The sequence below is a fragment of the Paenibacillus sp. NPDC058898 genome (genome assembly GCF_049316025.1).
GTDB lineage: Bacteria > Bacillota > Bacilli > Paenibacillales > Paenibacillaceae > Paenibacillus_AQ.
This window is the reverse complement of the sequence record NZ_JBMOSM010000002.1, coordinates 461,372-519,042: the sequence shown is the minus strand read 5'-3', so window position 1 is coordinate 519,042 and position 57,671 is coordinate 461,372. Positions and strand designations below refer to the sequence as shown.

At 49.4% G+C, this 57,671-nt stretch carries 52 protein-coding genes, 1 pseudogene and 1 other annotated feature (2 of these 54 running past the window's edge); of the genes and pseudogenes, 38 read left to right on the top strand and 15 right to left on the bottom strand.

The genetic code is table 11. From position 1 onward, the window contains the following. Positions 1-527 carry the 5' portion of a YczE/YyaS/YitT family protein gene (locus tag ACOZB4_RS06630; RefSeq protein WP_422759508.1) on the bottom strand. 139 nt of this gene lie to the left of the window's left edge, so the window shows 527 of its 666 coding nt (coding positions 1-527); the start codon lies at positions 525-527; its stop codon lies beyond the left edge, outside the window. A 166-nt stretch (positions 528-693) separates the two neighbouring features. After that, the gene (locus tag ACOZB4_RS06625; RefSeq protein ID WP_379406261.1) at positions 694-1,677 is read right to left on the bottom strand and encodes a glycoside hydrolase family 43 protein; all 984 of its coding nucleotides are present in this window, start codon (positions 1,675-1,677) and stop codon (positions 694-696) included. Between the two features lie 169 nt (positions 1,678-1,846). On the opposite strand from ACOZB4_RS06625, the gene ACOZB4_RS06620 reads away from it, so the two are divergent. Together ACOZB4_RS06620 and ACOZB4_RS06615 are read left to right on the top strand one after the other, a co-directional pair. Beyond that, positions 1,847-3,196 (top strand): PLP-dependent aminotransferase family protein, encoded by a 1,350-nt coding sequence (locus ACOZB4_RS06620; protein WP_379406394.1) that lies wholly within the window; start codon positions 1,847-1,849, stop codon positions 3,194-3,196. Positions 3,197-3,229: 33 nt separating this feature from the next. Further along, positions 3,230-3,604: a winged helix-turn-helix transcriptional regulator gene (locus tag ACOZB4_RS06615; RefSeq protein WP_379406262.1), complete on the top strand. Its 375-nt coding sequence runs from the start codon at positions 3,230-3,232 to the stop codon at positions 3,602-3,604. Positions 3,605-3,660: 56 nt separating this feature from the next. Here ACOZB4_RS06615 and ACOZB4_RS06610 read toward each other — a convergent pair whose 3' ends face one another. Both ACOZB4_RS06610 and ACOZB4_RS06605 read right to left on the bottom strand, forming a co-directional pair. Next, positions 3,661-4,737, bottom strand: coding sequence for an SDR family oxidoreductase (locus tag ACOZB4_RS06610; protein WP_379406263.1), 1,077 nt, complete (start codon positions 4,735-4,737; stop codon positions 3,661-3,663). A gap of 297 nt (positions 4,738-5,034) precedes the next feature. After that, positions 5,035-5,697 carry a CatB-related O-acetyltransferase gene (locus ACOZB4_RS06605; protein WP_339291452.1) on the bottom strand — a complete coding sequence of 221 codons (663 nt, stop codon included), beginning with the start codon at positions 5,695-5,697 and terminating at the stop codon, positions 5,035-5,037. 436 nt (positions 5,698-6,133) lie between these two features. Here ACOZB4_RS06605 and ACOZB4_RS06600 point away from each other — a divergent pair, with 436 nt between their 5' ends. Continuing rightward, positions 6,134-6,895, top strand: coding sequence for a DUF2935 domain-containing protein (locus tag ACOZB4_RS06600; RefSeq protein WP_379406395.1), 762 nt, complete (start codon positions 6,134-6,136; stop codon positions 6,893-6,895). Between the two features lie 19 nt (positions 6,896-6,914). Beyond that, entirely contained in the window at positions 6,915-7,310 is a 396-nt protein-coding gene (locus tag ACOZB4_RS06595) for a YmaF family protein (protein ID WP_379406264.1), read from the top strand. 99 nt (positions 7,311-7,409) lie between these two features. Here the strand turns inward: ACOZB4_RS06595 and mgtE are convergent, their stop codons facing one another. After that, on the bottom strand, positions 7,410-8,765 hold the full coding sequence (gene mgtE / locus ACOZB4_RS06590) for a magnesium transporter (protein WP_379406265.1): 1,356 nt from the start codon (positions 8,763-8,765) through the stop codon (positions 7,410-7,412). A gap of 213 nt (positions 8,766-8,978) precedes the next feature. Between mgtE and ACOZB4_RS06585 the strand changes: the two genes are divergently transcribed. Then, positions 8,979-9,899, top strand: coding sequence for an aldo/keto reductase (locus tag ACOZB4_RS06585; RefSeq protein WP_076324187.1), 921 nt, complete (start codon positions 8,979-8,981; stop codon positions 9,897-9,899). Positions 9,900-10,125: 226 nt separating this feature from the next. Further along, a complete protein-coding gene (locus tag ACOZB4_RS06580; protein ID WP_379406266.1) occupies positions 10,126-11,082 on the top strand; it encodes a 3'-5' exoribonuclease YhaM family protein in 957 nt (318 codons plus the stop codon). Positions 11,083-11,144: 62 nt separating this feature from the next. Here ACOZB4_RS06580 and ACOZB4_RS06575 read toward each other — a convergent pair whose 3' ends face one another. Continuing rightward, a complete protein-coding gene (locus ACOZB4_RS06575) occupies positions 11,145-12,602 on the bottom strand; it encodes an ATP-binding protein (RefSeq protein WP_422759507.1) in 1,458 nt (485 codons plus the stop codon). After that, complete coding sequence (locus tag ACOZB4_RS06570) at positions 12,599-13,288, bottom strand: response regulator transcription factor (protein WP_379406268.1); 690 nt, start codon at positions 13,286-13,288, stop codon at positions 12,599-12,601. Before ACOZB4_RS06570 ends, ACOZB4_RS06575 begins: the two co-directional genes overlap by 4 nt. A gap of 354 nt (positions 13,289-13,642) precedes the next feature. Here ACOZB4_RS06570 and ACOZB4_RS06565 point away from each other — a divergent pair, with 354 nt between their 5' ends. The 14 genes and pseudogenes from ACOZB4_RS06565 to ACOZB4_RS06500 all read left to right on the top strand — a co-directional run bounded on the left by ACOZB4_RS06565 (position 13,643) and on the right by ACOZB4_RS06500 (position 31,960). Then, complete coding sequence (locus ACOZB4_RS06565; RefSeq protein ID WP_379406270.1) at positions 13,643-14,848, top strand: DUF418 domain-containing protein; 1,206 nt, start codon at positions 13,643-13,645, stop codon at positions 14,846-14,848. 425 nt (positions 14,849-15,273) lie between these two features. Further along, on the top strand, positions 15,274-16,344 hold the full coding sequence (locus tag ACOZB4_RS06560) for a bifunctional 3-deoxy-7-phosphoheptulonate synthase/chorismate mutase (RefSeq protein ID WP_053492057.1): 1,071 nt from the start codon (positions 15,274-15,276) through the stop codon (positions 16,342-16,344). Between the two features lie 81 nt (positions 16,345-16,425). Next, positions 16,426-16,655 (top strand) — a binding site (T-box leader). A gap of 102 nt (positions 16,656-16,757) precedes the next feature. Beyond that, a complete protein-coding gene (locus tag ACOZB4_RS06555; protein WP_379406271.1) occupies positions 16,758-18,320 on the top strand; it encodes a 2-isopropylmalate synthase in 1,563 nt (520 codons plus the stop codon). Positions 18,321-18,809: 489 nt separating this feature from the next. Continuing rightward, the gene (locus ACOZB4_RS06550; RefSeq protein WP_379406272.1) at positions 18,810-19,970 is read left to right on the top strand and encodes an MFS transporter; all 1,161 of its coding nucleotides are present in this window, start codon (positions 18,810-18,812) and stop codon (positions 19,968-19,970) included. Positions 19,971-20,191: 221 nt separating this feature from the next. Beyond that, positions 20,192-20,398, top strand: a pseudogene (locus ACOZB4_RS06545) (alpha/beta fold hydrolase); the annotation flags it as partial. A 226-nt stretch (positions 20,399-20,624) separates the two neighbouring features. Beyond that, positions 20,625-22,196: an extracellular solute-binding protein gene (locus tag ACOZB4_RS06540; protein ID WP_379406396.1), complete on the top strand. Its 1,572-nt coding sequence runs from the start codon at positions 20,625-20,627 to the stop codon at positions 22,194-22,196. Positions 22,197-22,225: 29 nt separating this feature from the next. Continuing rightward, a complete protein-coding gene (locus tag ACOZB4_RS06535) occupies positions 22,226-23,437 on the top strand; it encodes a glucuronate isomerase (RefSeq protein WP_379406273.1) in 1,212 nt (403 codons plus the stop codon). A gap of 44 nt (positions 23,438-23,481) precedes the next feature. After that, entirely contained in the window at positions 23,482-23,784 is a 303-nt protein-coding gene (locus ACOZB4_RS06530) for an ArsR/SmtB family transcription factor (protein WP_076324483.1), read from the top strand. Positions 23,785-23,934: 150 nt separating this feature from the next. After that, entirely contained in the window at positions 23,935-25,119 is a 1,185-nt protein-coding gene (locus ACOZB4_RS06525; RefSeq protein ID WP_339267045.1) for an MFS transporter, read from the top strand. A 221-nt stretch (positions 25,120-25,340) separates the two neighbouring features. After that, positions 25,341-26,378, top strand: a complete 1,038-nt coding sequence (locus ACOZB4_RS06520; RefSeq protein ID WP_379406274.1) for a LacI family DNA-binding transcriptional regulator — start codon at positions 25,341-25,343, stop codon at positions 26,376-26,378. Positions 26,379-27,118: 740 nt separating this feature from the next. Next, positions 27,119-28,078 (top strand): ABC transporter permease, encoded by a 960-nt coding sequence (locus tag ACOZB4_RS06515; RefSeq protein ID WP_339267041.1) that lies wholly within the window; start codon positions 27,119-27,121, stop codon positions 28,076-28,078. Between the two features lie 19 nt (positions 28,079-28,097). Beyond that, a complete protein-coding gene (locus ACOZB4_RS06510) occupies positions 28,098-28,982 on the top strand; it encodes a carbohydrate ABC transporter permease (RefSeq protein ID WP_113060632.1) in 885 nt (294 codons plus the stop codon). Between the two features lie 48 nt (positions 28,983-29,030). After that, entirely contained in the window at positions 29,031-30,653 is a 1,623-nt protein-coding gene (locus tag ACOZB4_RS06505; protein ID WP_379406275.1) for an extracellular solute-binding protein, read from the top strand. Between the two features lie 35 nt (positions 30,654-30,688). Then, on the top strand, positions 30,689-31,960 hold the full coding sequence (locus ACOZB4_RS06500) for a Gfo/Idh/MocA family protein (RefSeq protein ID WP_213643757.1): 1,272 nt from the start codon (positions 30,689-30,691) through the stop codon (positions 31,958-31,960). Between the two features lie 92 nt (positions 31,961-32,052). Here the strand turns inward: ACOZB4_RS06500 and ACOZB4_RS06495 are convergent, their stop codons facing one another. Continuing rightward, on the bottom strand, positions 32,053-32,484 hold the full coding sequence (locus tag ACOZB4_RS06495) for an Lrp/AsnC family transcriptional regulator (RefSeq protein ID WP_339267036.1): 432 nt from the start codon (positions 32,482-32,484) through the stop codon (positions 32,053-32,055). A gap of 124 nt (positions 32,485-32,608) precedes the next feature. Here ACOZB4_RS06495 and ACOZB4_RS06490 point away from each other — a divergent pair, with 124 nt between their 5' ends. The 9 genes from ACOZB4_RS06490 to ACOZB4_RS06450 all read left to right on the top strand — a co-directional run bounded on the left by ACOZB4_RS06490 (position 32,609) and on the right by ACOZB4_RS06450 (position 43,198). Next, a complete protein-coding gene (locus ACOZB4_RS06490; RefSeq protein WP_379406276.1) occupies positions 32,609-33,367 on the top strand; it encodes an MBL fold metallo-hydrolase in 759 nt (252 codons plus the stop codon). A 316-nt stretch (positions 33,368-33,683) separates the two neighbouring features. Then, positions 33,684-34,574, top strand: a complete 891-nt coding sequence (locus ACOZB4_RS06485) for a helix-turn-helix transcriptional regulator (RefSeq protein WP_379406277.1) — start codon at positions 33,684-33,686, stop codon at positions 34,572-34,574. A gap of 54 nt (positions 34,575-34,628) precedes the next feature. Further along, a complete protein-coding gene (locus ACOZB4_RS06480; RefSeq protein WP_379406278.1) occupies positions 34,629-35,447 on the top strand; it encodes an NAD(P)H-binding protein in 819 nt (272 codons plus the stop codon). A 62-nt stretch (positions 35,448-35,509) separates the two neighbouring features. Then, positions 35,510-36,064, top strand: a complete 555-nt coding sequence (locus ACOZB4_RS06475; protein ID WP_379406279.1) for an ATP-binding cassette domain-containing protein — start codon at positions 35,510-35,512, stop codon at positions 36,062-36,064. Continuing rightward, complete coding sequence (locus ACOZB4_RS06470; protein ID WP_379406280.1) at positions 36,043-36,204, top strand: hypothetical protein; 162 nt, start codon at positions 36,043-36,045, stop codon at positions 36,202-36,204. Before ACOZB4_RS06475 ends, ACOZB4_RS06470 begins: the two co-directional genes overlap by 22 nt. Beyond that, positions 36,204-37,037: an ABC transporter permease gene (locus ACOZB4_RS06465; protein ID WP_379406281.1), complete on the top strand. Its 834-nt coding sequence runs from the start codon at positions 36,204-36,206 to the stop codon at positions 37,035-37,037. Before ACOZB4_RS06470 ends, ACOZB4_RS06465 begins: the two co-directional genes overlap by 1 nt. Before the next feature lie 202 nt (positions 37,038-37,239). Next, complete coding sequence (locus ACOZB4_RS06460; protein ID WP_379406282.1) at positions 37,240-39,297, top strand: HelD family protein; 2,058 nt, start codon at positions 37,240-37,242, stop codon at positions 39,295-39,297. Between the two features lie 291 nt (positions 39,298-39,588). Beyond that, positions 39,589-41,364, top strand: coding sequence for an ABC transporter ATP-binding protein (locus tag ACOZB4_RS06455; protein WP_379406283.1), 1,776 nt, complete (start codon positions 39,589-39,591; stop codon positions 41,362-41,364). Continuing rightward, on the top strand, positions 41,348-43,198 hold the full coding sequence (locus tag ACOZB4_RS06450) for an ABC transporter ATP-binding protein (RefSeq protein ID WP_379406284.1): 1,851 nt from the start codon (positions 41,348-41,350) through the stop codon (positions 43,196-43,198). Before ACOZB4_RS06455 ends, ACOZB4_RS06450 begins: the two co-directional genes overlap by 17 nt. A gap of 86 nt (positions 43,199-43,284) precedes the next feature. Here ACOZB4_RS06450 and ACOZB4_RS06445 read toward each other — a convergent pair whose 3' ends face one another. Continuing rightward, positions 43,285-44,154 carry a LysR family transcriptional regulator gene (locus ACOZB4_RS06445; protein WP_215158856.1) on the bottom strand — a complete coding sequence of 290 codons (870 nt, stop codon included), beginning with the start codon at positions 44,152-44,154 and terminating at the stop codon, positions 43,285-43,287. Positions 44,155-44,279: 125 nt separating this feature from the next. Here ACOZB4_RS06445 and ACOZB4_RS06440 point away from each other — a divergent pair, with 125 nt between their 5' ends. Beyond that, entirely contained in the window at positions 44,280-44,966 is a 687-nt protein-coding gene (locus ACOZB4_RS06440) for an ankyrin repeat domain-containing protein (RefSeq protein ID WP_379406285.1), read from the top strand. A 33-nt stretch (positions 44,967-44,999) separates the two neighbouring features. Further along, complete coding sequence (locus tag ACOZB4_RS06435) at positions 45,000-46,226, top strand: amidohydrolase (RefSeq protein WP_379406397.1); 1,227 nt, start codon at positions 45,000-45,002, stop codon at positions 46,224-46,226. 123 nt (positions 46,227-46,349) lie between these two features. On the opposite strand, the gene ACOZB4_RS06430 is transcribed toward ACOZB4_RS06435, so the two are convergent. Together ACOZB4_RS06430 and ACOZB4_RS06425 are read right to left on the bottom strand one after the other, a co-directional pair. Further along, entirely contained in the window at positions 46,350-47,036 is a 687-nt protein-coding gene (locus ACOZB4_RS06430; RefSeq protein ID WP_379406286.1) for a G1 family glutamic endopeptidase, read from the bottom strand. A gap of 111 nt (positions 47,037-47,147) precedes the next feature. Next, on the bottom strand, positions 47,148-48,008 hold the full coding sequence (locus tag ACOZB4_RS06425) for an Hsp33 family molecular chaperone HslO (protein WP_379406287.1): 861 nt from the start codon (positions 48,006-48,008) through the stop codon (positions 47,148-47,150). A gap of 121 nt (positions 48,009-48,129) precedes the next feature. On the opposite strand from ACOZB4_RS06425, the gene ACOZB4_RS06420 reads away from it, so the two are divergent. Together ACOZB4_RS06420 and ACOZB4_RS06415 are read left to right on the top strand one after the other, a co-directional pair. Further along, positions 48,130-48,909, top strand: a complete 780-nt coding sequence (locus ACOZB4_RS06420; RefSeq protein WP_379406288.1) for a MerR family transcriptional regulator — start codon at positions 48,130-48,132, stop codon at positions 48,907-48,909. Then, positions 48,812-49,087 carry a phospholipase D-like domain-containing protein gene (locus tag ACOZB4_RS06415; RefSeq protein WP_422759506.1) on the top strand — a complete coding sequence of 92 codons (276 nt, stop codon included), beginning with the start codon at positions 48,812-48,814 and terminating at the stop codon, positions 49,085-49,087. Before ACOZB4_RS06420 ends, ACOZB4_RS06415 begins: the two co-directional genes overlap by 98 nt. A gap of 24 nt (positions 49,088-49,111) precedes the next feature. Here ACOZB4_RS06415 and ACOZB4_RS06410 read toward each other — a convergent pair whose 3' ends face one another. Further along, positions 49,112-49,597, bottom strand: a complete 486-nt coding sequence (locus tag ACOZB4_RS06410; protein ID WP_379406290.1) for a DUF1772 domain-containing protein — start codon at positions 49,595-49,597, stop codon at positions 49,112-49,114. Positions 49,598-50,001: 404 nt separating this feature from the next. Between ACOZB4_RS06410 and ACOZB4_RS06405 the strand changes: the two genes are divergently transcribed. From ACOZB4_RS06405 to ACOZB4_RS06385, 5 genes are all read left to right on the top strand, one after another. After that, positions 50,002-51,402 carry an ABC transporter substrate-binding protein gene (locus ACOZB4_RS06405; RefSeq protein ID WP_379406291.1) on the top strand — a complete coding sequence of 467 codons (1,401 nt, stop codon included), beginning with the start codon at positions 50,002-50,004 and terminating at the stop codon, positions 51,400-51,402. A 98-nt stretch (positions 51,403-51,500) separates the two neighbouring features. After that, complete coding sequence (locus ACOZB4_RS06400) at positions 51,501-52,391, top strand: carbohydrate ABC transporter permease (protein WP_076324156.1); 891 nt, start codon at positions 51,501-51,503, stop codon at positions 52,389-52,391. Positions 52,392-52,407: 16 nt separating this feature from the next. Continuing rightward, positions 52,408-53,241 (top strand): carbohydrate ABC transporter permease, encoded by an 834-nt coding sequence (locus ACOZB4_RS06395; RefSeq protein WP_379406292.1) that lies wholly within the window; start codon positions 52,408-52,410, stop codon positions 53,239-53,241. 149 nt (positions 53,242-53,390) lie between these two features. Continuing rightward, a complete protein-coding gene (locus ACOZB4_RS06390; RefSeq protein WP_076324154.1) occupies positions 53,391-53,750 on the top strand; it encodes a VOC family protein in 360 nt (119 codons plus the stop codon). Positions 53,751-53,893: 143 nt separating this feature from the next. Next, entirely contained in the window at positions 53,894-54,691 is a 798-nt protein-coding gene (locus ACOZB4_RS06385) for a TetR/AcrR family transcriptional regulator (protein ID WP_339267013.1), read from the top strand. A gap of 382 nt (positions 54,692-55,073) precedes the next feature. On the opposite strand, the gene ACOZB4_RS06380 is transcribed toward ACOZB4_RS06385, so the two are convergent. The 3 genes from ACOZB4_RS06380 to ACOZB4_RS06370 form a co-directional block, all read right to left on the bottom strand. Beyond that, positions 55,074-55,865, bottom strand: a complete 792-nt coding sequence (locus tag ACOZB4_RS06380) for an ABC transporter permease (protein WP_379406293.1) — start codon at positions 55,863-55,865, stop codon at positions 55,074-55,076. Continuing rightward, positions 55,862-56,746, bottom strand: a complete 885-nt coding sequence (locus ACOZB4_RS06375) for an ATP-binding cassette domain-containing protein (RefSeq protein WP_379406294.1) — start codon at positions 56,744-56,746, stop codon at positions 55,862-55,864. Before ACOZB4_RS06375 ends, ACOZB4_RS06380 begins: the two co-directional genes overlap by 4 nt. Before the next feature lie 230 nt (positions 56,747-56,976). Beyond that, positions 56,977-57,671, bottom strand: partial view of an alpha-L-fucosidase gene (locus ACOZB4_RS06370; protein ID WP_379406295.1) — the 3' portion only. The gene runs 655 nt beyond the window's last position; 695 of the gene's 1,350 nt are visible here — the last part of the coding sequence; its start codon lies off the right edge, out of view; the stop codon is at positions 56,977-56,979.

The following is a 57,671-nucleotide window of genomic DNA, read 5'->3' as shown; positions in this document are numbered from 1 at the left end:
AAAGCAAACAGCGAGATGACGATGCCGATGGATACCAGGGTCCAGTCGAACATGATCTTAATGTTCCCGAATTCGGCACCGAGCTTTTCAGAGATGACTTTCACGATGCCTTCACCCGGGTTCAGGATCGTATTCGCGATGATTTGAAGATAGATGCCGACCGCCAGAATCATGCAGCCCGTCAGTAACGCCAAAATTTTCATGAAATACACTGTAAAGTTGAGCGAACTTACGATATACGCCCCCATATCCAGAAACAGGCCAAACAGAACACCGACAAACACTTGCAGATATTGCATCTTGGGAAACTGCTTACCGAGCAGGAGGACCTGGATCACCACAAACAGCAGGCATAACAGGATGGTCATCAGTCCCATGGAGAGGGGGAATTTTAAACTCAGCACATACGGTACGCTGGCAATAGGGGAGGTTCCAATATTGGCTTTGGTCACGAGAGCCGTGCCAAGTCCCATTAAGAATAGACCTACAATGAGGATGATATATCGTTTCATAAGCTGCCTTGTCATGGTTGCATTCCTTCTTCGTTATGATATAGATGGATCCGCCGACACTAACATCAAAAAATGATAGCAGCTTTCATTATATCACTAAATAACGACAGCGGAGCAGCTGTATAAAAAATGAACTAAAAAAAGCTGAACTCCATCATCGTGGAATTCAGCTTGGTATGCCTTATTTACCGTACGGATCAATCGTCTGAATGGTACCGTCCTCATTGTAGGTCAGCTCAGTGAACTTGACGCTGCGTTTGTTGTCGGCCCCGCCGGAGAGGGAGCTGTCATGGTAAAAGAGATACCATTTATCCTGAAACTGAACGATGGAGTGATGGGTCGTCCAGCCGATAACAGGTGTTAGAATCGTGCCTTTGAACTCGAAAGGCCCCGTTGGACTTTGACTCGTGCCGTAGACGATTTTGTGTGTTGAGCCGGTAGAATAAGAAAGATAGTAGGTGCCGTTGTATTTATGGACCCAAGGTCCTTCAAAATATCTTCGCTCTTCATCCCCCGCGACAATCGGGTTGCCCTCCTCATCGACGATGGATATTTCTCTCGGCGTCTCCTTGAAAGTAAGCATGTCGTCGCTCAGCTCTGCGACCCGCGGTCCGATGGCAGGCGCATCTGCGGCAGGTCCTTCCGCATCCGAAATATGCGATCCGGTCTGCCATTGTTCCAGTTGTCCGCCCCAGAGGCCGCCGAAGTAAATATAGGCCCGGTTATCGTCGTCCACGAATACGGCAGGGTCAATGCTGTAACTGCCCGGGATGTAATGAGGCTCCGGCTTAAAGGGGCCGGAAGGGGACGAGCTTGTCGCTACGCCAAGACGGAAAATATCGTCATGATCCCTGGCAGGGAAGTATAAATAGTAAGTATCGTTCTTGAAGGCAGCATCCGGTGCCCACATTTGCTTTTTCGCCCATGGAACATCTTTTACATGAAGGGCTTCGCCATGGTCTACGCATGGAGCATTCACATCATCCATTGATAGAATATGGTAATCTTCCATGTCATACTGGTCGCCGTTATCATTGGAGGTATTCTCGTGGTCCAGATCATGGGATGGATAAATATAAATTTTACCCTCGAATACGTGGGCGGAAGGGTCCGCGGTATAGATATGGGTTACGATCGGTTCATTAGGCTGTACGGGTTTGGTCATCACGTTTCCTCCTTGAATCGTTGCATTGTAAGCGCTTGTATTTATTCTATCAGACGCTTTCCTCCCAAATAACCTAATAAAATTAGGTTTTTCACCTAAAAATATTAGATCTTTTTAGATTGAGGCTCGGTCGGATATAATCAAGCATAGAAATGACAGGAGGTGCATGATGAGAAAATACTTGTCCATCCTCTCGGATATGGAATCCAAAATCTCGGAAGGACAATACCGTCCCGGGCAGAAGCTGCCTTCCGTACGGAGTGCTGCGCTCACGTACGGATGCAGTGTCAGCACCGTGCTGCGAGCCTACGCCGAGCTTGAGAAACGACATGCGATCTATTCCGTATCCCAGAGCGGATATTATGTGGTCGACCGTCCGAAAGAGGAAGAAGACGCGAGTGTCAGCACCATGATCGATTTCTCTTCGGCCTCTCCGGATGTGAATGTATTCCCGTATCTGGATTTTCAGCATTGCCTGAACAAGGCGATTGATACCTATAAATATGAACTGTTTACCTATGGCGATCCGCAAGGGATGGAGAAACTGCGCCATACCCTGGTCTCCCATTTGGCAGGAGCTCAAGTGTTCACTGCCGCGGAGAGGATCGTGATTACGGCGGGCGCCCAGCAGGCACTTGAGATTTTGACAAAAATGCCGTTTCCCGGCGGACATTCCGCCATTCTGGTCGAACAGCCAAGCTACAATAACTACTTGCAGTTGTTGGAGAGTGAAGGAGTACCCGTTATCGGATTAACCCGCACGGCAGCGGGGATCGACCTGCAGGCTCTGGAGGGGCATTTCCGATCCGGACATATTAAATTTTTCTATACGATGTCAAGATATCATAATCCGCTGGGCACCTCCTATAGTGCAGAGCAGAGGAAGGCTATTGCTAACCTGGCGGCGAAATATAATGTCTACATTGTGGAAGACGATTATATGGCCGATCTAGGCGAGGAGCGGGGATACGATCCCATCTATGCCTACAACCGAACTTCGCATGTCGTATATTTGAAGAGCTTCTCGAAGATTATTTTCCCCGGATTGCGCCTGGGAGCCGTCGTCCTGCCGGAACGTTTGCTCCAAACGTTTAATGCCTACAGTAGTTATGGGGATACGTCGCTGCTGTCCCAAGCGGCACTCGAAATTTATATCAGCAACGGGATGTACGAGCGGCACAAACAGAAGATTTACAGCCAGTATGAAGTCCGAATGCAATCTCTGAATGCTGCTGTGCAGCGATACGAGGGAACTGGATTGATTGAAGTCGTACCCGGCGACGGCGGAATATATAAGCTGTTTAAGCTGCCGCAGACTGTTAACCTGGAGCGATTGATCAGGCGGCTGCAAGAACGGAACATTCATGTGGTGTCTGGCAAGCTGTTTTATCTGTCCGACTACCTTATGCGCGAGAAGTTTATACGTATCAGTATTTCCAGAGTGCGATTGGATCAGATTGAGGAAGGGGTTCGTGCGATAGTGGAAGAAGTAAAGCGGGAGGTTGGAAATAGTTGGTGATGTCATATCGTGGAACGAAGGAGCGAGGCTTACATGGAGAATAAAGACAAAGTGTACAATACCGCGGTTGAAGCTACGCTGGAGGTCATTGGCGGGAAGTGGAAACCGGTCATTCTCTTTCATCTTACCTTCGGTAAAAGACGCAATAGTGAATTTTTAAGCCTGATTCCCAAGATCACGCAAAAAATGCTGACACAGCATCTGCGGGAACTGGAAGAGGAGGGCGTTATATTACGCAAAACGTATAATCAAGTTCCGCCCAAGGTGGAGTATGAACTGACCGAGTATGGCTGGAGCTTAAAGGAAATTCTTCATCTGATGTGCAGATGGGGAGATACGCATATCGAACGGAAGTATGGCGAATCCGCCATAGTGCTGGAGAAGCCGGCATTGGAGGATCCGCATTAAAAGATATAGTGAATGAAAGAGCCGACTTTGAATCCATAAAGTCGGCTCTTCTATCCTTATGGAATGATTTTACGCCGCCGGAGCTCGTCAAAGATGTTCATGAACATGGCCTCTGTATCGACATACTCATGAAATCCGAAGCGGCGGGCCTTCGAACCGTCTGCAAAGAAATCATAATCCCAGGAGAACACAAAATCACCGAACTTCCAGGAGGAAACCTCTTGATACGTGTGCTCCGCAAGTCCGTGCTGCTCAACCATACGATTCCAAACCGGCTCTTTATCCGCCATGACCGTTTCCAGATTCATCTGCAGGGGGGGCGCAGTTTCCATGTCAAAGTATTTCGCAATCTTCGGCCATAACTCGTTCCAACGGAACAGGTCCCCGTTCGTGATATTAAATGCTTGATTGGCGCATCGATCATCGGTTGCTGCCCATACTGTAGCCTTCGCGAGCAGATCGGCATCGGTCATCTCCAGCAGAGTGTGATAGGCCCCAGGCTTACCTGGAAAACGCAGCGGGATGCCGAGCTCTTTCGAAATCGAGGCATAGACGGCAATGACCATCGCCAGATTCATCGGGTTTCCAAGGGCGAAGCCGCTGACAACGGATGGACGCAGGGCTGACCAGGTCCAAGCTTTGCCTTGCTGCCGTTCCTCGAGGAAGTTCTGCTGATCGATATTGAACTCTGGCGGCATATGGCTGGCATCTGTCTCCCGTGCTGGCGTCTTGAATGGACCGAGATGCGCGCCGTATACCTTGTAACCCTGCATCAGGCTGACATGCTGCAAATTGGCAGCAATCGGCTCGATAGCTTCCACTACATGGACGAGCATCGCCAGATTCGGTGCAACGAGCTCGGCCCACGTTGGCCGGTCCTGATAGGCAGCATAGAAGATATGCGTCACTTCCGATAAGTGACTTAATTTGGCGATCGTATCCCCGCGATCAAGCAGGTCGGCCGATATATAACGAACGCGGTTCGTTGATTCCCCGCCTCGGCGCGATACACCAATAATATCCCAATCGGGAAGCGTCGCAAGGTATTCGATGAGGTTGCGGCCGATCACCCCATTGGCTCCTACAACCAAAGCCGTCTTTTGCGAATAATGTGAATGTTGATCCGTATTCATAAATTCATCTCCTAACGACATGTTCTTGATTAATGTCATTTTGCACGTTAGGGTTCGGATTGAGAAGTACGCACTTTGAAGTGACCTAGTTACTTTTTGGTAATGTTTAAGCAATGCCAACCACATAAATCTAAGGGGATACGAAGCTAATGGGTTTCTTTGAACAGGATGACAAAAGAGTTTTGAATGATAAACAAAACTTTGAGGATCGGGCTCAGAAAAATAGTCCCTTCTTGAATTCCAAGAAGGGACTATTGCTTTTTAAACTATTAGTTTTTTCTATGAGAAGATCTGAAATTAAACGTATGGTTTTATTTCTTTTTGATAAAAGTCATATAATTGATCAACGGAAGAACTGGACAAGATATGACTGACCCGTTCAATTTTCTCGCGCTTCCAATCAAACCATCGCATTTCCTTTAACTTCTCAATTTCTTCTTCCGCAAAGCGTTTCCTTATCTCTTTAGCAGGGTTACCGCCTACGATAGTATATGGTGGGACATCTTTTGCAACTACCGAACCAGCCGCTACAATGGCGCCTTCGCCTATGGTCACACCTGGCATAATCATGGCATTCATTCCAATCCAGGCATCACTTTCGATGACTGTATCGCCTTTTGGTAGGTAAGAAGTTTCAATCTGCTCCACAAACGGATATACGGTTATCCATTCAGGATGATGATTGTGATTTCCACCCATTAAAATAACTACACCACTTGCAATGCATACGTAGTTTCCAATAATCAATTTATCTATATGCCAACCATGGTCTTCGATGGGGTTAAACAACCTTCTGGATTTTTCATCTCCCCATAGGTATCTAACGCACCCATCTTCAAAATCATGATGATCGTAATAACCAGAATAGTAAGAGTATTCCCCTACTTGAATCATGGGGTTGGTGACAATATCCTTTAAATACTTAATTTCGGACCAATGTTCAAACGAATGTTGTTTCATTCTTTTTCTCCTCGCTTCTAAGTAGAATAAATCATGATTTACTCAGAAGCTTAGTGCAATAGCTACATTCTTAAACCTTTTCAAACGACGAACCATCGTCCTCATCCTTTTCCTGTTTGTTGGTGAGATTGTAACAAACGTATTATCTTTTCGTCAAACACGCAGTTTGAATATACAGTGAATTTTTGGCTCATTCATTACGCCTGCTCATTTTCTTGTCTCAGATGGCAACTTGCCAGAGAGGCTTTTTTAATTTAAATCTAATGGATCTTGATTTTTTATTTTTCGACAGCATATTGAAACATGCCTTCACCATATACTTTGCTATCAAGCCAATACGGATGGTTGTCTTTAAGTATGCCGAAGGGTGGGATATGGTTTGTCGGATCCTTTTGTAGTCAGATCATTAGACGAAATACGTTTTTGGTCACGCATTATGAAAGAACATTCTTTTTTTCTTCGACTAGGGTTTAGGTGTGAAGACACGCAGTTAATTAATGAGGCTAATCAATTTCATGCAATCTTTGAGGAGATTGAAAGAAGATCACATTCTTATCACGCAGATACGGATCCACAAACAATTCGACAGTTTAATTCAGAAGTTCACAATGCGGCTGCACACATTTGGGCATTTAAGAGAAAGGTGCTTGGGCTTATACTACGGTGCCAGCTTCCTGGGGGGACGAATTTCCCGCTGCTTGTAGATCATATTAGCCGAGAAGCAAATTACTTTAAGAATCGGCTGGAGGAACTCAACAACGGAAGACTTGAACCATTGCCTGATGCGATTATCGACGAAAATGTCTTTTTCCTAAAAATCATGGCTGATCATGCAAAATTTATAGGTCATCTGCTTGATCCATCCGAGCGAAAATTAGTGGAACAAGCAAGGGAGTTTAGCCAAGACTTTGATACGCTGATGTATCAAGCCATTGACTTAAGTTCCATGCGTCCACAATCGCAAACCCATCCATTACTAAGTCAATTTGTTGATGAAAACCGCGTTTCAGTCAAATCATTACGAGATTTTAAGAAGACTGCGCGCGACTTGATCGAGGAGTGTCGAATCAAAAGTATCATTCATCCCTTATTAGCAGATCACGTTTTTCGTGAGGCTGAACGATTCTTATTTATCCTTGACATGTTCGATCGGTCATTGTCTGGCATGAAGGTTAACAAGAAAGAAATCATGCATTAAGAAAAGGGAGGTTTATTTGTTGGAAATACCAATAACCGGTTTTATTGTTCATTCCAATGACTCCGATTCGGAACACTCGCATCAACTCTTTCTTACATCTTGGGATGGAAGACCCGTTAATGTTCATGTTCATCCCTTTAAAGGAGATACATCCTTTGATGTTGGACATTTCCATCATTACGTGGGTCTAACTGAACCAGCTCCAAGTGGCGTTCCACACGTCCATAATTATCATGCCCAAACATCATTTAATGACCAACACAAGCACATGATTAGAGGAACAACTGGCCCCGCCATTCCCTTGGCAGGCGGCGGGCACTATCATTATTTTGAAGGCTATACCACAGTAGATGGCAGGATTCCACATGCTCATCGATATAGTGGAAACACGGGTAATGAACAAGCAGGTTCTTGAGCCAATGGAGATCCTTGCTTGGCAGAGTCCAAAAAAAGACTTCCGGCTTGCTAACCGGAAGTCTTTTTAAAGTAAAGGAATATATTTCGTAAATACCAGCTAAATGTAAGAAAGAAACAGGGTGGCGATACCAAAGTAGATGACAAGCGATAGGATATCGTTAATGGTTGTAATTAACGGTCCCGAGGCTACGGCCGGATCGATCTTGAATTTGAACAGAATGAGGGGGATGATGGTACCTGCCATGGTTCCCACGATGAGTGTTGCAATCAACGAGCTTCCGACCACAAACCCCAGATAGAGATTGCCCTGCCAGAAATATGCGATCAAGGATATCAGAATGCCGCATGTGACCCCAATCATCAATCCGACCTTCAGCTCTCTCGCTAATAGCCGGTACACCAGCGATTTTGTCATTTCTTTCGTGGTCAGGCCTCGCACAATAACAGCAAGGGACTGCGTGCCAGTGTTGCCGGTCATTCCTGCAATCATGGGCATGAAGAAGGCTAGCGCCACAACCTGGGCCAGCGTTTCTTCAAATCGGGAAATGATCGTTCCGGAGATCAGACCGATGAATAAGAGCAAGATTAGCCATGGCAATCTTCGAAAGGCGGCAACGGTTGCTTTGGTGTTGAAGTCGATGGATTTGCCCCCAGTGGCATTCATTTTCCGAATGTCCTCGTCGGCTTCCTTGATGACGACGTCGAGAATATCGTCAACCGTAATGATGCCTACAAGCCTGTTATCCTGTTCAACGACGGGGATGGCGACGAGATCGTATTTTTGGATAATCTGGGCGACTTCCTCCTGATCGGCATCCACAGGTACGGACAGAACCCGGCTGTGCATGATATCTACCATATATTCATCCGGCTCGGCCAAAATGAGTCCACGGTAGGACACCACGCCCATCAGCTTTTTGTCTTGGTCAATGACGTACAGATAGTTGATCGTTTCCGAAATGGAGACGTAGGTTTTCAGCTTCTGGACTACCTCCGATACGGTGTAATGCTGGGGAATCCACACATAACGGTTCGTCATGATTCGGCCCGCAGTTTCCGGCGGGTATTTCATCAGGTTCTGGACAAATTGGGATTCCTCGTCCCGCATTCCCTTGAGGAATTCGTCTTTCTGCTCGGGTGACAGCTCGTCAAGCAGAATGGCGAGGTCGTCGTTATCCATCAAGTCCAGGATGATGGCTGTTCTTTCTTTGCCCAGCTTGCCCAAAACCTCGATTTGCTGGTCGTGCTCCATTTCCTGAATCATATCGGCCAGCTGTTCCTCGTTCAGAAATTGCAGAAAGCGGGTTTGGTCTGTATCGCTGAGATGGCTATGTATTCTGGCTAGGTCATAAGGCAGAAATTCATCGATCATTCGCTGAAAGTCATTTGGTGTTTTTGCTTTCAGACTCTCGATAATATCGGGTATCCATTGCTCCAGTGTCCGAGTATTCACGCCTGCAATCCTCCTTTCTGATTCCGTTCTATTATAGCAAAATGTTTACGTATTATAGGGTTCACCATAACGACTTGTTATTAAACAGTCAGGATGCGGCAAGTGAATGAAAATAAGGTTTATGGACGAAAAAAGAGTCTGCAGCAAAAGTTGCAAACGGTTGCAATTTCAAATAAGATATAGGCGCACAAATCTACGAGTAGGGGTGAGTATATGAAGTACAGACGTCTCGGGAAAACGGATCTGAAAGTATCGGTAGTCGGTGTGGGAACCTGGCAGTTTGGCGGTGATTGGGGGAAGGATTTCAATCAAAAGGAAGTCGATGCCATCTTAACGCATGCGAAGGAACTTGGCATTAATCTGCTCGATACAGCCGAATGTTATGGGCCTCATCATATGTCCGAGAATTTCATCGGCGATTTCTTGTCGCGCGACCGCCGCGAGGATTGGGTCATTGCCTCGAAGTTTGGTCATCGATGGCATGAGCAATGGGAGCACGCTTGGGATGCGAAGCAAATCCGAATTCAGCTGGAGGAATCACTTAAAGCGCTTCGTACCGATTACATCGACCTGTATCAATTCCATTCCGGCTCGGATGAAGTGTTCAACAATGATGATATGTGGACGATGCTGGACAAGCAGGTTCAGGCGGGAACCATCCGTAATCTGGGCATTTCCATTGGTAGCAACAAAAATATCTATCAAACCGACAAGGCCGCGGAGGTTAATGCCAAAGCCATTCAGGTCGTGTATAACCGTCTGGACCAAGCTCCGGAGGAAGAGGTTCTTCCTTCATGCATGAAGCAGGATCTTGGCGTATTGGCGCGAGTTCCGCTAGCGAGCGGGTACTTAAGCGGAAAGTATAAGCCGGGGACGGTCTTCAGCGATAATGTGCGCAAGAACCGTGACCAGGACGAGATTAATGCCAAGCTGAAGCTTGTGGAAGAGATTAAGCAGAACGAAGTGCCGGAGGGCGTGAATATGGCCGAGTGGGCGTTGGCCTGGTGCTTGAAGCATCCTGCTGTCAGCTGTGTTATTCCAGGCTGCAAGAGCGTCGAGCAGGTGCAGATGAACGCAAGAGCCGTGGAGCTGGATTTGGTCCAGGACGACCATCCAGGTGCATGGAGGGAATAAAACGCTTGGATTTCATTTATTATTTTAGCTGATCTTATGAGCTGCGGCTTTGAATCTAGACATAAATAATATGAAAATCGTAAAAAGCCACTTTGCTAAGTGGTTTTTTTCGTTAGATTGTAATCTTTCAGATCAAGAATTATGAACGAATGGGGAATCGTATTTAGTAATAGGTTATAAATATGATAGAGTAGTTTTATGGAATGAAGATCGTGGGAGGAACCAGATGAAACCGATTAATAAACTTAGCGTTCAAGATGATTTTGTTGGATTTTACTTGCTGAAAGAGTTAAATATGAGACAGACCAACGGCACGCCGCCGAAAGATTATTTTGACATTATTCTCTCGGATGCGAGCGGCCAGATTTCGGCCAAGTACTGGGATGTGACCATTCAGGATAAAGAAACGTTCCTGCCGATGCAATTAGTCAAAATCCGGGGAACCGTGCTGAGCTACAGGGATCAGCTTCAAGTCAAAATTAGCCGAATCCGTAAGGCAACAGATGAGGATGGCGTTTCCTTGACCGATTTTGTAAGGGCTGCGCCAATCCGTCCCGTGGATCTGTTACATACGATCAAACTTACGATGAATGAGATTACGGAGCCGCAGGTACGAAGCATCGTGCAGTATTGTGTGTCGAAGGTGGAAGAGAAGCTGATGCACTATCCGGCTGCCAAAACCTATCATCATGCTTACTTTGCCGGACTTGCCTATCATATTGTCCGCATGCTGGAGATTGGCGATTTCATCTGCAAGCAGCGGCCGTTTCTGAATTCGGACTTGATCAAGGCCGGCATTATCCTTCATGATATCGCAAAGCCGGAAGAGATGATCGCCCAGATGGGCATCGTTACGGACTACAGCAATCAGGGTAAACTGATTGGGCATATCGCCCTGGCATCCAACTGGATCGTGGAAGCGGCCATTCAGAACGACATCGCGTTAGAGTCCGAAGTGGTACTGGGATTGCAGCATCTCGTACTGTCCCACCATAACCTGGGAGAGTGGGGGAGCCCGGTTCAGCCGCAAACAGCTGAAGCCGTCGCGCTGCACCATATCGACCTGCTGGACGCCAAGCTGCAGATGGTAGAGGATGCCCTGGATACGACGCTTGAAACGGAGCCGTGGACACCGATGATCCGCGGACTCGATAATAAGGCGATTTATCGGTTAAAGGTATAACAATTGAGGCATCCCCGATCCATAGGATCGTGTAGGATGCCTCTTTATGATGCTTGGAGAAGTTATGATGTTTGGGTCGGTATGGTAAAGCGCACCGTTGCCCCGCGAGGCGGGGTGTTCTCGGCAGAAATATGCCCTCCATGATGCTGAATGAGAAGTTTGGCGATATACAGCCCCAGACCGGAATGCCCTTTTTGTCTGGAGGAAGGATGATTCCCTTGATAAAACTGCTTAAATGCCTGCTGCAGATCTTGCTGCTGCCCAAAGCCTGCTCCATTATCCGTCACAGCCATTATCACCTCCTGCTCGGTGATTTCGATCCGCCATAGAATCTGTCCGGCTTCTGGGGTATATCGAATGCTGTTCGAAACGAGATTATCCAGAACCTGCATGATGCGATAGGGATCCAGGATGATGGGCTTCTTGTTCATTCGATTATCGTTGATCTCCGTATGGAACGTTATGTTCTTATTGCTGCATAAAGCGGCATATTCCATGGTTTTATCATCCGCTAATTCTTCAATATCCACGGGAAGCGGCTGGAGCCGGAAAGATACCTTTTCAATTTCTGCGATGGTGTTCATATCCTGAAGGAGTTTCGAAGCACGTGTGGTGTTGCGTTTGATGACTTGCAGATATTGCGATTGTTTAGCTCCATAAGACTTCCCATTCATCTGCTCCAAGCCCTCAACATGTCCTTGAATAATCGTAAGCGGTGTCCGAAGGTCGTGAGCGAGAGCCGCAAACATGGTGCTTCGATCCTGCTCCAATCTCCATTCCCGCTCGATGGATTGCTCCAGTTCCTGACGCATGTCCTCAAAAGCATTCGTAAGCTGATTAACTTCCGTTATGGATGATGTCCCCGTCATGGAAAAGTGTAAATTTCGCTCCTTAATCTGTTCGGCTCCTTGGAGAAGCTGCTGCAGCGGAGTGCTGATTTTGCGGCTGAATCGTCTTCCGAATATCAGAGTGAATAAGATGATATACAGAAAAGGCGTCAGAATAAAGGCCAGGGAGCCAAAGGCTATCACGGGATTCAGCGCCGGATTGGCTGCCGTCACCTTCAGGTTATATCCAAGCAGAACAGCTCCTGCAAGATCTCCGTCACTGGAGACAACCGGAATGTATTTAACGACTTGATTCATGCTGCTGCGCGTCTGGTTCAAGCGTGCCAGTATCTTTTGCCGGCTAAGCGATTCCTTTAGAGCAAGATCACCATATAAGGGTTCGCCGGTAAGGGATACAACCAGGTAGGACATGCCCTGCGAGGGGATCACCTTTTCAAGTTCGGCTTGTCCTTGCGTGCTCATGACAGAATCGCCCCGGTCTACCGCGTACTCCGAAATAACAGGGATCTGAGCTTCGTAATGATTTGCCGGGAGCACGATGTCATGGTTGAACAAGTACCCAAGCAGCATGACGAGCAGTCCCCAGGTTACAAGCGTAGCCAGCAAGCTGCAGGCCAGAATGGAGACGAAATGGCGGGCGAACGTGTTTTTGATGGAACGCTGTTTCATCATTTGGGATCCCACTTGTAGCCGATGCCCCATACGGTTTGAATATAGCTGCGGTCCTTGGCGTGGGCGGCCAGCTTGGCCCGGATTTTCTTGATATGCTCGGTAATGGTAGCGTCGTCCCCCTCAGCGTCAAACCCCCATAACTTCTCGTAAATCTGTTCTCTGGAAAAGACCTGCCCCTGATGCATCGCCAGCAGTTCTACGATCTGATACTCCTTATTCGTAAGAGCGATGTTGTGCCCGCTGCAGGTAACGGCATGTCCCTTGCAATCAATTATCAGGGATTGGAATCGCAGGACGCCTTGTTCTTTTTGCGCGTGGATTCTCTGTTCTCGCCGCAGATGGGCATGGATTCTGGCTTTCAATTCCGCGAGGCTCAAGGGCTTGAGCAGATAATCGTCCCCGCCAGCAGCGAGTCCTCGAATCCGGTCCATTTCACTTTGGCAAGCACTCAAGAACACAATGGGACACTGCGTCCTTTCCCTAAGCTGCTCGCAGACCTCAATGCCGTTCATCTCGGGCATCATCACATCGAGGATGATCAGGGACGGCTGCTGCTCGCTCTGGATTAGCGCCTCCCGTCCACTTCCGGCAGTCAGTACGTGATAGCCTTCAATCTCCAGAGCGTCTTGTATAAAAGAGATGATTTCTTCTTCATCATCCACCAATAGGATCGTTTCGTTTGCCATATTTATTACATCCTCCGAAAAATAGCTATTAATAAGGGGGTTATCTGGTTAGTGTACACGTCATTTCTAAAGAATGAATAAAGAAAGTCCTGTTACTTGAAGTTTATATATGCCTCTACTTCAACGGAGCAGGCGGAATCGTTCTGGAGAAGCGGAAGCGGTCGCCTTTGCCCCCGGATTTCAACCACTCTTAAATGGATTGATAGAAATCTGGGGGCAACAGCGATCGGAAGAATGATCCGCATGCGCAGTGATGCTTAAGCTACTGTATACTTACAAATCAATATGAGTTTCTTTATCCTTTCTTTATGATTGTACCTTAACCTGAAGGCACAATGATAAGGAGGTACGATTATGGCAACGAATCCACAGCCAAGAATACAGCTCATCGATAACTTGAGAGGATTTGCACTATTAGGCATCTTTTTAGTGAACATTACGTTTTTTACAACATCGCTACAAACCATTTCCTTCGGGGTCGAATTATGGTCAGGCTGGTACAATGAGATCCTGATGCTGCTGCGCGGAATTGTTATTGACGGCAAATTTATTTTGATTTTCTCTTTCCTGTTTGGTTTTGGCATGGTGTTGTTACAGGAGAGCAGTCAGGCCAAAGGCCGAAGCTTTAACCGCATCTATACTCGCAGGTTGACGGCTTTGCTTCTGATCGGTCTGATCCATGGCATCCTGATTTGGTACGGAGACATTCTGACCCACTATGCACTCATGGGTTTTCTGCTGATGCTGTTTCAGCGCTGCAAGCCGAGAACGCTGCTGATCTGGTCACTGTCCCTGCTGCTGCTCGTTCCCGTCCTGCTGACGGGAGCAAGTCTGCTGAGCTCCTCGGCCGGACAGGTCTTTGAGCCGTTGAGCCAGGCGGATGCGCACCAGATGGGGATCTATTTCCAGGAGCGGGATGCAGCCATATACGGAGAGGGGACGATGACCCAGATCATCGCTCAGCGGCTGAATGATTACATCGGCTCCATCTTGAATATGGTGGTCTTCTACCCACAAGTATTAGGAATGTTCCTGATGGGTGCCTACTTCTGCAAGCGCCGTATTTTGCACGAGGTCAAGAAGAACCGGAAGGGGATCATCAAATTGGTCGTCATTGGCGGAAGTTTGGGTCTTGTCCTTCAACTCGTGATGTCGCTAGCGGATGGACTTCCATCCTGGGGCGAGGCGGTAGCCTTATTCGTTGGTGCACCATTCTTGACCCTGGGCTATATCGGCGCGTTTGCACTTTTATACCAGAATACATCGTGGCAGAAGGTATTGAATTTATTTTCTTATCCCGGAAAAATGGCCTTCACCAACTATTTGCTCCAATCGATCCTGTGCGGATTGATCTTTTACAGCTATGGATTGGGGTGGTACGGAACGATCGAACCGATCTGGCAGATGGTGATGGTTGTCGTCATTTTTGCTCTGCAAGCGATCTTCAGCAGAGTCTGGTTGAAGCGGCTCCCGATAGGACCGTTCGAATACATCTGGCGCCTGTTTACGTATTGGGGGAATCCGGTAAAACAGGGGCAGAAGGTGAATGTTCGTCTCTGACATGAAGCCCGCTTATATAAACTTCACTGCATCAAAGCACCCAAGCTTTAAATAAAACTCTTGCAATTTCAATCCGGGGTGTATTACAATGCTTCTTAATTAACGAACACGATATGTTAAAACAAGCGATGATGGAAAGAGTAAGCGAAAGAACGTTCCTGACAGGAAAGGGCTGCCACCGACTGAGAGCGCCCGGGCGAAGGTTCTCCGCTGAAGTTCATTCCGGAGCTGGTATGCTGATAATCTGCATGTTCTGTGCGGATGGTAGGTTTACCCGTAACCCTTGCGTTAAGAGGTTCAAGTGAGATGTGTTTGCTTTTTTTGGCATATCTAATAAGGGTGGTACCACGACTCCTCGTCCCTTTCCGGGCGGGGGGTCTTTTTGTTTTTATAAACTAGAAAAATAGGTGAGGGAGAGATTTCGTATGAGTCAAGGACGTTTGGAACAATTAAGATCGGAGCTCGATGCCGTTAATCTTCAGCTGCTGGAGCTGTTGTCGGAACGGGCACGGATCGCCCAGGAGATCGGTCAGGAGAAGCAAAAGCAGGGAGTTCCTGACTTTGACCCGGTACGTGAGAAAAAAATGTTGGATACTCTGGTGGAGCACAACCAAGGTCCTTTCGATAATGAAACGGTGCGTCATTTATTTAAACAGATTTTCCAGGCATCCTTGAAGCTGCAGCAAGTCGATCACAAGAAGCATTTACTGGTGAGCCGGAAGAAGAAGCAAGAGGATACACTGATTCAACTGGGCAGCACCATCATTGGTGGCGGCACGCCAGTAATGATCGCAGGACCATGCTCGGTTGAGAGTTATGAGCAAGTACGCCAGGTTGCGGCTGCCCTTAAGGAAGCGGGCATGACTGTTATGCGCGGCGGTGCGTTCAAACCGAGAACATCGCCTTACGATTTTCAGGGCTTGGGTATTGAAGGCCTGAAAATTCTGAAGGAAGTGGCGTCTGAGTTCGGACTGAAGACGATCAGCGAAATCGTGGATCCTGCGCATATCGAGCTTGCGTGCGAATACATTGACGTCATTCAGATCGGTGCGCGGAACATGCAGAACTTTGAGCTGTTAAAAGCAGCAGGGGATGTTCAGACGCCGGTGCTGTTGAAACGCGGTCTCGCGGCTACGATCGATGAGTTCGTGCACGCTGCGGAATACATTGTATCCCGCGGCAATACGCAGGTGATGCTGATTGAACGCGGCATACGGACGTATGAGAAGGCGACGAGAAACACCTTGGACATCTCGGCGGTACCGATTCTGAAACAAGAAACACATCTTCCAGTACTGGTGGATGTTACCCATTCCACAGGCCGTAAGGACATCCTGGCTCCTTGTGCCAGAGCGGCTCTCGCTGCAGGGGCAGACGGTGTGATGGTTGAAGTTCATCCCGATCCGGCTACGGCGTTGTCCGATGCAGCGCAGCAGCTGAATATTCCGGAATTCCATGATTTCCTGGCGAATGTGAAGAAGTCCGGATTGCTGTAACCCATGCGTTCTTTTGCCTTTGGAAGATAAAGGGTTGACAAAACCCTCCTCTTTCCTTAAGATAGTTATCAAAATTCATATCGAAATGTTTTGATTAGAAATAGTAAAAGCGTAATGACTTTTCAGAGAGCCGTTGGCAGGTGTGAAACGGTAATGTCGTTCCCTTTGAACTCGTCTATGAACAGCTGCCTGATCATGTAGGGTTAGCCGGAGTTCCACCGTTATAGGGATAGATGGTGATGGCCATCGAAGAAGATCATTTTGCAAAAAATGAATTAGAGTGGTACCGCGGGTTCAACCCCGCCTCTATACGTAGAGGCGGGGTTTTTTGTTGGTTAAATTCCGGGTTTAACCAACCCCGCTTGATATAAATGAACGAAAATGAACGATCGATTATCGAGGAGGAATACCAAATGGAACGCAACATTATCGTATTGGACACAACCTTGCGCGACGGAGAGCAGGTTCCGGGCGCCAAACTGAACGTACAGCAAAAGATCGAGTTTGCGCAGCAGCTGAAACGGCTGAATGTCGATATTATCGAGGCGGGATTTCCCGCGTCTTCGGCAGGGGATTTTCAATCGGTTCAGGAAATAGCCCGAACGGTAGGCGATAGTGTCTCGATCACCGCACTTGCACGCGCGGTGAAGGGCGATATCGACGCCGTATATGAAAGCATTAAGCTCGCGCAAAATCCGCTGATTCATATCGTGCTCGGCACCTCGAACATTCATGTGGAGAAGAAATTCAACCGCTCCAAGGATGCGGTGCTCCAGATGGGTGTTGATGCGGTGAAGTATGCCAGAACGCTGCTGCCTCATGTACAGTATTCAACCGAGGACGCATCCAGGTCCGATTTTGAATATCTGTGGACAACGATCGAAGCCGTTGTGAAGGCCGGAGCAACGATGATTAACGTGCCGGATACGGTCGGTTACGCCGTTCCGGATGAATTCGGCGAATTGATCCGCAAAATCAACGAGCGCCTGAAGAATCTGAACGATCAGGTTATCCTCAGCGTTCACTGCCATAACGATCTCGGGCTTGCTACGGCAAATACGCTCAGTGCCGTGCGGAACGGTGCGCAGAAAGTGGAATGCACGATCAATGGTTTAGGGGAGCGCGCAGGCAATACGTCGCTTGAAGAAGTGGTCATGGGACTCAAAGTCCGGGAGAATCATTTTAAGGCCTCCACCAATATCCGGCTCAAGGAGCTGATTAGAACCTCCAGGCTGCTGACGCATTTGACGGGCCTGGATGTTCAGGTGAATAAGGCGATTACGGGTGAGAATGCCTTCGCGCACTCTTCCGGCATCCATCAGGATGGATTGCTTAAGGATAAACAGGTTTACGAAATTATGTCGCCGGAGGAAGTTGGCGCTGACAGCATGGAGTTGATCCTGACGGCGCGATCCGGAAGACATGCGTTCAAGAATGCGGTGGAGAAGCTTGGTTTCGAGACAGGCGAAGGCGAAGATTTTGAAGCGCTGTTTGAGAAATTCCTGCAGCTTGCCGATGCTAAGAAGGAAGTATATGATCATGACGTTTTTTATCTGGTGACCCAGCATCGTACCCATGAAGAAGTCAGCAGTCATCTGTATGAGCTGGATTCGTTCCAGGTCGTGACCAATGATCTGTATCCGACGGCAACCGTGAAGCTGAGAAAAGGCAGCGAGACGTTCAGGGACAGCATGGTGGGGGATGGCCCGATTGATGCGCTGTACAGCGCCATGAAAGCGTTGGTCGGTTTGGACGTACAGTTAAAGGATTACAAAATCAACAGTCTGTCCAGAGGAAAAGAAGCCATCGGCCGGGTAAACATTCGAATCGAATATCAGGGCAAAATCTATTCCGGGCGCGCAATGGATACGGATATTATTAAGGCGAGCGCGTTGGCTTTTCTTAACGGAATTAATGCGGTATTGCTTGATACCAGCCACGATACGCAGGTGCAAGAGCCGGCGAGAGAATTATAATGAATGCCGTCATTGGGATCGTTGATGGTTGATTTGATAAGCTAAGGAAGCTCGGCACGTTCACTAAGCAAGTCTATTAAGGCAACGTAAAGCTGTTGCGGAGCTAAATACCCCACGCTATCTCTCATGTAAGAAGTGGGGTATTTTGGCTGTCGTAAAGGACAATTCTGTGGAATGAACAACATTTATTGACCGACCGTTACAAAATATATATAATGAGCTGGAACCCTTAGGAAAGGAGCAGCCAACACCATGCGCAAGCGTATGGAGGGCATGGTGTTGCAACGACGAAATGGTACGTTACGAAATGTAGTAATTTAGAGAGGCATGTTTTTTTGAATATTTTTGTACTGAATAGTAAAGAAGTTGGTTTTATGTGAAAGTGTAATCCAGCTATAGTGTGGTTTAAAGTGTGGTTGGATTTATTGCGCTTATTTTTGTACCGAAAGTTACAAAACTATTGAATAATTATGATAGGAGCTGTTCCCATTGCCTTTTTCCATTTATGTATTAGGCCTAATGATCTTCTCAATGACCACCTCCGAATTTATGGTGGCTGGCATTATGCCTTCGCTTGCAGCGGAATTCAACGTTTCGATTGCCGCCATCGGGTATCTCATTACCGCATATGCAGTCGGGATGATCGTAGGAGGGCCGCTGCTGACGATAGGGCTGTTGAAAGTGAGGCCCAAACAAACCTTCATGACCGTGTCCGTTATCTTCCTAATGGGACAGACTTTAGGCGCCATAGCCCCGAATTACGAAGTCATGATGGCGGCGCGGATCATTACAGGGCTTTCCTCCGCTGCCGCGTTCGGTGTATCGCTCGCTATCTCCTTCAGCCTTGTTGATCCGGAGTCGCGGGGACGCGCAAGCTCTATCGTTATCGGCGGATTGATGGTTGCTACCGCGATCGGAGTTCCGCTGGCGATGTGGATCGAGCAGCTGCTTGGCTGGCGTGCCAGCTTCTGGGCCGTGGTTGTCCTGCTGCTTGTTTCAGGACTGGTAGGACTGTTTACGATTCCATCCCTGCCGAAGCCAGAGAAGGCTGGCATCCGGCAAGAGCTGGCTGCCTTTAAGAATCGCCGGCTGTGGGCTGCTTATGCTACAAGCATGCTGATTATAGGCGCAACCTTTGCCGCATTCAGTTATTTCTCGCCAATCTTAACCGAGCTTGCTGGATTCAGTGTTTCGTCGGTTCCAATCCTGCTAGGCGTATACGGCGTGGCCACGGTGCTTGGCAATGTGGTTGCCGGCAGGCTGGCGGATCATTATATGCTGCCGATTCTCACGATAGGGCTGATTACCTTAGCCGCTGCCTTGATGGTATTTGGACTGTTCGTTCACAGCCCGGTCGTTGCCATGATCGCTGTTGTGCTTGTTGGTCTGGTGGGTGTGCCAATGAACCCGGCGATGGCTACCCGGGTGATAAGGGTCGCCGATACGGGGTCACTTGTAACGACGGTTCATGGTTCTGTTATCAGCTTGGGGGTTGTTGTCGGCTCCTCTACGGGTGGAATGACCATAGATGCCGGGCTAGGTCTGGCCTCTCCCTTATGGGTTGGTGCGTTCTTGGCTCTTCTCGGTCTGCTGTCCCTGCTGCCAGCCGTGCGGGGCGGAGGAAAGACACAGCCTCTGTCATCCAATTAATGATGAATTACCTGAAACCACCAGCTCCCGTTATAATCGGAGCTGGTGGTTTCTAATTTTCAGCTGAACTGCTGAGTGATCCCCGCCATAAATTCCTCCAAGGGCGCTACCTCTCAGAGAAGGGAAAGGCAGAGTTCGAGGCGGCTTATGAAGATGCCATGAAGTTTCTCCCTCCTCCGCTTGAAACGAAGGATGTCGAGACGGCATTCGGCCGTGTTCGGATTAGCTACTTTTCAGGCAGAACCAAGGCGGATGACAGTGATCCAATTGCAAGGCTGATAGAGTCAGGTATGGGCAAGACCCATGTGCCGAATATTCAAATCGAGAACTGGCCTGGCGCCTCGCATGCCATCAATGGCGAGTTTCCGGAAGAGGTGAATGCAAGAATACTTGCTTTTGTTCATCAGCATTCCGATAAGAAAATCTAGTAATGAAAGACGGACAGCATATGAAAACACATGCGATCAGAAGAAAGTACATGTTAATATCCGGAAGTTGGATGTTATTATGAGAGCGCTTTAGATTTTGAGTTGAGATGCTCAAGGGGGAAAGGGATATCCGGTTTACAAGGAGATGAGCAGCTCGAAATTCGAGCAGTTATCAGAAGTGGCAAAGGTAAACAATCCGAGAGAAATATGGAAGGAAGCGATATGGATGAGCAGAAGATGGAGTTTGGTTTTGATGAGCGCGCTAATCGCCTTAACGGCGGTCGGCTGTAACGGTGCCAAGGAAGCGGATGGCGGAACCCCCGGTTCTTCGGGCGGTGCGGCTGATGGCAAGCTGTCCTTCACGATGTCTATGGCAACCAGCGGAAATAAACATGTCGAGCGTTCGAAGGATGTAAATGAAGAGAGATGGGTGAAGGAGCTTGAGAAGCTGACCAATACGGATATTGAACTGACCATGCTTCCACTGAAGGACTTCGATAGCAAAATGACTTTAATGTTTGCCTCTAATGATATTCCTGATGTCGTTCAGAACGTGGGAGGGGCTACAAGCAAGGGGATGTCCGGTTCCGTAGAAGCAGGCGTATTTATGCCGCTTGACGACTTGCTGAAGGAGCATGCTCCGAATTTGATGAAGAGTGTGCCGAAGGAAGCCTGGCAGGAGACAAGCTATGACGGCAAAATTTATGGAATACCGGCATGGCTGTCCAACCCGTCCCGGAGAGGGCTGTATATCCGGACCGATTTGCTGGAAAAGACAGGGCTCCCGGCACCAAAAACGGTGGATGAATTTTTGGACGTAATGCGTGAGATGAAGAAGGAAGGCGTTGAGTTCCCGTATCAAATGCGGGAGAACTTTAAATATGCCGACACGATTCTGGGGGCGTTCGATGTGCTGCCATCCCAGTACGAACTGCAGAACGGGGAGGTTGTTCCCAAGTTCTTTGACGTGGAAAATATGACGAAAGCACTGGAGACCTATAAGACCATGTACGATGAAGGTCTGATTCCGAAAGATTTTGCGACCCTGACCTCCAGTGACTATGGCAAAAACATTGAGAGCGGTAAATCCGGCATGTGGTCCGCCAACGCCCAGCTTTTGGCAGGCTTCCGCGGCAAGCTGAAAAATGCCGTACCAGACGCCAAGGTTGATATCATTGCATCGCCGCGCGGTCCGGAGAACACCGGAGGCCATCTTCTGTATTCAAGCATTAATACGTCTTACTATATTAATAGCAAGGTCTCAGAGGAGAAGGCCATCGGCATTATCAAGTTTTTTGACTGGATGCTGACGCCGGAGGCGGAGACATATTTCTCGTTCGGGATTGAAGGTGAAACTTACACCCGGGAGAACGGCGCAATCAAGTTCACGCCTCCATCCACGCCTGAAGCCATGGATGAAGACGGTTTCCGCAGCATGTTCTGGTTCGTCCACGATATGGTGTACAACAAGGCAAAGGAAGAGTTGACCGAGGACGGGCAGGACATGATCAAGTTCATGGACACGGTGGTCTTCAAGGAAGGGCTGGGGTCGATCCGCTTCTCCCCGGCATTGGACGCGTATTCCAAATATCCGGATACCGCACCGCAAGGCGATGACGTGGGGCCGAAGCTGGTTCTCGATCATATGATCAAGATGATTTATGGCAGAGAGCCGATCTCGGATTGGCCGAAAGTGATTGAGGAATATAAGAAGAAGGGTGGCCTTGAGATTATTAAGGAAGCCACAGACCGCTACAACGAAGGGAAGGGCGTTGTCATCTCGGAAAACCGGAAATAACCGATTCATGAAGAGAAGGAGATGTTCACATGAGCTTGCATGATATGAGCGGCAAACAAGCTGTATTCTTCGAGCAAATCATGAGGCTGCCGGTCTTCGATACCCATACCCATCTTATCGGTGACCGGCTTGGCGCAAGGGACTTTTGGGAGATCGCCCATTACTTCTGGTTCTACCGAGAGCTGCAAGCCGGTGGCTACCCGGATGAAGCGGATAAATTGCCGGAGGCGGAGCGAATTGCTGCTTTTCTAAAAGCCTATCAATCAACGAGAAGCACGCTGATGAACTGGGTATTTACCTCCATTATGCGTGAATTATACGGAGTCACCATCAAGGATGAACATTCGGTGCAGGAAGCTATGGCTCGCGTACGGCAAGCGTCCGCCGAAGAGGGCTGGGCACAACAAACGGCAGACCGGATGAACATCCGCCGGTTTGTCGTGAATCATCCGGAACATGCAACGTTTCAAGGGATGCGGGATGATGCCGTATTGCTCCCCCGGATTGACGGGGTGCTGGGTCCATGGGTTGACCGCATGGTGCATTCTAATGATCCGGCCAGGACTTTTCTGGATGTGAGAGGCGAGATTGACCTGCTGCTCGGCGGATTTCGTGAAGCTGGCCTCCCGGGCATCATGACAACGCTGCCGCGGTATGAATCGAGTTCGCACATCCGTAAGGAGATTGGGCCCGCAAGCGGGCGTGACGACATTCTGATGGAGCTGCTGCATGTCATATGTGGTGCTGCGGAGCGGAACGGCCTGCTTGTACAGCTGTTTCTGGGAGTAGAGAGGTCGTGGTGCGGTACGGCGTTCCCGGTAAACGATACAGAGCGGATTCTCAAGCTGACCGCTTTGTTTGAGTCGTATCGTTGTGAATTTGAGCTTGTGCTTGCATCGGAGCTCAACAATCTTGATGCGGTACAGGCTGCCTGGAATTTCCCGAACGTTCATGTTGGCGGCATGTGGTGGTTCAACTTCCGGGCAAGCACCTACCGGGACAGCATGCAGTACCGTCTGGAGGCACTCCCGGCAAGCAAGAGCTCGATTATCGTCTCGGATGCCCGCTGTATGGAATGGAGTTACGGCAAGATTTTACTTGTGAAGAAGCTGGCTGCCGAGTTTCTGTGGGAGCGGGTCCTATCTGGCTGGATCGACGAGGAGACGGCGCTGCATACGGCAAATGGATGGTTCTACGCGAGTGCCATGAGACGCTATGGCATTCGTTCGGGAGGTATTTGAGGAAATAGGTTGACACATCGATAATTCTCGATATAATGATACGTATGAAACCAATCGAAGTTTTTAAAGCGTTGTCGAATGAATCGCGGCTTGAAATATTGCAGTGGCTCAAGGAACCGGAACAACATTTTACACCCCACGAAGGGATTGATATGAGGAAAGTCGGGGTATGCGTAAGCCAGGTGACCGAGAAACTGAATATGACGCAGTCCACCGCATCGCAATATTTATCGATTCTGCATCGGGCAGGTTTGATCAAGACGGAGCGGCTTGGAAAATTCACGTATTATAAGCGGGATGAAGAAGTTATCCAAGAAATCGGAGAGTATTTGAAGCAGGAGATATAACGCAGGTACTGAATGATTCCTTAAGAAATAAGGAATCATTCAGTCTTGCTCCGCACTATATATCTATATATTGCGATATGTCTTTTTGTTGGTTTAACATATCGACAATTCACAATATATAAATTTAATGTAAAGGTGGAATTTGCAATTATGACAGGTGCATGGAAGATTTATTTTTTGGCTATCGTTAGTTTTTTAGTGGGAACATCAGAGTATATTATATCGGGAGTTTTGGATAAAATTGCGGATTCGTTAGGAATTACGATAACCGCTGCTGGCCAGCTGATCACGATTTTCTCTTTGGTATATGCGATCTTGACCCCTATTCTTATGGCGCTGACCGCTAGAGTGGAGAGACGGAAGCTGTTGGTTTATTCATTGGGTATTTTTGTGATCGCGAATCTATTGTCATTTGCCCTTCCGGGGTATATTCCGTTTGTGATTGCGCGCGTTATTATGGCGATGGGGGCAGGGATGGTAGTTGTAACGGCGCTCGGGATAGCCGCCAAAATCGCACCGCCGGGTAAACAGGCGAGTTCAATCGCTACGGTTGTCATGGGCTTCACAGCTTCCCTGATCATTGGCGTCCCCCTCGGTCGTGTCGTAGCTGCTGTTTTTGGATGGAAATCCGTATTTGGTTTCATTGCCATTCTAGGGGTTGTTTCAATGATCGTGCTGCATAAAGCAATTCCGAAAACAAAAGGAGATGCTCCCGTGCCGCTGCTTCAGCAATTTGCGCTGCTCAAAAAGACTAAAGTCGCACTCGGTTTGGCGATCACGTTCTTCTGGCTAGGCGGGTACTCCATTGCCTATACGTACCTGTCTCCTTACCTTCTTCAAGTCAGCGGCCTGAACGAAGGTCTGATTAGTGCAGCACTGTTTGCCTTTGGCATTGCCAGCCTTATCGGCTCCAAGTTCGGCGGATTCAGTACGGATCGATGGGGAGTGCCGCTTACATTAACCGGTGGCATGCTTCTGCATATTCTTGCGCTAATCGTTCTGACCTTTACCCAAGCAGCCGTATCTGTCATCTTCGTGTTTGCGATTCTTGTAATATGGTCGTTATCCGCCTGGTCTTCGGGTCCGACGCAGCAGTATAACCTCGTTCAGCTGGAGCCGAATTCATCCGGGGTTATGCTAGGCCTGAACCAGTCCGTGATGCAGCTCGCCATGGCTGCGGGCGCAGGCATCGGAGGAGTTGCCGTGGAGCAATGGTCCTTATCGTCCATCACCTGGATCGGTGCCGGGGGCGTTGCTATAGCCGTGGGAGTGTCGTTTGTACTTTTCCGATTAGGGAAGCGGGAGAGCACAGAGCGCGTGCCATTGGAAGCTTAATGTGAGTAACCGCTGGTGACAGCTATGCTGTAACGGCGCCTGATATGCAGCATTTTCATACTGCCGGAAACGAAAGAATCCGCAAAGAATCGGCAAGACATCACCTTTCCTTTCAGCAATGAGATGGACATCAATTTGACGCCCCAAAATGAGAAAGTTTATGCTATGATCAATGGATGGCGGAAAATTTGGTTCCAAATTTTGCGAAGGAGGAGATGCGATTGGCTAAGCTTAAAGATATCGCCGAACGGGTCGGGGTATCCATATCTACGGTTTCGCGGGCCATCAGCAATGATGCAAGCCGTCCGGTCAGCGAGGATACCAAGCAGAAAATCAGGCAAGCTGCGCTTGATCTTGGATATAAACTACCTGAGCCATCCAAAAGTGTACATGATAACGGCATGGCCGATAAGCGGGTTGTCTGTGTCGTGCCCCAAAACCTGATGGACGACCACCCGTATTTCTCAACGGTTCTTGCCGGTTTCCATAAAAAAATGGAGGAACTCGGACAGCCCCCGGCGATCGTTCGTACATGCGAGGAAATCGGCGATGCGGACAAAATAAGCCTTATGCTTAGGGAGACAGGAGCCCAGGGGATTGTAGCCGTCAGCTGGTACGACAAGGAGCTGTTTGAACTGATACAGCAGGCCGGAGTTGCCATCATGGGTGTGAGTTTGAATGATGAGCGGCTGACCGTGCCCGTTGTAGACTGTGACCGGATTTTATCAGCGAGGGCAGCCGTACGCCACCTGATTGACCAGGGGCACACGCGAATCGCTTATATCGGGGGGCCTGCGTATTCCAAGCAGATGGAGAGCGAAGAACGGTATGTCGGATATAAATTCGCTATGCTGGAAGCCAACCTGGAAGTGCGCGAGGAGTGGCTGATGAATACGGGATGGAATGTGGATCGGAGCTTCAGCAAGATGTCCGAGCTATTGGGAGGGCTTCCCAAAGAGCTATGGCCAACGGCTGTTTTTTGTGCCAGCGACATGCTTGCCATTCCAGCCATGCGTGCCGTTGTCGAGAATCAAGGTCGCATACCGGAAGATATCGCAATCGTGGGGATGGATAACATTGATGTAGCCCAATATACAACGCCTCCGTTAACCTCGGTTTCCGTGCCCAAATACGAGATCGGCAGGGTGGCTGCCAAATCCATCGTGGATTATTTGGACGGACATTTCAAGGTGGGAACCAAAATATTACTGCCATGCTCATTGATTGTTCGGGAGTCCTCAAGTTTCACAAGAAAGTGAAATTAACTGACTCAATGTGTATGATTAATTGACATGAAAAAGATAAAAAAAGGATCATCGAACAGCTGTCGGCTTGAAATCCGACAGCTGTTTTTTTGCGGGTTTTACCTAAAGTTTGAGATTTTTGCGCCAAAAAAAGTCCAAAAAGTGTTTGACAATGCCATATTGCTATATTATTATGAGTGAAAATCAATGGTATGTTTGGAATAGATTTTCTGATTTTGGAATTCGGAATAAACGACACTTCGCATATTTCCACTTTGTTTTTGTTTGCGCTTTCATTTCTTTTATATAAATGGATTATAAGAATAAATCAATTCCCCTTATTAATGTATTAGGCCCTGCGCTTGCTCAGCGTTATGCCTTTCATACACCAATATATATCCAAATAAAATCCGGAATTAACCAAATGAATATCCAAAACAAATCCAAGAAATGAAATAACACCTGACTTGTTCGGGTTTTATTTATAAAAAAATGTTGCGTTACTATATCTAACATATAGTGCGCTCCAAAAACCATATTGGCTAACGGATAGCTTGAGGTGGAGGTAGCTTAGTCATATGACGGATTGCAGAGAAAAGGAGGGAAATCATAAACGAGTACTTTCCAAACTCCATTCATGTGAATTGGAACTGATCCGCCGAATGAGCGGATATCCCAATGCTTTAATGGCATGTCAAGATCGCTTTGCTAGTGAAACGAGGTTAACCTAATCCATACATACGAGGTGATGCTCATTGGCTAATACGACCCTGCAGCCCGCAGCAACCGCGGTACCTGAAACGAAACGTAAGCGCTTACTGTGGAATCGTGTTTTACGTAATTGGCAGCTTTATGCCCTGATTTCACCGGTCATCGCCTATTACATCCTGTTCCAGTATGTTCCGATGTACGGCATCCAGATCGCCTTTAAGGATTTTATAGCAACGCAAGGGATATGGGGCAGTCCGTGGGTCGGCTTTGAGCACTTCGATCGTTTTTTCAACAGTTATTATTTCTGGCGCCTGATTAAGAACACGCTGGGCATCGGTTTATACAGCCTTGCTGTCGGTTTTCCGATCCCGATTATTCTGGCTTTACTCATGAACGAGGTTCGGGCTGAACGTTTCAAGAAATTCGTGCAGACCATCACGTATGCTCCTCACTTTCTGTCTACCGTGGTTGTTGTCGGGATGATGATGATTTTCCTGTCGCCCCGCTACGGCATCATCAATCATTTTATTGAAATGTTTGGCGGTCAGCCGATCAATTTCATGACGGAGCCCTCCTGGTTCAAATCTCTGTACGTTCTATCGGATGTATGGCAGACCATGGGCTGGAGCTCTATTATCTATTTGGCAGCCCTTGCCGGCATAGACAACCAACTGCACGAAGCTGCGCGTGTCGATGGTGCGACCAGGCTTCAGCGCATATGGCATATTAACATCCCAGGTATTATGCCAACGATCATCATCCTCTTGATCCTGAACATGGGCAGCATTATGGGGATCGGGTTTGAGAAGGTGCTCCTGATGCAAAACAACCTGAATATGGATAGCTCCGACATTATTGCCACCTATGTCTACCGAATGGGGATTCAGAATGCCGAGTACAGTTTCTCCGCAGCCATCGGATTGTTTAATTCCGTCATCAATTTTGTCCTGCTGGTCGTCGTGAACTTTATTTCGAAGCGCGTGAGCGAGACCAGTCTTTGGTAAAGAGGGGAGCGAAAGAGCCATGCAAATTGAAACCAGAGGGGACCGCATTTTTAATGTTATCAACTATACGATTCTGATCCTGGTCACCATCATTGTTATGTACCCGCTGGTCTTTGTGCTCAGCGCATCGTTTAGCGACCCGCAGGCGGTTCTGAGGGGCGAGATGCTGCTGTGGCCCAAGGGAGTCAACCTGAATTCCTATGTGAAAATTTTCCAGAACAAGGATATCATCAGCGGCTTTACCAATACGCTGGTGTATACGTCGCTTGGCACATTCATTAATCTCACAATGACCATCCTTGCAGCCTATCCGCTGTCGCGGAAGGATTTTGTCGGGCGAAATGCCATCATGGCGCTGCTGGTCTTCACGATGTTTTTCAGCGGAGGACTCATTCCGACGTACTTGCTGATCAAGAACCTCGGCATGCTGAATACGCTCTGGGTCATGATTATCCCGAATGCTGTATCCATCTGGAATATCATCATTATGCGTACCTTCTTTCAGCAGTCCATACCCGGCGAGCTGCAGGAGGCCGCGACGATCGATGGATGCTCGAACATTAAAATTTTGACCCGGATTATACTGCCGCTGTCCATGCCGATTATCGCGGTGACCATTTTGTTCTATGCGGTCGGTCATTGGAATGCGTTCTTCAATGCACTTCTGTATTTATCGGATAAAGATAAATTTCCGCTGCAGCTCATCCTGCGCGAAATTCTGATTCAGGGGCAAACGAACGACATGGTCAAAATGTCGACCGAATCGGCGATCAAGCAGCAAAGGGAAGTGGAGGGCATTAAGTACGCGGTGCTGGTCGTGGCTAATATTCCCGTGCTGGCGCTCTATCCGTTCCTGCAGCGGTATTTTGTCAAAGGCGTTATGATTGGGGCCATCAAAGGATAATTCCTTGCATGGATATATGGATGGAACATGAAAAGGGGAGGATTACGGATGAAGCTGAAGCAATGGGGAAGTCTTCTGTTGACCTGCATGTTGTCGGTATCGTTGACGGTGGGCTGCAGTTCGAAAGGTTCGGGAGGAACGGCTGAATCGGACTCCGCGGGTGAAGGGAAAACAGCGATTAATGAGACCGGGTTTCCGATTGTCAGTGACAAGATGACGGTGACCGGATTTGCCGGAAAGTTCTTTGCCAACGCGGACTGGAACAACATCAAGCTGTGGCAGGAATATGAGAAAATGACCAATATTCAGGTACAGTGGGACACGGTGCACAAGGACAACTTGGCGGAAAAACGGAATCTGCTGCTCGCCGGCGGCGATTATCCGGAAATGTTCTATGCTTCCGCATTCCCGAGGCCAGATCTGCTAAAATACGGCAAGCAGGGCGCTTTTATCCCGCTGAATGACCTGATTGATCAATATGCGCCGAATTTCAAGGCATTGATGGAGAAATATCCTGTCATCGAGAAGGGGATTACGATGCCGGACGGCAACATTTACGGGCTTCCGACGCTGTACGATCCGGAATTCCGGTCCGTGCTGTACGGAACGCCGTGGGTGAAGTCGGAGTGGCTGACAAAGCTTGGCCTTCAAGAGCCGCAGACGCTGGATGAATTCTACGATATGATGAAAGCGTTTAAGGAGAAGGATCCGAACGGCAACGGCCAGAAGGATGAATATGCATGGGGCGGCGTGGGAACTACCGGTATCGTCAACTATTTGCGCGGTTCGTTCGGCCTCAATTATCACGGAACCTCGAACATTAACGTGGATACCGATCCGGCGAGCGGAAAGGTCCGGTTCATTCCGACGGATCCAAGATACAAGGAACTGCTTCAGTTCGTGAACAAGCTGTACAAGGACGGCCTGTTGGAGCAGGATATCATGTCCGTGAAGAGCACGGAGGTAGACGCCAAAGGCGTAGAAGGTCTTCTCGGCGTCGTTGATAATGTGGACCCGATCGCCATCTACAACCAAGAGGGTTATGTAGGGCTTCCGGTATTGAAGGGGCCGCACGGCGATCAGATGTTCAGCGCCACGGGCTCTCCGCTGGGGAACATTGGGATGTTTGTCCTGACCGATAAAGCGAAGAATCCAGCCGCGCTGATCCGCTGGATGGATTACTTCTACAGTGACGAGGGCATCCGCATGTTCTTCATGGGCTGGGAAGATGAAACGTATAAGGAAGATGCTGATGGCAATGTGGATTATGTGGACGAGATCAAGAACAATCCGGAGGGTCTCAATCTGGACCAGGCGGTAGGGCAGTATCTGATATGGCCTGGCGGATATTATCCGGGCTTCGTGAAGCAGAAGTATTTCAAGGGAGCAGAAGGCCTGCCGACGTCCGTAGAGAATGCAAAAAAAGCTGAGCCGTACGTCATACCTCAAGACAAGGTCTGGCCGCCGTTTAATTTTACCGCCGATGAGCAGTCCGAGCTTACCGGTATCCAGACCGACATTAATACGTACGTGGATGAGATGCGGGATAAATTCATAGCTGGCAACGAGTCCTTTGATAACTGGGATCAATACGTAGCTAACCTGCAAAAGATGGGGTCGGAGCGCTATCTGGTCATTTACCAGTCCGCGGCTGATCGATATACCAAATAAAAGCGAGTAGCAGAACCTAAAAGGAGCGACATGATATGACACAATTGAAAGCCATATTGATTGGGGCAGGCGCGCGCGGCGCCGGGGGGTATGCCCCCTATGCCCTGGATTATCCGCATGAGCTGACCTTCGTGGCCGTGGCCGAGGCCGATCCGGCGCGGCGAATCCGTTTTGCCGAGAAGCATGGAATTCCTCCGGAACGGTGTTATGAATCCTGGGAGCCGCTGCTGGCGGAGCCCTGCCTTGCCGATATCGCCGTCATCTGTACACAGGATCGCATGCACTATGGCCCAACCATGCAAGCTCTGGAGAAACAGTATCATGTGCTTCTGGAGAAACCGATGTCTCCGGAACCGAAGGAGTGTCTTGAGATGGAGCAGGCGGCCATTCGCAACAACCGGCTGCTGACCATATGCCATGTTCTGAGATATACCCCTTTTTGGAGTACCATCAAACGGGTGATTCAGGAAGGGACCATCGGTGAGGTGGCTTCGATCCAACTGAACGAGAATGTGGGATACTGGCATATCGCGCACAGCTTTGTGCGAGGGAATTGGAATAACTCCGACAAGGCAAGCCCGATGATACTGGCTAAATCCTGCCATGACATGGATGTGCTGTCGTGGCTGATGGACCGGCCGTGTACGCAGGTCACTTCGTTTGGCTCCCTGATGCATTTCCGGGAGGAGCAGGCTCCCGAAGGTTCGGCCGATCGGTGCCTCGATTGCCAGGTGGAACCAACCTGTCCGTATTCGGCACCGCGGTTTTACTTGAGCGACCAGTACAAGGGATGGGCGGGGCATTTCACCCAGGAGCTGACCAAGCCGAACATCATTCAAGGGCTTCGCGATACGGACTATGGCCGCTGCGTATATCGGAGCGATAACAATGTGGTCGATCATCAGGTCGTTAACATGGAGTTTGAGGGCGGTGCCACCGCGATGTTCAGCATGTGCGGATTCACGTATGAACAGGAGCGCAGAATTCAGATCATGGGCACCCGCGGCGAGCTTCGGGGAGAGGAAGGCAAGATTACGGTTTACGATTTCCTGACCGGACAGAAAACGGAGATCACGATTCCTTCGCAGTCCAGCGGGCATGGCGGGGGCGACAGCGGAATTGTGGCGAGCTTCCTGAAGGAGGTTCGGAGCTATAACGGGCAGGAGAGCCTGACGTCAGCTAGTGCCTCCGTGCGAAGCCACCTTATTGCGTTCGCGGCGGAGAAATCGAGGTTGAATCACGGCCAATCCATCAATTTGAACGAATATGCGCGGGAATTGATGGCGGAAGAAAACGCGGTGAAATAAATGAAATTACATTAAAAATGCATCATATGAAAAATTCACAATAGATACCAAGAAGAAACCGCCGATCTCGTGGATCCGCGGCTTCTTCTTTTTTATTTCACCTGATCAATGGACAGGCTGACTTTATAATTGCCGTACTTCAGAAGCTCTTCCAGAAAATCATTCAATTCCTTGGGTGAGCTGGCCCGTACTCTTAACCAATAACACCCTTCACCACTGACGCGATGGGTTTCGGCAACCATGTCATGTGACTGAACAAAGGATACAAAGGCGGAATGAGCCGTGTTTAACACCATGAACATGGTAATAAACGCATGAACCGTCAGACCGATTTTGTCCGGATTCCAGCGCAGCGTAAAGCCTTCAATGACACCCAGATCCTGCAGCTTCCGAACACGGGCCCCGACGGCTTGACCTGTCAAATGTACCTGCTGTCCGATGGCTTTGTGAGATAGGCTCGCATCCTCCAGCAGGTGATGTAATATGCGAAGATCGACTTTGTCGAGTTCATGAGCGCTTGGCATGGTCATTTCCTTTCACGATGAAAGTGAGTTCCCCTAATTCCTTTCACGAAGCTGTAGGCGGGAATAATAGGGTTCTCTATAATGGGTTCAGAACCATATTAAATGAAACAAAGGGGAAATGAAAGTGAAACTTCAGCTTATACGTAATGCTACGTTAAGAATACAGTATGCCCATCTTGAACTGCTGGTCGATCCGATGTTTAGCAATGCCAAGGCGAACCCGCCGGTCATCAACACTGCGAATGACAGACGGAATCCGCTTGTGCCGCTGCCGTTCTCCATGCCTGACAAGCTCCGTCCGAACGCGGTGCTGGTCACGCACCTGCACCTGGATCACTGGGATCAAGCTGCTATGGATGTACTGCCAAAGACGACGCCGATTCTGTGTCAACCGGGGGACGAGGATACCTTGGCATCGCAAGGTTTTACGTCCGTGACGGCAGTCCAGGAAACCCTGGAATATGAAGGGGTTACGATAATCCGAACCGGCGGTCATCACGGTACGGGTGAGATCGGTCAGATGATGGGGCAGGTATCCGGTTTTATTTTGAAGGCAGAAGGACAGCCGACCCTGTATATAGCAGGCGATACCATCTGGTGTGATGAAGTGAAAGAAGTTTTGGATGCCCACAAGCCTGATATGACGGTGGTCAACGCCGGCGGTGCCCGTTTTCTCACGGGAGATCCAATCATCATGGATGAGGACGATGTGGTGGAACTGCTACGTTATGCTCCCCACACAAAGGCGGTTGCGGTCCATATGGAAGCCATCAACCACTGCCTTGTGACAAGAGAGGGACTATCTGGCCGTCTGGCAGCGGAAGGTCTGCGCGCACAAATCGAAATTCCGCAGGATGGCGAATGGGTCGAATGGAAAGCGTAATACGCAACAGCTGGGCATAGCAGGGGGGGCTGTCTCAAAAGATCTTAGATCTTGCGGCAGGCCCCCTTCTTGCTGCTAGAAGACGCTCCGTGTACGAATCGTTCCTCCCGTGCAGATCAAAAACAACCGGGGATTCCGGCGAATTCTGCTTCGGGGCTTGCATAAGGTGAGCCTGGAGGTCGGGTGGCTTTCGCTTGCCCAAATAATCCCCATTCCAACAGGAACAATATTTAATCCTGACATACTAGATGTCAGGATTTATGATTTATCATTCGATTCAGAAGTCAAAAAGTACGACACGCGAGGAGTGTTAACGATGAAACTCGACAGGCTGCTAGGCATTACGATGGAATTGTTGACCAAAAAAAGAGTGACGGCCACGACGCTTGCCGCCCGGTATGAAGTCTCGGTTCGTACGATCTACCGCGATGTGGACCTCATTAATCAGGCTGGAATCCCGGTTGCTTCCTATCCCGGTGCGGATGGCGGCTTTGAATTGATGAGCGGGTTCTATCTGACGAGGCAGCACTTCTCCGTTGATGACTTTTTGGCGATCTACAATCTTTTGAAGGGCATCGAAAGGACTGTGAAGGGGAGATACACCACCATCATGAAGAAGCTCGGAACCTTGCAGCCCGCCCTGTTGAACGGAGGATGTCATGAACAAATCCTATTCGATATGAGCACGTCGGAACATGAGCGGGCATGGGTACAGCCCATTCTAAATGCCATTGAACGCTCGAACCTGATGACCCTTTATTATACGAGTACATCCGGCAGCTGCTCGGAGCGGCAAGTGGAGCCGCTCCAGCTGTACTGGGAACAAGGCGTGTGGTATTTGGAGGCTTACTGCTTGTTAAAGCAGGCAAAACGAATCTTCAGAGTATCGCGCATATCCAGTCTTGAAGTATCCACTGACACGTTCCTCCCAAGAGGAAACCTGGAGCGGGAGGATCAGGAGGCGGTGCAGGGGATACAGGCTCATCTCCGTTTCGATTCTTCCGCCGGACCGCGGGTGACCGAGCAATTTCCGGAGGCCTTCATCTCCGGCGAAGGACTTCTTGATGTCCAAACCATTTTTTATACCAAAGCTTATGGGATCTCGGTGATCTTAAGCTACGGTTCCAAGGTGGAGATCATCTCCCCGCCGGAACTGAAAGAAGACCTGCTGCAGGAGCTGGAGGAAATACGTAAACGTTATGAATGATGAGCAATCCAAAAATATGAATCGTAAATCAACGATCAAGGAGGAAGTTCAATTATGACTATTTTGGTAACAGGTGCTACGGGTACCGTTGGAAAGCACATCGTGCAGCAACTAGTTCAGCAAGGTATAGAAGTAAGAGCGATCTCTCGCAATCCGCAGCGAGCGAAAGTACCGGAGGGCGTCCAGATGGTTGCCGGGAATCTCAATGACCCGGATAGCCTGATTCCCGCCCTGCAAGGCGTGACGGCCATGCATTTGATCATCTCCAGTGATGAGGCTTATGGGACCCTGCAGACGGATCCACGGATTATTGAGCTTGCCGAGAAGGTCGGCATAAAGCGGGTAACGGTATTGGTGGGCTATGAAGAAGGTCCTGTCGAAGTCGCCCTTCGAGAGAGCGCAATGGAATGGACCTTGCTGAAGCCAGGCGAATTTATGGCAAATATTCTGGTGGATTGGCAGGAGTCGATCCGCACGGAGGGGGTTGTCCGCGAGCCGTTTGGCCATGCGCTGAGTGCTAGAGTCCATGAAGCCGATATTGCGCGCGTTGCCGTCGCCGCACTTCTTGAGGAAGGTCACCATGGTCAAGAATATTTCCTTACGGGACCGGAAGCCCTCTCGCGAACGGAAGCGGTTCGGATAATAAGCGAGGTAATAGGCAAGGACATCCGCTTTGTCGAATTGACCGAGGAACAGGCGAGGGATCAATGGAGAGGGCAAGGCTATGACGAGGAATCGATTGAGTTTTTTGTGCAAATGGGAAAAAATCCGCCCGAGATCGGTTATACAGTATTACCGACGGTAGAGCAGGTCACGGGGCGGCCAGCAGCAACGCTTGCTGATTGGGTCCGTGATCATTTGGACGATTTTTAAGAATAAGCCAGCATGGCATACCTGAAGGTCGGTATTTATAGAAAGAGGAGGAGCTGTGAAACTTGCCTTACGCCATTGAAACGAAGGAGCTTCGCAAATCTTACAACGGCATGGAGGTCGTTCGAGGAATTGATCTACGAGTCAAACAAGGAGAGTTGTTTGCCTTGTTAGGGCCGAACGGCGCCGGAAAAACAACCACCATCCATATGTTATCCACCCTGGTTAAGCCGGATGGGGGGTTCGCAAGCGTGGCCGGGTTTGATGTCGTGGGCAATGCCCGGAACGTTCGGAGAAAGATTAGCCTGACAGGCCAGTTTGCAGCACTGGATGAAGGACTCTCCGGTCTTCAGAATTTAATGCTGATTTCAAGACTTTACGGTTATTCGGCGAAAATAGCTCGATCCGTAAGCGAGGAGCTGATCGAATCTTTTGGACTCAGCGAAGCGAAGGACCGCGCGGTACAGCGTTACTCTGGCGGGATGCGGAGACGGCTGGATATTGCCGCAAGTATCGTTACCGAGCCCGACGTTATTTTTCTGGATGAGCCGACAACTGGCCTCGATCCGCAAAGCCGCAATCAAGTGTGGGAGGTGGTTTGGTACATAAGATTCCGGTGAAGAATGCAAGTGCTGCGAATCAGGCCCTTTGTACGCTGATGAAGAACGGGTTCGCCATTGAATATTTCGCCTTGAGCGAACCGAGTCTGGACGAGGTCTTTCTGTCACAGACCCACGCGAAGTCGAAGGGGGGCACGTGATGAGAGTAAGCCATCATACAGCGAATAAGGACGGTGTGCTGCCTGTTCGCCAAGCCGACACAGATCCTCCCAAAGCCCTGACGGCAATTCGAATATTTATGTGGAGAACCTGGCAGCATACCAAGCATAACGGATTTGGTCTGGTGATGGACGCGGTTCTGTCGCCGGTTCTGCTGCTGCTTATATTTAGTTACTTGTTCGGCGGAGCCATGGCCGGGTCAACCGGGGCTTATATTCAATTCCTATTGCCCGGCATTCTGATCCTGACAGTCGTTCCTATGACGGTGTATAGCGGAACCACGATATGCTCGGATATTACCAAAGGGGTATACAATCGTTTTCGAACGCTGCCCTTTTGGCAGCCCGCCTCCGTGCTTGGTTCCATCCTGACGGATGGTTTACGCTATACGGTCGGCGTTATCGTTGCTCTGGGTACAGGGCTTGCGCTGGGCTTCCGCCCCGAGGGCAGCGTCATCCAAATTGTACTCGCCATTGCTTTCATCCTATTTTTTGCATTCAGCGTCAGCTGGATATTTGCGCTGATAGGCGTCGTGGCCAAACGTCCGGAGACGGTTTCGGGGTCCAGCATGATTGCGATATACCCGCTGCTGTTCGCCAGCAACATTCTGGTGGATTCGTCGACGATGCCAAAATGGACGGGCATTCTCATCGATCTGAATCCGATCAGTATGGCGGCAGCCACCGTCAGGGGACTGATGAACGGCACGGCAACCATGCCTGTGATTATGACCGGAATTGGAGTCAGCGTGCTGTTTATCGCTATTTTCACCCCGCTTACACTGTATCTGTACCAGACAAAAAACGAGCGGTAATATGCATAAAAAAACCAGGTTTGCATCAGCATGCAGCCTGGTTTTTCATCTATGTATCGTCATTATGGTTGATGTAGATCGTATAGGTATTTTTGGACCCACGATAAATACACAATACTACAACGGAAAGTATAAGTCTATATTTTTTTCGGGAAACCCCTATACTTAGAGCTATTCTTTAGCATAGAGGGGGAATTTACGAATGCTGAATCCAAGCGAAAGCGCAGAGCGGGAATATCTAGAGTTTGTATTAAAGAAGCTTTATCGAGCATCGGAGGAATTAGAGGGGAAGGTGTCCGATTCGTATAAGGATATCATTGAAGCGAAGAAATATCTGTGGGTGAACATGGCCCAATTGGATGCGGCGGAACGAGCGGCCAACCGGGTTGATATTTCCTTATCGATTGATACGGGAGAGAAGACGGTGGCCAGGCTGCAAAAGATTCGCAAACTACTTGCCTCGCCGTATTTTGGCAGGGTGGATTTCCGAACGAATGAAACGATTGAAGAGGGTGCTTACTATATCGGCATCCATTCTTTCACGGACGGAGGGAGTCAGGAGCATTTTATCTATGATTGGCGCTCGCCGGTGGCAAGCTTGTTCTATGATTACAATGTCGGTCCTGCGTCGTATGAAGCGCCCATGGGCAGGATGCAAGGCGAAATTACCGTCAAAAGGCAGTACAAAATCAAAGACGGTCATATGGAATATATGATTGAGAGCTCCATGAACATCAATGACGACGTTCTGCAGAAGGAGCTCAGCAGCACGTCGGACGAGAAGATGAAGAATATTGTGGCTACCATCCAGCAGGAGCAAAATGCCATCATACGAAACGAAACCGCAAATGAGCTGATCATACAGGGGGCGGCAGGCTCAGGCAAAACCTCAGTGGCTCTGCATAGGGTAGCGTTTCTATTGTACCGCCATAAGGAGACCTTGACTTCCAGCAACGTGCTCATTATATCCCCCCATAAAGTGTTCTCCGATTATATATCCAACGTTCTGCCAGAGCTTGGCGAAGAGAAAATCATGGAGGTTACGATGGAGGAGCTTGCTGCCAAAGAGCTGGGTGGATTATGTCAGTTTCAGACCTTCTCCGAACAGGTGAACGAAATCGTGAGCACCCATGACGAGCAGGTCATTAAACGGATCCGGTATAAGGCCAGTATGCACTTCGTACACGAGCTGGAGGCTTATATGAAATATGCAGATGAGCAGTTCCTCCTGCCTGCGGATATTCAGCTGAAGGGCGTATGTATTTTGGCTTCGGAGATCAGGGACATTTACCTTGGCATCATGACCATGCCGCTCAGGCAGCGCTTGGAGAAGACGGCCTCCATCCTGTCAGGCCGGGTTCGTACAGAGGATGGAGAGAGACTGACTGCGGCAGAAGCCAAAAAGGTCAAAACCGCGATCAAGAAAATGTTCAAATTTCAAAATGCACTCAGCATGTACAAGGAATTCTTCTCGTATAGGAACATACCGGACATGTTCGTCATGAAAGGAAGGAAAATGATCGAGTATGCAGACGTTTTTCCGCTGCTGTATCTCAATATGTATTTGGAGGGAAGCACGTCATACGATATGGTGAAGCATCTGCTGGTCGATGAAATGCAGGATTATACACCCATTCAATATGCCGTGCTCTCCAGATGGTTTTCGTGCAAAAAAACGATTCTTGGGGACAGCAATCAGTCGGTCAACGTATATACGTCCACTTCACTGCATGATATCAAGGGCGTGTTTCCACATGCCGATACGATTGAGTTGTTAAAAAGCTATCGCTCCACGCTGGAGATTATGGGACTTGCGAAGCGGATCCATCCGGGCAGCACCATGATTCCCGTGGAGCGGCATGGAGAAGAACCGCAGGTGATCCGGTGTCGTGACGCCCAGCAGGAACTGGAGTTCATACAAGATCTTAGCCGTCACTTTTTAGATTCCGGAATGCAGACGATGGGGATCCTATGCAAAACATCTTCACAGGCCCGGCAGGTGTATGAGTTCATCAAAGAGCTTGGGGGCAGCGTGAATCTGCTCGATTTTAGCAGCGACCGCTTTCAGGATGGGATTACGATCACCTTCGCCCATATGGCCAAGGGCCTGGAATTCGATCAGGTTATCGTTCCTTTTGCGGACGCCGAAAACTATCGTTCCGAGATGGATCGAAGCTTACTCTACATTGCTTGTACCCGGGCCATGCATAAGCTATCGCTGACCTATTCGGGCGAGCCGGCACCTTGGTTGGCCGTGTGAGCGTGAGCCGAAAATCAGGATAGCGTCATCCATGTCATCCATAGGAACACCTTTTTAAAAAAGTCGCGACCGAGGTTTGCGGCTTTTTTCTTTAGATGATTGGAGTGAAATTACATCGATTATTGTTACTCTAGTATGTCTAAATTTGAATAAATCATATGGCCGTTCAGGAAGGAGGACCGATTTATTTCTAGAACCTATTAATATGAGAGTATCACAGCAAACGTATGGAAGGAGGAAAACGTAACGGACTAATCAATCCAACAACGGGACAGGAAGTGATATAGGACATTGGACTCTCATCGAATACTCGGAGATTTTTTCAGGAAGACGTGGCCGTTTTATGTATTGTCGGTTTGCTGCCATTTGGTTGCTAACATCATTCACGTTAATTTCCCGAGGGTGCTGGGCAATTTCACGGATGAACTGAAGGATGGTTTATTGTCTGTCGACGGTATCGTGCAGTACAGTTGGACGCTGCTGGGCATCGGTGTCGGCTTTGCCATCATCGGCGGCATCGGCCAGTTTCTGGTGATGTACACGGGACGGTATTTCGAATTTATGAACCGGCGCCGATTGTTTGTCCACTTTACGGGGCTCAGCGAGCGATTTTATTCCAAGAATGGCGTTGGCAAGCTGCTAAGTTATTTCATGAATGACGTGACGACAGTAAGAGAAGCGATCTCGATGGGGATCAATCAGACGGCAAACTCCTCCATCCTTCTGGTCTCCACGATCGTCATGCTGCTAATAACGAACGTACCGCTGTATCTGGTGGCTGCGAGCATCGCTCCCTTGCTGCTGATTCCGGTAATTGTCGTTTGGCTCGGGCCGATTATCAGGAGAAGATCGCTGCAGGTTCAGGAAGCGCTGGGTTTGATGACGGAATCCGCAGAGGAGCAGTTTGGCGGGATCCGTGTCACCAAGAAGTTCGCGGTGGAAGACACGATGAAACGGCGCTTTGGGACGACGGTGGACCGCATCCGGGACAAGCAGCTGCGGCTGGTTCGCGTGTCATCGCTCTTTCAATCGATCATTCCGTTTCTGGGTGCCACCTCACTCATTATCGCCCTCTTATTCGGCGGTTACCTGACGATTCTGGGCCGCATTACGGTCGGAAACTTTGTCGCATTGACGCTTTACATTCGCATGCTGATGAATCCGCTGCAGCAGATCGGCAATGTCATTAATGTCGTTCAGCGCGCGAGAGCTTCGCTTGACCGATTGAACGACCTGCTTGGCAAGCAGGCCGACATTAAGGAACTGCCTGGCGCCAAGGCGCTGAATCAGGAGATTCCAGGCATCGAAGTGCGTGATTTATCCTTCTCCTATGATGATGTGAATGGTCAAGAGGAGGGGAATAGACAGGTTCTGCGCGGCATTCAATTGGATGTTCCGCCAGGATCGACGCTGGGCATCATTGGCCGAACGGGAAGCGGCAAGACTACGCTGATGAAGCTGCTGCTGCGCACCTACGATCCGCCTCCGGGGAAAGTGCTGATCGGGGGCGTGGATATTCGGAAACTTACATTAAAAAGCCTGCGCGAAGGGATCGCCTATGTTCCCCAGGACGGCTTCCTGTTCAGCTCGACCATCCGCGAGAATATTGCCTTCTATAAACGGGACACGGAGCCGGCTGTCGTTGAGGAAGCAGCGCGAAAAGCACGCGTATATGACAACATCGCGGAGTTTCCGGATAAGTTCGAAACCCGCTTAGGGGAGCGAGGCATTACGCTTTCCGGAGGACAGCGCCAACGGACAAGCCTTGCACGGGGGATGATTAAGGATGCACCTATCCTCATTCTGGATGATAGCGTAAGCGCCGTCGACGCGGTGACGGAGACCGAAATTATGGAGACGATTCGCGATATCCGCGCTGGGAAGACCACGATCATTATTGCCCACCGGATCAGTGCATTGAAACATGCCGATGAGATCATCGTCCTGGATCAGGGAGAGATCGTTCAGCGGGGTACGCATGAAGAATTGCTGTCGAAGGATGGACTGTACCGAACGCTGCATGACATTCAGGAAGAGGGGATGAAGCATCATGGCACAGGCCATTAACAATTGGCAGCTGGACCAGAAGGCGGATCTGAATGCTCCTCAGTCCAAGCCCAAATATATATCCACATTTCGTGCTTTATCGGGTTATATGAAGGAATATCGGCTGATCTTTGCCGGGTTTATCGGCTGCACCTTGATTGCCATATCGGCAGAGCTGCTGCAGCCGTACCTGATGAAAATCGCAATCGATGATAATCTGATGGTCGGCAAGAACGATTTTCGGAGCCTGATGATCATATGTGGTATCTATTTTTTGTTATCGCTGCTCAGTATGGTGTTCACCTATTTGCAAAATAATTTGCTGCAAAAGGCGGGGCAGAGCATTGTAGCGAGCATTCGCAAACGGCTGTTTGCCCATATATCCAAGCTGTCGATGTCTTATTTCGATAAAGTGCCGAGCGGCAGCTTGATTACGCATGTATCCAGTGATACCGAAGCGATTAATCAATTTTTTAACCAGGTGCTGCTCAGCCTGTTCCGCGACGGCTTCACCTTGATCTTCATTCTGGTCTTGATGTTCCAGCTGGATGTCACGCTGACCTTATACTGCTTGATCCTGCTGCCGATCATTGCAGGAATCGCCATTGCGTTCCGGCGTTATATGCGCCACACCTATCAGATGGCCAGAACGCGGTTATCCCGGCTGGTGGCCTTTGTGGCCGAGAATCTCTCGGGGATGAACCTGATTCAAGTTTTCCATCAACAGAAGGAGCAGGAGAAGCAGTTCGAGGAACGGAACGGCTCTTACTTCAAGGCCAATATTCGGGAGATCCGGACGAATGTGCTGTTTAACCGCTCCTACGAAATTTTGAACAACTTGGCGATTGCGTTCGTGACGTGGCTCGGTGGACAAGCCGTCCTGGGGACAACGCTGGAGTTCGGCGTGCTGTATGCCTTTATAACGTATATCCGTTTATTCTTCCAGCCGATCAACACGATCACCCAGCAGTGGAATACGCTGCAATCGGCAACGGTGGCGATTAACCGGATATGGGGCCTCCTGGCGATTCAGCCTGAGGTTACCGATCAACGCAAGCCGGTGACTATTGAGAAAGCAAAAGTTGAGGGACGCGTTGACTTTGACCGGATTACGTTCGGTTACGAAGGCGGGGCGCCGGTCATTCAGGACCTGGATCTCCATATCAAACCCGGAGAGATGATCGGGATCGTCGGAACCACCGGAGCGGGAAAAAGCTCACTCATCAGTCTCCTATGCCGTTTCTATGATGTGAACGAAGGAAGCATTCGGATTGATGGAATCGACATTAGGGAGCTGGCACAGTCTGATCTGCACCGGATGGTAGGCCTTGTTCAGCAGGAGCCGTATCTCTACTCCGGCACGGTACTGGACAATGTACGGTTGTTCGATGAGACCATCTCGAGGGAACGGGTGATCGAGGCTTGCCGCTTTATCGGTGCGGATTCGATCATCATGAGGATGAAGGAAGGCTATGATACCCGGTTGTCGGAGCGGGGCAGCGGCTTGTCCGCCGGTGAGCGGCAGCTGATCTCCTTTGCCCGGATCATCGTATTCCAGCCCAAGATTCTCATTCTTGACGAAGCAACCGCCAATCTGGACTCACACACGGAGCAGCTGATCCAGAACGCGCTGCAACTCGTGGCCGAGGGGCGAACGACCCTAGTCATTGCCCATCGCCTATCTACCATCATGGGGGCAGACCGGATTTTAGTCATGAGCAAAGGCCGGATCGTGGAGGAAGGCACGCATCAGGAACTGCTGGACTCCCATGGGTATTATGAAGAGCTGTATCTTCACTCCCAAGGACAGAAGCAGGAGCAGGAGGCTGCTGGTTCATTGTATCGGACAAGATAACAGCTATAAATTCTTCCCAGAGGACGGAGCTTTCATTAGCTCTGTCTTCTTTTTTATGAGGGGCCGTTTATGGAAGCAGTAAGTAGTTATAGGGCACTTGTCAACAAGTCAATGAAGTTCAGAGCCGTTCTGGAGACGTGATGATCTCTCAGCCAGATCAAGGCTGTGGAAGCCGCAGCCGGGGTGTCCTTGATTTTGTAAGCATGAACAGAAGCAGGCAAGTGCTGCTTGACCAGCGTTTCGGGAACGATCGCCACGCCAAAACCCGAAGCGACCAAACGCAGCAGCAGCGAAATGTCGGAGCATTCGGCTGCGATGTTCGGCTGGAGTTTCTGTTCCGAGAATGCCATCTGGATCGTATAATACACGCCCAGCCCTTCCGTGCTTGGCAGAATGAGCGGATACTGCGCAATATGAGGGAGGGTTATCTCTTGTTCGATGGATGGCTCAGAGGTGAGCATATAAAAAGGCTCCGTCTGCAGATGAAGGATCGAGAAATCATCCAATTCGAGCGGCAGGCGGACGATCGCTAATTCGAGCGACCGGTTTCTCACGAGCTCACAGAGCTGATACGACTCGTTCTGCTGAATTTTATATGAAACTTGGGGATATCTTGCTTTGAACTCCTGCAGCCATGACGGCAGTTCTACCGAAGATAATGTATTGATGCCAAGACTCAGTGCGCCCTTATCACCGTTCCCGACCTCTTTAACCTCGGCTTTGGCCTCTTCCATGAGCTGGGTCATCTGGAGCGCATATTTATATAGCGTTTTACCTGATTCGGTGATTTCGAGCCGCTTGCCTCTACGATATACCAAGACGGACCCGAGCTCTTCCTCCATCGCTTTCAGCTGCTGACTGAGGGGCGGCTGGGAAATATGAAGCCGGTTGGCGGCAAGCGAGATCGTACCTTCCTCCACGATGGCAATAAAATACCGGAGCTGTCTGATGTCCATAGGTTGAAACAATCCTCCTTGTATATGAAAAACCTTAGTGAATTCAATTTTTTAAGTATTTTTCATATGGTTCTGTCTCATGTTAGCATACCAATATACACGATAGAAAGAGGAGGGAGCATCGAGTGCTGCGTTTATCAGCGATTCTATTAATCCTTCTCCTGTCGGCCTGTCAACCTAATCTGGAGAAAGAAGAGGTGCAGAATATGGATCATGAACTCATTGAATATGCCGAGCAAGGCAATACGGAGCAAGTACGCCAGCTTCTTCAATCCGGCGCAAACATCAATGCGACGGATGAGCAGGGAAGAACAGCGGTAATGGCTGCAACCTACCACAATCATGTCGGAACGGTAGAGGCTTTGATCCAGGCTGGCGCTGATATCAATATTCGAGATAAGCAACTAAATAATGTATTTTTGTATGCCGGTGCAGAAGGAATGGTGGAAATTTTGCGGTTGGCGATCGAAGCCGATGCGGATGTGACGTTGACCAACCGTTTTGGCGGGACGGCTCTCATACCGGCCTCCGACCGCGGACATGTAGAGATTGTTCAAGAGCTGCTGACCCGGACCGACATCGATGTGAACCATATTAATAACTTGAACTGGACCGCGCTGCTTGAGGCTGTCATTCTCGGTGACGGCAGTGAGCATTATCAGCGCATCGTGAAGCTGCTGCTGGAGCATGGGGCGGACGCTGGGCTTCCCGACGGGAATGGCGTAACTCCCCTGCAGCATGCCAGGGAGCGGGGATACCAAGAGATCGAGCGCATCTTATTGGACGCTGTAAACGAAGAGCGAGGCAAATAGAAGGCAGGTATAAACGAGAAGGGGATGAACACTATGATCGAACAGAGTAATGCATATTGGCTGCTGCATGTCCGTCTGGAGACGGGTTATCGCTACGAGGATGACGTCGTGATCGGAACCGAAACGGGACTTTTTCATGTGAAAATAGAGAATGAGGCTTTCTCCGAGATCCGCCCTGCGGATGCTTTGCCTGATACGTTATTGCCGACACGGGACATGAACGGGGATCTGATGCTCCCATCATTTAGGGATATGCATATCCACCTGGACAAAACCTATTATGGAGGCCCATGGAAGGCACCGAGACGTCCGGCTCATGGGATCTTCAGCCGAATCGAGGAGGAAGAGAGGCTGCTTCCGGAGCTTCTTCCTACCGCCAAGGAAAGAGCGGAGGGACTGCTTGACCTGTTGCTGCGCTACGGGTCTACGCATATCCGCTCCCATTGCAATGTGGATCCTGTTGTCGGCTTGAGAAATTTAGAGGCCACCTTGCAGGCGGTTGAAGGATACAGGGAAAAAGCTTTTGTTGAGATTGTAGCATTTCCTCAGCACGGCTTGCTTCGCAGCCAGTCCGTATCCCTGGTCAGGGATGCGCTCCGAAACGGCGCAGCGCTGGTTGGGGGCTTGGATCCTACAATGGTGGATGAGAACATGGAGAAATCACTGAACACCGTGATGGAGCTGGCTGTTGAAGCCAACGCCGGCATTGACCTGCACCTGCATGAGTCGTCACATGTTGGGCTGAACACCTTTAAGCGCGTGGCTGACCTTACGGAAGAGGCGGGTTGGAATGGGAGAGTCACGCTCAGCCATGCGCTGGCTTTCGCGGATGTCTCACCAAGCGAAGTAGATGAGGTGGCGATTCGGTTGGCGGATCTGGGCATTTCGGTCACCTCTTCCGTACCGCTTGGCCGAACCATTCCGATTCCGCAGCTGCACCGCCGTGGTGTAGACATCTCTCTTGGGCAAGACAGCATAATGGACCATTGGTCCCCGTTCGGCAAAGGGGATAATCTGGACAAAGCGGGCTTGCTGGCCGAACGCTTCCATATGTCCGATGAGCGTTCCCTCGGACAGGCTCTCGGGTTTATTACGGGAGGCGTGACGCCGTTAGACCAGGACGGCCGCTATGCCTGGCCTAACGTCGGGGATGCGGCGGACGCGGTGATTGTAGAAGCCAGCTGCTCCGCAGAAGCCGTTGCCAGACGGTCACGGCGCCGGGCCGCACTGTTCAAGGGAAAACAGGTTTACGAATCATGATAAAGAAACAGCCGCTGCATGCCGGACTTTTCCGGTATGCAGCGGCTGTTGTTGGTTATGGGGTTTACAGCTGCTTCGTATCATCATGAGGATCATCCTTGACGCTGCCTGAAGGTCATGTCTCTATTGAGGAACACTTTTGACAACGAACCGGTCTCCTGCCCTGTTCGGATTGGAAGGTATGGAAGTAACGCTTAAATTCTGAAGCATAATGCCTCCGTCATCGGCTGTGAGTTTTGGACTTTTCCCATTGACGCGGCAGCAGGAAAAGGCGACAGGCGATAACCGTGCCATTGTTGCAAGTGCCCCATTGACCTGCGGCGCTTCGACGATCCATTCCGCCGAGGTCTGTGGACCATTGTAACGTTGTAGTGTTCGAAAGATCCAATTTCGTGATACGTTTCGAAGGCAGATTAACCAGTTAGAACCGCTGCGCTTGCTGATGCTGGCATGCATCCGATCCCCCGGCTGAATTGGCAGCGGAATGATCGTAACCGAGGCGGGGAGAATCTCCCACCATGCATAATAGTAAGCCTTACCGTCTATGAATTCATGACCCGTTCCGGTCTGTATCAGATTGCTGTTGCGGAACCCGTCGATTCCGATCCATGCAGAGGAATAGGTCGCTGAACGGCTTGGACGAACAAACGGCACATTCCATTTGGCGGATATCCGTTTGAAGGCCCCTTTTTTTCCTGTGACGCTGTATCCGCTCCAATTGCTTGAAATCCATCCGATGTTACGACGCGGCTTGGCTGAAGTGTCAAGTTGGCATGCGTGATTCCACTTATCTATCGTAAGAATCCCCATATCTCCACCGCCTTTACTAGATTGATAGTATATCTAATGAAGAATCGGTAGATTTGGTATGGGTTTTCTGTTAGAAAGTTTGTTTAGATCTTGGTGTGCCCATGAAGAGAGCTAGAGGAGTCCGGCAATTTCATGGGGTTCGAAATCGTATTTGCTGCCGCAAATATGGCAGACAAGTTCAATCGGTTCTGCTTTCATAACAGCGTACTTCAAATCTTTCTTTTCTAGTGAATGAAGTATGGGGTATAACACTTCTTTTGAACAGCCACAGAAATGTTGAATCGGGATATTCCCGACAATCTCTATGTCTTTGAAAATCTTGCCGGGTATTTCCATGAGACCGTTGGATTTATCCGCCAAAATGTACTGATGCATTCGGAGCTCCTTTTTTATCTGCTGAATCCGATGCGGGGGGCAGCCGGGAAGAAGCTGAACCATGATACCTCTACTTAAAACAATTTCATCGTTCTCATTAAATTGGATATAACTGTAGAAATCGGTGGATGTTTGTTCGCTTTGTTGATAGTAATGTGACAAGTCATCTATGATGTTACGATAAGGCATATCCGTAATTCCGGTGAACAAGCTGTTCATGCCTAAATCCTTCGTTATATGAATGCTGCCCTTATCACCGACTATTTGTTTAAGATGTATATGATTCAGCTGATCCGGGGTTATGTGTACCAGTTCATCACTGAGGTATCCCCGTACATTCCCCATGCTGTCTACATCAGCAAACATTTTATGACGCGCATTACTAAACTTGATTTTTAAGCTTAATCTTTGATTGTCTTTTAATGTTCCTATAATCAGACAAGCGGAGGTTATGGTTTGTCCCCATGCTGTTTTGAGCAGTTTGTGCATCGACGGGGGATGGCACATATCGTTAAGAATTTCAGTATTCTCTACAAACAAAATGCGCACTTGATGATTGTAGGCTAAAGTTTGTAGTACGAAGTTTCCATTCTGCATTGTATCCTATAGTCCTTTCTGATGGTATTTACTGTTGAAAAGTAGTTGGATCGTATTATTTGCAGTATAATTCCTGACGTAGCGTCAGGTGCAAGGGGGAACAAAGCTTCTTACATTATGATTGAGTCGAGTCGTTCAACTATTCTTGGGAGGGGATCGTATCCGTAAGCGAAATTGGAAAGTCGGTGAACTTGCGAAGCGCACAGGGATAACCGTTCGAACGCTGCACCATTATGATCAAATCGGGCTATTTTCCCCCTCGGAAAATACGGAAGCGGGTCACCGTCTCTATACCGAAGACGACGTAGTTAAACTGCATCAAATCATGACCTTGAAGCAGTTAGGATTCTCATTGGAGGATATCAAATTAACCATGAATGAATCGGGACATTCTCTTAGAGATATGATGGATATTCAGCTCGCTCAATTGAACGATCAAATCGAATTTTTGACGGAGCTGCGTAGTCGAATCGAGGGAATCGATAAGTTGTTCCTATCAGGAGAACACGTGTCTAGTGAGCGTTTATTGATGGCGATTCTGTTGATGAGGATGACGGAGAGTCGGCATTTTAAAGCACCGCAATCCGAAGAGATGAAGAAATGGTTCAGCTTGGTGAAAGAAAACGAACTGGAGGAATTGCAGGCTGAAGGGGCTCGGCTTCTTTCCGAATTTCGAAGGTTATATGAGAAGGGCATGGCACCACATGAGGACGAGGTGAGGATATTGGCGAAGATTTGGAGTGAAAAGATGTCGTCATGGGTTCATATAAATGAAGAGTTTATTCATTCAGCAGAGCAGTACTATGCGGAGTATCCGGATGATGCATTATCCTATGGGATGGACGGAGAATTGTACAATTTTATCAAACAAGCGGTGGGCGTTATACCCACAGATGCATGAATTTTGCTTGACGATAACGAAGGTGGAAGTGGGTTCATTCAATTACTTCCAGTCGGCCGTGGAAGAGAACGATGATATTGCCGTGATCATTCAGGATGAAGCGACAGGCGCAAGTTTTGAATCGGCATTTAATAACATGTGGTACGATGGGGAGGCATTCAAAGATTATGGATTATAGCCGCCCCATTCCCGTGATCCCGTCTTAAGGGAGATGCCGTATGGCAAAAACAAACAGGATCATCGCCCCTAAAGAAGTGATGGTTCGTACATGATTCCATGGCACCCAGCGTCTCAGGTAGTTAATCCATACCTCGCCTCCGGCACCGCTACCTGGGTCAACCGCGGCCAGTGCGTCGTTTAGCGGGACGTTGAACGCCATCGTTACGATGAATCCCGCTAAATAAAGCAGGCTGGCGGCAAGCAAGTACAACGAGCCGGGTTCCCCCCAGCGCATGATGGATAAGACCGCAAGCACGATACTGGTTAATGCAGTGCCTGTAAACAATGTGCCGAACAAAGGATTGAGAATGGTTGCATTGATGGACTGCATGGCATGAATCCCCTGTTCATTGGGAATCCGGGCCAGTGCTGTCATTATAAAAGACGAGAAAGCGAAGAACAGCCCGGCTATGAGTCCCGATCCTGTTACCGAGAATAAAGCCAACAAAAAAATCAAGCGGTCACTCATGGATGGTATACCTCCAATGGCATAGGTTATTACTGGTATGGTTCCAGTCCAGTATGTTCATTTAATTGTTTGTGCATACAAATATAATTGGATTTCCAGCAAAAGTAAAGACCTAAATAGGAAGGAACTTAATATCAATCAATAGACTCACATTTATATATTAATATTTTCTATTTCTGGTAATTAGTTGATTGCATATCCTGTTATGAAAATAAAGAATATGATGAGAAAATGCAGAAGAATGGCTGTTATAGGTCGCTTTCATATTGAGCGGCCTATTTGTTACGAAAAAAAGTTCCGAATATCCCCACTATTTTCAAAATAGAGTTATATATACGCTCTCGTAAGCGTATACAAAATTTGGATAATATATCAAATTGCTGCAGCCAAAAGGAGGGATTCGTATGAAGTCAAGCAAGAGGGGTTTTTGGCTAGTAACGACGGCTTTATTAAGCGTTTCTTTGTTATTCGGTTGTACCGGGGGTAAGGGAACCCCAGCCGATACCGGCGATCCGGAGCCGGGAAAGGATGGAGAGACAGCCAAGAAAATCATTACCGTGACGTTTCGGGATGACGGAATCGGCGAGAACGGAGCGTTCTATAAATGGCTCAAGGAACTATCGGCAAGTTACTCCGACAAAAGCGTAGAGATTAAGCCGACACCGATTCAGGCATCGGAAGGCGATTATTTTGCCAAGGTGGCCTTGGCGCTCAAGTCCAAAGATACGGCGCCGGATATTGTGACAGAGGATACCTTTATCCTGAACTCTGATGCAAGCGCAGGCTATCTGGAACCGCTTGACGATAAATTGGCGGCATGGGAAGACTGGGGCAACGGTTCCTTCATTGAAGCGATGAAGAAGGGGGTTACCGCTAGCGATGGCAAGGTGTACGGCGTACCGTACAATACGGATTCCAGGGGCCTCTGGTACAACAAAGACATTTTCAAACAAGCAGGTCTTCCGGAGGATTGGCAGCCTAAGAACTGGGAGGAGGTCTTAAGCGCTGCGCGAACGATCAAGGAGAAGGCGCCTGACGTTGTGCCGATCTGGATGAACATGGGCAAGGCTACAGGCGAAGCAACCTCCATGCAAACCTATGAAATGCTGCTCTACGGAACAGGCGAAAGACTGTATGACGATGCCGGCGGCAAATGGATTACGAAAAGCCAGGGCATTCTCGATGCGCTGACCTTTGTGGAGACGGTTAATAAGGAGAAACTCGGACCGCCGCTCTCCAAAGTATTGAACGGCCAGGCAGGCAACACGGCTTCCCGTGAATACCTTCCGCAGGGCAAGCTGGCGATTTCACTTGATGGCTCATGGATTACGGGCAACTATATGGAATCAGGCGCGGCGCCATGGCCTGAATACAAAGATGTGCTCGGCTTCGCGCCGGTGCCGACCAGCCAAGGGCAGGACCCTGGGTCCATTACGCTGGCCGGAGGGTGGGCGCTGTCGATTCCAAGCAATTCCAAGAACAAAGACGAGGCTTGGGAATTTATCAAATATGCGCTAAACAAGGATAATACGCAGAAGCTTGTTATGTCCTCAGGGAATATCACGGTACGTGCCGATGTTGCCAAGGATCCGGAATATACAAAAATGCCGTTTAACGAAATCGCGACCGAATACCTGCAGAATGCAGAGTTCAGACCGGCGCAGGAGAAGTATCCGGAAGTGTCGACACAGATCCAGACGATGGTAGAGTCCGTGGCAACGGGAACGTCGCCTGCGGATGCCATGAATAAATATGCGCAGGACGTTACCCGCATTGTCGGAGCGGATCATATCGTGGAGAAATAATCGATATACACACAGAACCGGCTTGCTCAAGCGCTCCATTCATTGCGGAGGCTTGGGCAAGCGGTTTTTCAGATCAACTGCATGGAAGGAGAAGACACATGAGCAGTCTGTCCGTGGACGTTTACCCGAAACGAAGAAAAACGTATACCTGGCTCTTTTTTTTGCTTCCTTCAATCGCGATTATGCTCGTGTTTTTTATATATCCGATTCTGTTAACATTCTTCTATTCTTTCACCAACTTGGCGTTAACCGGCGAAGCGGCGAGGGAGCTTAAGTTTATCGGCCTTGACAACTATGCCCGGATGTTCCAGGACCCCACGGTTCGAATCAGTATATGGAACACGCTGGTTTTCCTTATCGGCTCGGCGGTGATCGGGCAGCAGGTGCTGGGATTTCTGATCGCCCTGCTGATGAAGCAGAGGAACAAGACTTTTCGGCGAGTGATTGGAACGATTGTGCTTGCGGGCTGGGTGACGCCCGAGATTGTATGCGCTCTTTGCTTGTACAGCTTCTTCGGGGATGAGGGCACGCTCAATGCAATTATCACTTTTTTTGGATTTTCGGAAGTGACCTGGCTGTTTACCGTCCCGATGCTGACGATCATTCTTGCGAACATTTGGCACGGTACGGCCTTCTCGATGCTGGTATTTCAAGCTGCGCTGGATGATGTTCCTAACGAAATTGAGGAAGCGGCGGTGGTGGATGGAGCCTCCAAGTGGAAAATCTTCACGCGTATCATTATTCCGTACATTAAAAGCACCATTACAACCAACATGATGCTGGTTACGCTGCAGACGCTTGGGGTGTTCGGACTCATCTATGCGATGACCGGGGGCGGTCCGGGCAATTCTACGACGACCCTGCCGATCTTCATGTACAATCAGGCATTTGTGAACTATCAATTAGGCTATGGAACCGCCATTTCGCTGCTGCTGCTGCTGATCGGGATTGTCTTAAGCCTGCTGTATATCAGGTCGATGAAAGAGTAACCAGAGGTGAGATCATATGAATGCCAAACAACGTAAATTAATGTATCGTATTCTGCCGTACGCGATCCTTACGGGGATCGGCATTTGCTTTGTGCTGCCGCTGCTCTGGGTTCTCGTGGCTTCCGTCGATCCGAATGCGATGCAATCGCTGAAGATGCCCAGCAAGGTTACCGGCGCTAACTATGTTGAGGTGATTACCAGCAGCGAGAACCAGCGCGCTTACCTGATTGGTCTGGTGATGTCGCTTGGCCAAGCCGTATTGGTTGTTCTTCTGGCGCTGCTTGCAGCTTATCCGCTATCCCGTTATCAGATGAAATATAAGAAACCCTTTATGCTGACCATTCTGTTTATGACATCGCTCCCGATTACGGCTGTGATGGTGCCTGTTTACCAGCTGTTCCTGGGGCTGAAGCTGTATGACAATATTTTGGGCGTCATCTTGTTCTATGTAGCGTCATCCATGCCATACGGGATTTGGATGATGAAGAATTTCATGGATTCCGTGCCGAGCGATCTGGAGGAAGCCGCCTGGGTGGACGGGGCTTCGGTGTTTACGGGAATGCGCAAGGTCGTGGCACCGCTGATGGTTCCGGGTATTTGTACGGTGGCGATATTTACCTTCTCGGGCAGTTGGGGCAATTTCTTCGTCCCGTATATTCTGCTGCAGTCGCCTGAGAAATTCCCGGCTTCCCTGAAGCTCTATCAGTTCTTCGGGCAGTATGGCATGGTCGATTACGGCAGCCTGGCCGCCTTCTCGGTGCTGTACGCCATCCCGGCAATCATCATGTATATTCTCTCCCAGCAATTCATGTCCAAGGGCTTCGGGCTGCAGGGCGGAACGAAGGGATAGGGGAAGCTAACGAATCAGCTGTTGAGTAAATCTTAACAGCTTTTTTTAGCTGGGAATATTTGTTACACTTTAGTTATGTATTTTACATGATGGCGTGTATAACGTAGATGTAATGATATTTTTAGTCATGATGAATGGAGGAGTATAAGTTGGGAGTTAAACGCATTGTCGCAAATGTCGCAACGAAGGATATCGCCGCAGCCAAGACGTTTTATCAAGATGTGCTGGGTCTGGATATGTTAATGGATCATGGCTGGCTCACCACTTATGGCTCGCAGGAGAGGATGAGCATACAGATCAGCTTTGCTTCCGAGGGAGGCAGCGGCACGCCCGTCCCGGATCTGTCGATCGAAGTGGATGAGCTAGAGGCTGTGCTGGATGCGATGAGGCGGGCAGACTTTTCCATTGAATATGGACCGGTTGATGAGCCTTGGGGAGTAAGACGCTTTTTTGTCCGCGATCCGTTCGGGAAGCTGGTCAACATTTTGATGCATCTGTCACATGATTGAGTATACGTGGGTCAAGTCGGTATCCTCGCACTGATGCTTATATGCACCCAGTACATAAGGATGAGCATATATGATATACTGTTTATAATATAAACAATTATCGATGACATCAGAAGCTAGGATGCAGAAAGGATACACTGTTTATGTCAAACGATCAGAGTATGGATTCGGATATTGGATCCAAGCTGCCCAGAGGGGCGGCTCTTAGCTGGGGATTGGTAAAGCCGCCGCAGCGGGGACCGAAACGGGAGATGAGCCTGTCGCAGATTGTGGAGACGGCTATCGATATCGCCGATAAAGAAGGGCTTTCCGCTGTCTCCATGAATCGAATCGCGTCCTCCTTGGGTTTTACCGCCATGTCGCTGTACCGGTACATTTCCAGCAAGGACGACCTTTTGCTGCTAATGCAGAACGCCGCGTGCGATATTCCCATTCCGCCGGAAGATTCTGCCGACTGGCGCGAGAATATGCGGGCCTACGTCAAATCGACGATGCAGGTATTTCGGGATCACCCCTGGTTTGGAGACATTCCGATTACGGGTATTCCCATTACGCCGAACAATCTGCGATTTATCGATTGGGGTCTGCGGTTCATGACGGATCTCCCGCTAAATGATTATGAGCGGATGTCTTTGATTCTCTTATTAAGCAATTACGCCAGATCAAGCGGCATGATGCAGCGGGATATGGATCGCGCCATACAGGCAGGCTCCACCCCGGAACAGTTCAGTGGAATCGATTATACGGCAGCGCTGAAACAGCTTATGAAGCCGGATCGGTTTCCGTTCCTGTATCCGGTTGTGATGTCGGGGGTCTATACGGAAGACAACGAGGAAGTGAATCCGATTGGCAATGACATTGATTTCGGGTTAGAACGCATTCTGGACGGCATTGATCATTATCTCCAGACCAAGACACAGCCGGGAAAGTCGGACAAGTAATGATATCGGCCAAAGTTACAGTTACAGGTCGTGGTGGATAAGAGTGTGCAGTAAGAGTGTACAGTAAGAAAGTGCAGTAAGAGTGTGGAGTAAGAGCTTGCCGTAAGAGAGTGCAGTAAAAGCGCGCCGCAGCTGGGTAAAAAAACCGATCCTCGCATGAGGATCGGTTTTTTTTGCTGGTTGATTAGGCCCAAAACGGATGTTTTATCAAGCGTCGGGTTTGGTTGATATCGTTCCGGGACGGACATGACATCCGCTGGTAGGCAGATGCCATGTCCAGATTGGCTCTTAAAAAAGCATTGCTACATCGTGCGCACTGCTCCATTATGCGCACGGTGCGTGGTCCGCAGCATCCTTGGATAGCTGTCGACCCTATGCATATTTAGCGTCGACCGGCTTTTCTCTTAAACGTCCACATGCTCCATACCATGGACCCGACAAGGATGAACAGACACCATCCAATTGCCCAGCCAATGTGATCCTGGATAGAACCTCCCGTCAGAAACCCGCGAATGGACTCAATGACGGGCGTGATCGGTTGGTTGCTTGCGACCCCTTGCAGCCATATCGGCATCGTCTCAGTAGGAACGAAGGCGCTGGAGAGGTAGGGGAGGAAGAGCAGGGCAAATCCATAGCTGCTGGCCGCTGCCGGACTGCCTGCAACGAGGCCGATGGCGGCATAAAGCCAGGTGAAGGCAAAGATGAAGAGCGCGATCAAGCCGATGGCGAGAATCCAATCCAGAAGACCGGCTGAAGGCCTGAATCCAACGAGCAGAGCCACAGCGATAACGACGCCAGTCGCCAGCATGTTTCGGGCAAGGCTGGCTACCACATGTCCTGTAATGACACTCATGCTTTGAATGGGCATGGTCCGGAAGCGGTCAATGATGCCATTGGTCATATCTTGGGAGACATCGACGGCCGTGCTGGACGATCCGAAACCTGCGCATAACAGAATGATTCCCGGCACCACGTATTCTACATACTGTCCGCTGGGATCAATGGCGCCGCCAAATACATAGGTGAACAGCAGCATCAACATGATCGGCAGCATCATTGCCGTAATCATCGCCTCCGCGTTCCGGATGCTGTGACGTAAGCTGCGACCGATAAAGACGCTCTGGGTGACCGCAAAGGACGTTGTTTTTGTGTTCGAAGCTGTTCTTCTCATCATACGATTTCCTCCAATTTCTTGTCGGTTAGCGACAGGAATACATCATCCATATTTGGCCTGTGAAGACTTACGCGCGTCTCATTCGGTATCAGGCGAGTGAACTCTTGAAGCGTCTGCGCGACGTCCCCGATGCTGCCGCTTGTCGGAATCCTGTGAATCACCTCTTCGTGTTCGTTACGGAGCTCCAGCACTTCTCCTCCGACCCGGGTCTTCAGCTCGGCCGGGCTTCCCTCAGCAACGACTCGCCCGCCATCCAGGACCGCGATCCGATCCGCGAGCTGATCCGCTTCCTCCAAATACTGCGTGGTCAGCAGTATGGTGATGCCCTGGCTCTTCAATTGCAGAATGATATCCCATAGGGTACGGCGGCTGCGTGTATCCAGTCCCGTGGTCGGTTCATCCAGGAACAGCACGGGCCGCGTCACGACAAGGCTGATCGCAAGATCAAGCCGTCTCTTCATCCCGCCCGAATACGTCTTCACGCGCTTGGCGGCAGCAGCAGCGAGATCGAACTGTTCGAGCAGTTCGGCGGTTCGCAGGCGCGCTTCCGCTGCGGATAGACCGGATAGCCTGCATATCATCCGCAGGTTCTCTTCCGCGGTCAATACTTCGTCGACCGCAGCGAATTGGCCGGTCAGACTGATAGACTGCTGCACATTCTGCTTGTGATGGCGGAGATCAAATCCGTTAATCCTCACGCTGCCGGCATCGGGCGCTACCAAGGTCGACAGGATGTTGATCAAGGTTGTTTTGCCGGCCCCATTAGGACCAAGAAGAGCAAATACGTTTCCTTGCGGCACGCTCAGGTCGATCCCGTCCAGCACGGTTTGGTGCCCAAAGCTTTTGCGAAGTTGCCGAATCTCAACAGCATAGTTACTCATTGTCAGCACATCTCCTTTAATTAATTGTATATATAATAAACAGTTTAATTGATAATTAGTATATAGCATAAACAGTTATTGTGCAATACGATTTTTTTGCGTTTGGAATTGCATGATGATAACAGGAGGATAGGGTGTCGGGGCATAAAAAAGAGCCTGACGCGATGTAACAAAACATCATCAAGTCAGGCTCTTATAGGGATTAGTTCATAGTATATGCGATCTTATCGTTACGAACGATCCGATTCGTCATAAAGCTCCAATTCAATGACGGTATTGCGTTTGTCGGGGAGCGGATAGGTGAAGTGTTCAGGCCGCGCGAAATTAACGAATGCGTCTTCGACGAATTCGGCGGCGCTCCATGGGCGGCTGAGGAACAATTCGTATCCGTCTGCGAGCAGACGGGCTTTCTTCACCTTGTCGGCCATGCCGATGAGATTGATCGGTCCGATGGACTCCTCAAAGACGTGGGCATACAGCTTATTGCCTTTTTGGGTGTACCGACCCCAATCGGGCTTCGGATAATCGGCGGCCGCACAGCCATAGATACTGTCGCCGTTCTTGCTCATCCAGTCACCGATTTCCTCCAACACGTCAAGGCTCTCCTTAGGGATGACGCCCCTCGCGTCAGGCCCGACGTTCAGCAGCATGTTGCCGTTCTTGCTAACGCATTCCACCAGTTTGCGGATGATCGTGGTTGCCGATTTGTAATTGCGGTCGGCGGCTGCATAGCCCCAATTGTTATTCAGTGTAATGCAGGCTTCCCATGGGATCGGGGCACCTGTCTGATCCACGACGCCGTGCGGCGGAATGATCTGTTCAGGTGACGCGAAATCTCCACTGTAAACGGAAGGATCGGTCGTATAGATGCTGCCTCCGCTCTCGCCGCTGCCTTCGAGCCGGTTGTCGATGAGAATGTGCGGCT

Bases quoted from the DNA above. Each gene is read 5' to 3' on its own strand.
- ACOZB4_RS06430 (WP_379406286.1), bottom strand. From the start codon at position 47,036: ATGGGGATTCTTACGATAGATAAGTGGAATCACGCATGCCAACTTGAC.
- ACOZB4_RS06625 (WP_379406261.1), bottom strand. From the start codon at position 1,677: ATGACCAAACCCGTACAGCCTAATGAACCGATCGTAACCCATATCTAT.
- ACOZB4_RS06500 (WP_213643757.1), top strand. From the start codon at position 30,689: ATGACACAATTGAAAGCCATATTGATTGGGGCAGGCGCGCGCGGCGCC.
- ACOZB4_RS06610 (WP_379406263.1), bottom strand. From the start codon at position 4,737: ATGAATACGGATCAACATTCACATTATTCGCAAAAGACGGCTTTGGTT.
- ACOZB4_RS06465 (WP_379406281.1), top strand. From the start codon at position 36,204: ATGAGAGTAAGCCATCATACAGCGAATAAGGACGGTGTGCTGCCTGTT.
- ACOZB4_RS06560 (WP_053492057.1), top strand. From the start codon at position 15,274: ATGAGTCAAGGACGTTTGGAACAATTAAGATCGGAGCTCGATGCCGTT.
- ACOZB4_RS06425 (WP_379406287.1), bottom strand. From the start codon at position 48,008: ATGCAGAATGGAAACTTCGTACTACAAACTTTAGCCTACAATCATCAA.
- ACOZB4_RS06395 (WP_379406292.1), top strand. From the start codon at position 52,408: ATGAATGCCAAACAACGTAAATTAATGTATCGTATTCTGCCGTACGCG.
- ACOZB4_RS06605 (WP_339291452.1), bottom strand. From the start codon at position 5,697: ATGAAACAACATTCGTTTGAACATTGGTCCGAAATTAAGTATTTAAAG.
- ACOZB4_RS06400 (WP_076324156.1), top strand. From the start codon at position 51,501: ATGAGCAGTCTGTCCGTGGACGTTTACCCGAAACGAAGAAAAACGTAT.
- ACOZB4_RS06615 (WP_379406262.1), top strand. From the start codon at position 3,230: ATGGAGAATAAAGACAAAGTGTACAATACCGCGGTTGAAGCTACGCTG.
- ACOZB4_RS06480 (WP_379406278.1), top strand. From the start codon at position 34,629: ATGACTATTTTGGTAACAGGTGCTACGGGTACCGTTGGAAAGCACATC.
- ACOZB4_RS06385 (WP_339267013.1), top strand. From the start codon at position 53,894: ATGTCAAACGATCAGAGTATGGATTCGGATATTGGATCCAAGCTGCCC.
- ACOZB4_RS06570 (WP_379406268.1), bottom strand. From the start codon at position 13,288: ATGGCAAACGAAACGATCCTATTGGTGGATGATGAAGAAGAAATCATC.
- ACOZB4_RS06530 (WP_076324483.1), top strand. From the start codon at position 23,482: ATGAAACCAATCGAAGTTTTTAAAGCGTTGTCGAATGAATCGCGGCTT.
- ACOZB4_RS06495 (WP_339267036.1), bottom strand. From the start codon at position 32,484: ATGCCAAGCGCTCATGAACTCGACAAAGTCGATCTTCGCATATTACAT.
- ACOZB4_RS06535 (WP_379406273.1), top strand. From the start codon at position 22,226: ATGAGCTTGCATGATATGAGCGGCAAACAAGCTGTATTCTTCGAGCAA.
- ACOZB4_RS06510 (WP_113060632.1), top strand. From the start codon at position 28,098: ATGCAAATTGAAACCAGAGGGGACCGCATTTTTAATGTTATCAACTAT.
- ACOZB4_RS06565 (WP_379406270.1), top strand. From the start codon at position 13,643: ATGGCAACGAATCCACAGCCAAGAATACAGCTCATCGATAACTTGAGA.
- ACOZB4_RS06505 (WP_379406275.1), top strand. From the start codon at position 29,031: ATGAAGCTGAAGCAATGGGGAAGTCTTCTGTTGACCTGCATGTTGTCG.
- ACOZB4_RS06415 (WP_422759506.1), top strand. From the start codon at position 48,812: ATGCGGAGTATCCGGATGATGCATTATCCTATGGGATGGACGGAGAAT.
- ACOZB4_RS06410 (WP_379406290.1), bottom strand. From the start codon at position 49,597: ATGAGTGACCGCTTGATTTTTTTGTTGGCTTTATTCTCGGTAACAGGA.
- ACOZB4_RS06575 (WP_422759507.1), bottom strand. From the start codon at position 12,602: ATGATGAAACAGCGTTCCATCAAAAACACGTTCGCCCGCCATTTCGTC.
- ACOZB4_RS06540 (WP_379406396.1), top strand. From the start codon at position 20,625: ATGAGCAGAAGATGGAGTTTGGTTTTGATGAGCGCGCTAATCGCCTTA.
- ACOZB4_RS06450 (WP_379406284.1), top strand. From the start codon at position 41,348: ATGGCACAGGCCATTAACAATTGGCAGCTGGACCAGAAGGCGGATCTG.
- ACOZB4_RS06580 (WP_379406266.1), top strand. From the start codon at position 10,126: ATGAAACCGATTAATAAACTTAGCGTTCAAGATGATTTTGTTGGATTT.
- ACOZB4_RS06525 (WP_339267045.1), top strand. From the start codon at position 23,935: ATGACAGGTGCATGGAAGATTTATTTTTTGGCTATCGTTAGTTTTTTA.
- ACOZB4_RS06445 (WP_215158856.1), bottom strand. From the start codon at position 44,154: ATGGACATCAGACAGCTCCGGTATTTTATTGCCATCGTGGAGGAAGGT.
- ACOZB4_RS06435 (WP_379406397.1), top strand. From the start codon at position 45,000: ATGATCGAACAGAGTAATGCATATTGGCTGCTGCATGTCCGTCTGGAG.
- ACOZB4_RS06555 (WP_379406271.1), top strand. From the start codon at position 16,758: ATGGAACGCAACATTATCGTATTGGACACAACCTTGCGCGACGGAGAG.
- ACOZB4_RS06585 (WP_076324187.1), top strand. From the start codon at position 8,979: ATGAAGTACAGACGTCTCGGGAAAACGGATCTGAAAGTATCGGTAGTC.
- ACOZB4_RS06620 (WP_379406394.1), top strand. From the start codon at position 1,847: ATGAGAAAATACTTGTCCATCCTCTCGGATATGGAATCCAAAATCTCG.
- ACOZB4_RS06600 (WP_379406395.1), top strand. From the start codon at position 6,134: ATGAAAGAACATTCTTTTTTTCTTCGACTAGGGTTTAGGTGTGAAGAC.
- ACOZB4_RS06485 (WP_379406277.1), top strand. From the start codon at position 33,684: ATGAAACTCGACAGGCTGCTAGGCATTACGATGGAATTGTTGACCAAA.
- ACOZB4_RS06405 (WP_379406291.1), top strand. From the start codon at position 50,002: ATGAAGTCAAGCAAGAGGGGTTTTTGGCTAGTAACGACGGCTTTATTA.
- ACOZB4_RS06375 (WP_379406294.1), bottom strand. From the start codon at position 56,746: ATGAGTAACTATGCTGTTGAGATTCGGCAACTTCGCAAAAGCTTTGGG.
- ACOZB4_RS06460 (WP_379406282.1), top strand. From the start codon at position 37,240: ATGCTGAATCCAAGCGAAAGCGCAGAGCGGGAATATCTAGAGTTTGTA.
- ACOZB4_RS06380 (WP_379406293.1), bottom strand. From the start codon at position 55,865: ATGATGAGAAGAACAGCTTCGAACACAAAAACAACGTCCTTTGCGGTC.